Source organism: Paenibacillus sp. LS1 (genome assembly GCF_026013365.1).
Taxonomy (GTDB): domain Bacteria; phylum Bacillota; class Bacilli; order Paenibacillales; family Paenibacillaceae; genus Paenibacillus.
The window spans coordinates 1499459-1557129 of record NZ_JAPDOE010000001.1; the positions used below are offsets into that span (position 1 = coordinate 1499459).

The following is a 57671-nucleotide window of genomic DNA, read 5'->3' on the forward strand; positions in this document are numbered from 1 at the left end:
ATTCCGCCACCCCGGCAGGATTATGTATTTCTTGGCGACAAGAAATATCTTACCATGAACTAATTAACTTTGCAACACTTTTTATAAAAATAATCTAACATATAAGTTTAACTAATGATTTACACGATAACGGAGAGGACAGAAAAAACTGAAAAAGCGAAGCGTTCGCCTCAAAGCTTTCTGAAAGAAAGCCGCATCGGAAGCATACGCTATCACCGGATTTTCCCTTGAGAAAAGGGAATCGAAAAAATCTGGGGATAACAGCGATTAGAAGGTTATTCTGTCATCGGAGTGTCAGTGTAAATAATCTTTAGTTCAACTTATATAAATGAAACAGGCACTGCAAGCGTCAGCTCACAGTGCCTAGAAAGTCCGAGTTGCGGTCCCGGACTTCCGGTAAACCAATCTATATTAAGGGAGGTGTGAGATAAGAATACCTCCCGAACATTAAAGAAACCTAAAATCAGCCTTAAATTAAACTAAAAAAGTAAAATAGGTCTAACACGAGCCGCTTCTTCCTCACTGCACTCCACGATAACCAAGATATGGTCCTTTAACAGCCAATCTTCGTAATACCGCGCATCCTCCTCCGAGATTCCCGCTTCAGTCAGTGTAAGCACCAAATCATCGGTCTCACTCCCAATCTCATTACCAGCGAGTCTACGCACTGCATTTCCGATCGACACCGTCTGATCCATTCGCTTCCCCAGACCAGCCAATATGCCTTTCAGAGCGCCAAAGGCACCATCTGTTCCCGCACCCTTCAAAGGTTTGGGCAGCCCCGTCTTCTCGCTTACCAGCTCCAGATTGAGCTGCTCCTTCGCCACCGCTCCCAAATATTTATCCTTGATGCCTTCCTCTTTCACCTGATTCAGCATCAATATAGCCTCGTTCTCGGTACGGGCCAGCCCAATAATCAATTGTGTCATTCCGTTCCCCTCCTTTTACCCTAATATAACCCCGTAATCCCCATTCAAAAACGGATCGTCCACAGCTAAGACAAATCACCTAGAAGAATGTTGATTTCTCTTCTGGAAATCTATACCTAGTTCTGATAGACTAGATAAAGAAGACAAATTAACCATTGAAAACATTGACATATGGATTTAACATCTCATAATCAGGAGCAATGACTTATGAAAAAAGAGGTAGAAATTGCCATCCGGCGCAAACAACAGATCATGGTTCGTAATACAAGCGGTCAGACGGTAACTGGATTTCCCGAGCGTACAGCCGATACTTCCATTCTCTCCTTACGTACCGTTCACGGAAGCCTGTGGATACCGTTCGATGAGGTTGAACATGTTACTCGCTTGTTAAGCATCCGGTCTCATCATTTAAGCGGAATGCAACTCGTATAGTCGGATCTGTAATCATAGAAATCAGTTCTTGTATAGATACGTCAGCAACATCTATTTATGCCAGCACTTCATACCAAAAAAAACCAGACGCATGAACGTCTGGTTTTTCTCTTCCACTTTTCCTGTACCCTACTGAAACTGCGACACAACGAAGGCCTTATTATCCTTTTTGCTGTCCATGCATATCCTGTCGTTACTTCACTACAAACTTCACTCGTGTTCCATCTGGATATGTACTTAACTGATTCCCTACCCATGAACCTGCACCGCGATTATCTTTTGGCGTAATGTACTGGATATCTGCGCCTGTGCCTCCCTCAGCGCACATCGCCATAGGCCACTCGTCCCGATCCTTACCCTTTTTGACCGGAACACCCTTAAGTGATAAATCCCGATTGCCTTCCGCGCCACTACGATCAATGGTGCATACATCCGAATGCCCAGCCTTGATGGCAGCCTTAATATGGTTGGCTGTTTCGGGATAGCGCTCTGAAGGGAACGTAATGGTGTGGTCTACACTCTTGTTAGTGCTCCCGAATGGAGAGGGTATCTCATCCGGCCATTCTCCCCCAGCCCAGGCATAGAGGGCTACCAGCAGCATCGCTACCAATGTCAGTACCTGCTTTTTGAAGCCTTGCTTACCTTTGCGCTTACGTCTTGTGCGTCTCTTACTCATGCTGTGTCTCCCCCATTCAACACTTGCATTATAACAGAACGCCCGTTCGTAAAACAATCCAATATAATAAAAAAACAGCCGAGACCGCCCGGCTGTCATGCTTGATTCATTATCCTACATTGGGAATGGCCTGTTGGCGCAGCAATGGCAGTGTAACCTCAAACTGTGTACCTTTCCCTTCAATACTCTCCACCGAAATCTGACCATTCATCAGTTCCAGCAGCTCTTTGCAGATGGTCAGGCCAAGCCCGCTTCCACCAAATCGACGTGCATGGGAGATATCCGTCTGGGTAAATGCGTCAAACAATTGTTCGATCTGATGCTGAGGAATACCAATTCCTGTATCACGCACAGAGAATACCAATACAACGGTATCCATCCGTTGTTGCCTCACATCCACCTGTAACTGCACTTCACCCTGTTCCGTGAACTTGACTGCATTACTCAGCAAGTTATCCAGTACCTGCCGAAGTCTTAGCGGATCACCGATAAGCACATCAGGAACATTCAGATCAGCATGACAGAGCAAACGAATTTGTTTATTCCGTGCCGCAGGTTCATGTGTCTTCACAATCTGTTGAATCAGCTTCAGCGGCTGAAATTCAATGTTTTCGACATCCATTTTACCTCTGCCCAGCTTCGCCATATCCAGGCTATTGTTAACGATGTTCAGCAGCGCCTCACCCGATTGACGTGCAAGCTCAAGATATTCTTTCTGCTCATCCGTGGTTTCACCCATGCTGGCAAGTTCAATCATACCCATAATGCCGTTAAGCGGGGTACGAAGCTCGTGATTCAGCTTGCCGATGAACTCCAATTGCCCTCTGCTGTTCATCTCAGCCATGGAAGTTGCAAACTTCAGCTGCTGATCGGCATACTTTCGTTCTGAAATGTCGTATTGAATCCCCACAAAATACAGACACTCTCCTGATTCATTAAAGATCGGATCAATATTCAGTTCGTTCCAGAACTTCTGGCCACTTTTTGTATAATTTAAGATATCAATCTTAATGGACTCTTGTTTTTTTAATGCATCACGAATCTGTATTACTGTCTCGGGGTCTGTATCCTGTCCTTGCAAAAACCGACAATTCTGTCCGACTGACTCTTCATACGTGTATCCTGTCAGCCGGGTAAAATGTTCATTTACATACATGAGCGGAAGCTCAGGCAGGGTAGCATCGACCACCGTAACGGAGGATTTCACTTTCGAGATGATAAATTCCCATTGTAATGAGAGTTGATTATGTTGGCTCATGCCTTCCTCCTTCATCTCACACACGTTAATGTTTATATATTCAGCATTCGTACTTTATATGGAGATACAACTGATCAGATGGTATGTGTTGATATAGAAACAATATATTTTAATTGTAACACAGTTATTCAAGTCATGTGGTTTATGGGTAATAGTTGATAACTAACATTCGACAATAACCTAACTGTCATCAGGAGGAACACACATGAAATTCCTGTTAATTATCATCATTATTATTCTGATCGTAGTCATTTTTTCCAGACGCAAACGTTAAGATGGATTCGTTATGTAAGTTAGGAAAGGAAGATGGGTATGAGAACCCTCTTTTTTATATTCATGGTACTGTGTATCATCAATCTCTGTTTCCCAAAATTCGGCTGGTATCTGCGGTATGGCTGGATTTCCCGGGGTGAAACTGAACCCAGCAGACCTTATATGGCTATGGTCAGAATGACCAGCCTGTTGATGTTGCTTATCGCCTTCACACTCGCTATGGCATGAACTATAGACATCCGAAAACAACTGTCCTATTGGGCAGTTTCTTTTTTTTGTGATGAAATGACGGGAAAATGATAACTTTGTTTGTGGTGCGAAGATAACAATGCCCGTAATATAGACATATCGTTTCGGAAAGGACATCATTGGCATGAACATCGCATTTTATCCATACTGGGCGGCCAAAACGCTGCTCTCGCTCATTAATGTCATATATATCATGGTTATTACTACGTTTATTTATAGTCAGACTGGATCCGTACTCTACGCCGCCATGTTTCCGTTCATTCGGATCATCGCACGTATAACAGCAGGATTTACTTTGCCATTACTTGTGAAGCGTTTCTCATTCTCCAGACTGCTGATCAGTATTCCCATAGCCAAAGCATCCCTTATGACTGGGATAGCGATTTCGTTGAATCACTTGACCTCACAACTGCCACTTCTGTTGATCGGGGTTGTCATTCTATCCTTTTTGGAAGGATGGGAATCTCCGTTACTGGATACTTTAACGCCACGGTTGGTTCAGGGAGAAGATCTGGTGAAGACCAATAGCCTCCTCTCTTTCTCCAATCAGACGGTGAGCATTGTCGGGTTCGCCATGACGGGATTTGCCGTGATGAACTGGGGAGCGTCACAGACCTTCTGGGCAGCTACAAGCCTGTCCTGGGCCGTTCTGATCTTCCTAATTGCCCTTGGATCGCTCACACGGGATATAGAACAACCCGAGAAGTCGATCGTCACACGGAATGTACTGCGAAAAGGCTGGAGCATGCTTTGGAAAAATCCATCCTTACGACTAATCACACTTATGGACATCGCCCAAGCTCTTGCGGCGTCCATCTGGATCGGAGCGATTACGCTGGCCTTTGCGAAAGAAGCTCTGGCACGAGGAGAAGGTTGGTGGGGACTCATGAACTCGAGTTACGCTTCTGGAACCATGCTTGGAGGTATTCTGGCTCTGGCTCTGGCCAAACGGATTCAGAAGCACTTGATCGCCAGCATGACCATGGGTTCTCTTCTCCTCAGCCTGATGACCATCGTTTATGGTCTCAACAGCCTGCCATGGCTCGCGCTGGCGTTATGTATACTTATGGGCCCTGTCTACCAGATTCGTGATATGGCTCAACAGACAGCGTTTCAGAGAAGTGTGCCCGCTGAATCCTTGTCCCAGGTTTACGCCGCACATGGCGTCCTGATCTCCACAGTTATGAGTGTATCCATAATCATCTTTGGTCTAGTCGTCGATCTCCTAGACGTTCGATGGGTATACCTTATCGGTGGAGCCTTGTTTATCGTGTCTGCGATATGCTCTATATCGTTGAACCGGGTGCACAGGAACGAGCATATTGTTAAGCATACGAAAAATATGTAAATCAAAAAGACGAGCAACATCTGCTCGTCCCTCATAACTTCAATCCAATCGATAATCTGTCAGCGGCTTGCCTTGTTTATAATACAAAGTGGGTGACAATATATTGAAGAAAATATGCACATCCGGCATGTACGCTTCTTCCAGAATAGCCTGCAACGACGATGCAATCCGATTATGAATCTCCTGATCACGTTGAAACATCAAAATCTCTATAGAAGCTGGAGAAGGTGTTAGCGCTTGTACATCATGACGCTCTGCCTTCATTCTCTCCTGTGGAATATGAGTAATTAGGGCCATCTTCTCTGTAATTTGGGGTACAACTTCCTCTAGCTGAGGACCTGTGAATCCTTTAAAGCGAATAAACGGCATTGCTATCCCTTCAATCTCTGTTAATAGTCTCTTATGTGATTTTAAGCACATTGTTTTCAGTTGTCAAATGTCATTGTTAGCATATGTTGCTTCTTATAATAGGAAAAGCCCCGCTGAGGTATCCGCGGAGCCATTGCCTGCACGATTCTATACGCGACTTACAGCCAGAAAGATTTTGTGATGATCACGAGCAGGATGAAAAGTACGAGAATTGCACTTGTGGAAGTCCATCCGCCGCCACCAACATTACAACAACCGTATCCAACTTGACTCATTTGATTGGCCTCCTTTGAATTTCAAGGTATGCCATAACATATGCGTATTCCGCGCAAGTGACCGGGCGATTCGGCAAGTTCAACAGCCCATTCATCTGTGATTCATGCCCGATGACTTAAGCGGATGGGACGATGGTCATATTCACTCGGTTTTCTTGCGGCTTTTGAGATGATGGGTCTGTACTCCCTCTGCCCAAAAGGATTGTACGAGTGCGTGTATCACTTCGGGATGCCATAACAACCTCTCCATTAGGTGCTATACAATAAGCGATCGGAATGGAGATCTCGCTATCATGGTACGAACCATCCGCATGGCTTGTCCCCATGACAATACATTGATGCTGCAAGGCGATCTGCCGAGCCTCTTCGACCCACTCACTGTACTGCTCTTCACTGAACATACCCACACCAATGGAATGCATAATGATATCCACACTTCCTTTATTCTCGTTGCGAAATCCTTGCAGAACCAGCTCATCACACAACAGCGTACTTATTACCCAACCCTGTTCCTCAACGGTCTCAGCAAGTGTATATTTGGCTTTCTCCAATACGACCTCCCCGGCCTTACTGATGATGATTGATCGGTCCTTCGGACGTTCGTCCAGTCTGCGATGACCTGATACAATCATGATTCCATATTCAGCAGCCAGGCGACAAGCTTCCTCGACATTCTGGTTCAGATAACCTTCAGGAAAAAATAATACATCTGCATCTGAATATTGCTTGAGTTCGGCTTCAAGCTGCAGCAAATGCTGTTCCAGCCTTGGTTGTCCAATGATAATCTTCATCTGGCATCCCCCATTCATAAATAAAAGCCGGTTCATACCTGAATAAGGTACGAAACCGGCTTAAAGGTTGTACGGACAGAACACTGCTCATGTACTTCGCTTCAAGAGTAATTGTTCTCATGTTATTGCTCGGTGAAACAATTACCTTTACAGTTCAATGGTATGTAGTTAGGCGTTTCTACGTTCAATACTATCATAGATGGCCTGCCCATCATAGCTTCGATCTGTAGCGATATCTTTCACAAAGAGGGCGCTGCCTGCTGCACTATTTGCATTTACAGACAGAAAGCTAACTGCACCCACAACCCACATTAATGGATATAATGCAACGGTTAAAGCTTTTTTCATGTCGTTGTCTCCTTTTCTGTTGAAATAGATACTTGGTTGAATATCCCATTAATACAATTACAACCCAATTAGGTTTCAATTAATATACAACCATCACTATTTCTAGACACATAGGAGACAAGAATCCAATTATTCCGTTCAGATCAACTCAAAACTCTGGAGTAACGCTGCCGCCTCTTCATGATCAGGCTTCAGGGCCAGTACTTTATGGGTATATGACAGGGTTTCTTCTTCCAGTTCAAGTTCATAACAGCACACAGCCAAGTCGTACAAGACTGCTGGATTATGGTTACTCGGATCTGCATCCAGCGATATCTCCAGAAACCGTTTCGCATCCTCATACATATACATCTCATACAATAGCTGCCCTGAGAGAAATGCCAGTCCCCCTTGCTGCTCCATCACATAGTAGGACGACCACATCGTATGAATGCCAGACTGAATATCGAGCATTTCCTCATCACTTGCATCAGGAAGAAGACTGGAAATGTGCGTAGCACTGTGGATCAAGAACTCGGCATCATATCCGCCCAGACGCCAAAACGGCAAAATATGCTTCAACTCCATACTCTCTATTCGAGAGTCTACCCATTGTTTCATACTAAAAAAGTCATCCGGTCCAAAACGTTCAACAAATCGATGGTAGGCCAGCCGCGTGTTCACATAACGGATCGGTTCGTCCACCATTAACATGCACCCAACGTTCAGATCTTTATAATGATGTGTTGTGAATCGAGTATGTGCTCCCTGTTGCTCCAAGACATATTGAATGGCATGGTAGTTGGCTGTTAAAGAAAAACTCCCGTGAAGAACGAATTCAGGTGGCTCTGCGAACTTCCAGTTATCCAGTCGATGATCCCCTTTATCAGCGGTAATCAGCACATAGCCTGACTGAGACAGCTTGTTCAACCGTTCGAGACAGGACAAGCCAATTGCAGGGAAAAGAATGTGTGAATCCTCCAGCTCCGCCTTGTACAATGTGATCAGTTCCGAATACGAATAGTTATCTGCACTGTATTCGGGCGCCCGGCGATACTCATAACTCAGTGTCATGTTCTTCAGCATCTCAGCAGGTTCAAGTTCAAGACGACGATCCGGAGACTGAACAAGCAGATCACACTCATATATCTCGCCGTCCCCAATATAGATTAATTCCTGCGGAATGCTGTCAAAAAAGTAATTGGCAATCAACAACAACGGTTGTTTCAGATCGCCTGGCCGTATAACTGTACCCGCGACAACCAGTTTTAGCTCCGTATCTGCTACAGCGTCAAAACGTGCAAAATCCACTATACCTTGTTGAATAAAGGATTGCATGGATGGGTGCTCTTTCCAACCCCGCACATTCTCCGCTACGAGATCCGTCAATACATATCTGAAAGGAGGTAAATCTATTCCTGCAAAATCCTTTAACTCAATCAGTTTCAGCAGGATTTGGTGTGCCAAACGCCCTACGCCCGCCCCAAGCTCCACAATGGTCACGGTCTCGGTAATCTGTCCCTTGTTTGCGAGGTCCTGCAGAAATCCAAAAATCATCTCTGCATACGCCGTGGCAATCACCGGATTACTGGTAATATATTGAGGGACCTGATTCTCTGTCCAAGCCTCTAGCCCCTTCTGTTCATAATAAGCTCTCTGCCAATCCCAGACCGGAGCTTCACTGTAACGAAAACGTTGACTTTCATTTGACGTCATTAAAATGGAAACCTGCTTTCTATCTACTTTATTTCGAATTCAATCTCTGTAATGCATTATATCATAGAACCCTGTCTACTCGATGGAGTTCAGTCTTCCCCCTCAACAAGAAAAAAACCTGCTTTTGAGGGCAGGTCTATGATGTTCTTCATTTAAGAAGAATACTGATCTAGTTTTACTTAGGCAAAGGCACTCAGCATTAGTCTGAATACAATACTCCGTCAAAGTTCTCAGGACCTACACGGATCGTACCCAACAAGTTGGAGCTCACAAATGCAGTGTACGTCAATTGAGGTGTAATTGGTGGGTTGAAGTCATCGGCAGAGAAGGTAATAATCTGAGGTGCCAGAACGCTCAGGCTAAACGTGGATGTAGCGGAGTAAATTACGGGATCTGTTGCCAAAGTTCCTCGAACAATTCTAACTGTAATACCTACGAGTGCTAATGGAAGCTGTAAAGACACAGTTCCCTTGAACTGTACCCGGGGGTTAGCTCCAATGCCAGCAGTCGTTATCAAACCAATCTGTCCAAATAACTGAGGCGTGTTAATTACAAGGATTGGTATGGCGATTGAGTTAGCCAAACTCGCATTCTGCGAGGTTCTTGCATCAATAAATTGACTCATGAAATCTACCTCCTATGGGTTGGGATAGGATAGTATATGCGAGATTTAATATACGGCGTGGACATACACTGATTTGCGTAAAAAGGGGCATATTAGAAACACACTATTAACAAATTACCTTTTTGGCTATAGCACCTAAATGAAGACAGAAAAAAACCCTTGCACTAGGCAAGGATTTTAAGAGTATGGGCCCTACAGGACTCGAACCTGTGACCAATCGGTTATGAGCCGACCGCTCTAACCAACTGAGCTAAGGGCCCTAGACATAATGTATAACGTGCAGATGATGGCTGTGAATCATCCAAGTGAAACTAAATTGCGGGGGCAGGATTTGAACCTGCGGCCTTCGGGTTATGAGCCCGACGAGCTACCGGGCTGCTCCACCCCGCGTCAGTAAGAAATATTAAAACAGCGACTTAATTAATATACACCAATCTATCCTAATAAGTCAAGGGGTAATGTCAGGGAATAAATCGAACACCGTAACGACCTTTGCGTGAACGATAAACTTCGACTTCTGCCGGTTCATTATGACCGTAGATCCACCCGTCCTGCTCCATTCGTTTCGCCAGACATCCTGCCTGAAATTTGGTTGCATACAACTTGCTGAAATATACCCAGTGCATACCGCTCGTCCTTTCCGGAGTCGTCATTTATTCCTGCTTTTTGTAGAATACCCCATTTCCATAAAAATAGCCGCCAAAGATTAAAATCTTCAGCGGCTATCCTTAAAATGATGATATGACTACATCATCAAATCTCATTGAAACGTGGCTTTAGGGTCCTTTTTCAATTTCTCTAACATCTCGTTACCTTTAGCTGCCCACTCGCCAAGTGCTTCTTTTGGTGTCTTTTTGTTCTCAAGCACCTGGTTGAAATATTCCATGCCTTTTTCGTTTACTTGCCATAAGCCTGGAGATTTTTGATAGAGTTTATCCAGGTTGGTATTCGTTGGTGGGATTGGCTTCAAAGAATAGAATGCTTGAATGTTGTAATCCAGGCCATCTTTTGGCTTGATGAAGCTCTTACGGGATACCATCTCATAGCTGCTACGTGCCTTGATTTTCGCCCAATCTTCACTGTTCATGTACTTGATCAGTTCCCACGCATCATCCGGGTTCTGAGCGGCACTATTGATTGCCATCAGGTTGCTCAGATAGATGTTACCTCCGATTTCAGGCGCTTCCGGGTGAACTGGAGGTGTGACGACATCCCAATCTACCTTTGTAAAATCTTTCATCTTATCCGCATTTTTATTCGCATCAATCAATTGATTAATATAGCTGTAATCACCAATAACCATGGCTGACTTACCGCTCAGGAACAGATCACCCTGAACTGGATCATAACGTCCACTCGGATCCTGATCCTGTGGTTCGTCGCCTTTAGGGATAACTTTGTCAATCGCAAGTTTACTGATCGTGCTCCATACTTTCTCCCATTGAGGAGAATCCACAGTCATTTTTTCAGCTTTATCGTCAAACGTCTTCAGCTGCAAAGAACTGTAATACTGTTGCATGGAGTAGTACGGCGAACCGCCCTGATATGTGGTGAAGGAGAAACCAAATACATGGTCTTTACCCTCCCCTTTCGTAAGACGGGTACCCAGATTGAAGATATCATCCCAAGTCATGTTGTCTGTTGGTGGTTCCACGCCTGCTTTTTCAAACAAACCCTTGTTATAGAACAAAGCAGAGGAGGAGAAGGTTGGTGTCAATGCATAGATGCTCTGATCTCCAAGGTCCTTAATTCCCTCCAGCACACTAGGCACAATATCAGTGGTATCAAACTTGTCTTCCTGCATCAATGGATCCAGCTGTTTCACCAGATTCTCCTGAATTAATGATTTGACTGTTGCGGTATCCGCCACGATGACGTCAACCGGGTTATCCCCAGTCATAATCTTCTTCAGACTTTCCATCGTATCCGGGACTTCCGGCTGTTCTTCGGTGTTACCATACCCATACATGCTGCTCTGATCAACAGCAGCTACAATTTCGATGGTTACATTGGGATGTGTCAATTCAAAAGCATCGGTGAATTGCTGACGGAAGTAACTATCATCCTGTCCTCCCCACAACGTAGCCACACGTAATACACGCTGCTCCGTATCCTTGGCCTCACTTGCCGTACAGCCGGCAATTAGCGGCAGTGCCAGTGTTGCTGTAGCCATAATGGCCAGCACCCGTTTTCCCCATAACTTGTTTTTCATCTCCCAGTTCCCCCTCTTAATTATCTTGGCGGTGTAATAACAATACGTTCACCGTCAAATTCCAATGTAGCCCGGTTATCAATGGATAAGGCCTCCAGATACTCTTTTGGCACCTGAAGCCGTCCTGCACGGTCAATAATGACAAATGCTTCGTGAATGTCCGGCATCCCCGCATCGGACAAGCTATGTTCATCATCCAGATTCGGGTTACGCTTTACAAACTCGGTACTCGTCAAACCGTCCCGAATCGCAACGATCCGGTCCACCTTGCCAGCAAGTGTCAAGTCATGGGTAACGATAACAATGGTAACGCCGAGTTCCTTGTTCATTCTGCGGAAAATTCCCATAATTGTGTCACATGTCTCGGAATCGACCGAACCTGTTGGTTCATCTGCAAGCAGAATTTTGGGACGATTGGATAATGAGATCGCAATCGCTACCCGCTGCTGCTCTCCTCCTGACAATTGATGCAATTTGTTATGCATCCGATCCTTAAGGCCCACCCATTCCAGTAACTGTTTCGCGTAAGCACGATCACGCTTCCCTCCCAGAATCATGGGTGTCTCCACATTTTCCAGTGCAGTGAGATAAGGCAGCAAGTTACGACCGTTGTTTTGCCAGATAAAACCTACCGTATGACGTTTGTACTCGACCAATTGGGCATCTGTCATTTTCAGCAGATCCCAGTCTCCGACAACAGCCGTACCCGCAGTAGGTCGATCCAGTCCGCCCAGAATGTTCAGCAACGTGGATTTACCGCTACCACTGTTACCGATGATCGCCATCATTTCACCTTGATTGACAGTCAGGTTGAGGCCCTGAAGGGCAACGACTTCCACATCGCTGGATTTAAAAATTTTGACAAGTCCTTCGCATTGGATCACGTTTACCTCTCCTCTCCCATTTTGACCGCCTGGTGAACCCTTAGCCTGCGAATCTGCCAGAGCAACATTGTTGCACCAATAACCAGCATCACCACGGTGACCCCATACAATTGCAACATATCCTGCTGTTCAAAGACAATCCGGAACGGTGGTACCTGAGCAGATACATTATCCGTCGTTTGCAGGAATGGCAGGAATAATCGACTGGATACCTGACCTATTCCGATACCCAGGATGATCGACAGACCTGCCGTAAACACCTGTTCCAGCAGCAGCATTCCGCTCAGTTGTGCTCGGGATAAACCCATGGCCCGCAATACACCAAACTGCACAACACGTCCGGACAGGTTGAAGAACCAGTACAGCACGTATCCGATCAACGAGATAATAACCGATACCAGGAAACCAAGACTCAGAATCCCGAATACGCCGCCCCGTGATGGATGTTTACCCTGAGATACCAATTCAGTCCGTACATCACGTACGGATGATAACTCAATGCCTTCTGCTGCGAGTTTCCCCATTAATGGAGCCACTTTGGCATCCGGTTCCATTTTCAGCCAGACCTCATAAGGAATCAGAGGCACCTGATCATAGATATAATCCAGATTGGCAACAAAGAATGGCATCTGATCCGGATACTGGGCAGGCCAGTAAGGAATGATCCCAAAGACCACGAATTCAATCGCCTGCCCCTGTACACCCATGGAGACAAGGTCTCCAGTTTTGAGCTTGAACTTGTCAGCAAATTTGGAAGAGATCAATACGGCCCCTTCATATTTACCAAGCAAGTCAAGGTATTTGTAGGGATGTGCCGGGAACAGATCGTTGCGGAACCAAGCCACTTGAGCAAAGTCCACATTATCAATCCCGACCAGCATTCCCTGTCCGCCCGATTTACCAGAGACGATAATATTGCCCTTGGTCTGCAGCACTCTTGCTGCATGTTCCACACCATCTAATCTGCGGAACACTTCGAAGGGAGGTTCCGAGTAGATGACTTTGGTTGGTTGCGAAGAACCTCCGCCTCCACCTCCACCTGGAGCACCTCCTCCGCCACTGCCTCCGCCAGAACCGCCTCCACCACCAGAACCTCCGCCTCCGCCTTGTTGACCTCCACCTGAACCACCATTCTGTCCAGAACCAGGCTTAATCTCAGGCGTTCCTTCCCATACGGTCTGCATGATCACATCTGAACCATAACGGTACAGCGTACGCTCAGTCGAGTTCAGATCGATTGTCCGAGCCGCTGCCGAGTTGTACACCCCAAGACCGAGTGTCAATACGAGCAGGATCATCAACGGATAATAAGAAGAAGACGAACGCGATAGCTGCGTTAATGTCAGATATAACGGGACCGGGAGAAACTTGCGACCGATTAGCTGTATAAGCTTCAAGATCCACGGGAACAAGCGCAGGAAGAATAGTCCGAGCGCAAAGATCGCGAGTGCGGGTACAAAGAACAGAAACGGCTGTACTTGCAGCTGATCAGTTGTCATCCCGGTCTGGAAAGTCAACATCTGACGTTCATAGAACAGATAGTATCCATATCCAGCCAGACCCAGCAATAGAACATCCAAGAACCAGCGCTGCCATACTGGAGCGCGGTCTGTACGTGCTTGCCGCCGCTTGGCTGATACAATCGTTGCCCGTGCATAGGTTATCGCCGGGATGAGTGATGCGATAATTGCAACAAGGACCGCTGCCACTCCCAAGAAAATGGCCTCTTTCGATATGCCAATCGGAATGGACTTCCGATCTACGAATGACAGAAACCCACTTGCTGAACCGATACTTTTAGCCATAAACCAACCGAGCACCGGCCCGATAATGAGCGCGATAGCGCCCAGGAATATGCCTTCAAGCAGGTAGAGAGAGAAAATCTGCCGGGCTGAAGCTCCACGGCTGCGCAATACCGCAATATCACTCTCTTGCTTCTGTAATGACTGTCTGGCGTTCATCGCAATAAAATAAAAGACCATCGCAATCATCGGTGCTGCCAAGGTAAACAGCATGGTCTGCAATTGCAGACTCTGACTGCGGAACTGCTTGAGCAGATCACCGAAGGTGATGTCTACTTTCGTATCTTTCAACCGCTGATACAGGTCGATATCCAGCCTTTCCAGCATGGAGGTCAGACCCGACAACTGGCTGGTTTGAATTTCTTTCAGATCAAAGGCATAATACCAACGTGAATTCTGAAGTGGAATACCTTTTTCCTTCAGTAATACATCATTAAAGACTGATTCATCCACATAAAGTCCATTCATCATGCCGTCAAATCCCTGCACCCAATAAGGGCTGTTCGGATCATCCGCCTTGAAGGAACCCGTAATCTTCACACGTAATGTGATATCAAGGCCGCTATACACCGGATACTCCAGAATATCGCCGATATGCAGATCGTTACGGTACATGCCCTCTTCCAACATGACTGCCTCGATTGTGTCGTCCTTGACCTGGTTGCCAGGTTTCACCCCGGCAGAATAATTCACCTGTGCATCCAGTCCACTCATCGTACCCATACTCATACTGCGCACACGGCTGGCGTCCACTTTCGTTGGATCTTCGGGGCTCACCTCTGTGCTGCGAATGGATCTGGAATTCACATACGTATGAAAAGGAAACCCGATATCGCGAGGAACATCCTCACGAATATAACGATCTACTTCGTCCAGACCCCTTGTGTCTGTCTTCACACCACCAGGTGCCTGGTAACTCATCAGCAACGAACCCGCTGGCAATCCTTCACTGTTATCCTGTAGCGTCTGCGCGACGACCCGTTTCAGCGCACCATCGGCATACATTGGAATACTGACGGTGAACGCAACCGCCACAATCAATCCGATCAATGTGCTGAAGGTCATCCAGCGCGTGTTCCACATTTTGCGGAACAGCAGCCGAAGCAATGGCAGCCCCATTAGCGTCCCACTACTTTCTGGCCTACGGTCAGACCTTTCAGAATCTCAACGTCTGTCGACGTCTGCTGACCAACTTCAACGTCCACTTCACGCTTGCTGCCATCACTCTCCACCACTTGCACGTACGTTCTTGAACCAATGGAGCGTAAAGCGGATACAGGAATCACAATCGCGTTCTCCGTACGCTGCGTTACGATGGAGACCGATAGAGGTGTGCCACGTTCCACGCCTTTCGGCATTTTTTCAAGGGTAACAATTACATATTGATCCAGTGATTCTTTGACCGGAGGTGTTGCTCCTTCTCCCGATCCTCCACCACTGCCACTTCCCGATGCTTCAGCGATAGGCATGACTTTAATTTTACCAGCGACTTTACCCGCCCCATTAATGTCTACTTCTGCCTTCATACCCGCTGAAAACTTCTCCAGATCTTCCTTCGCAAAAGTGGCTGCCACAACCAGATTCGATGTATCTGCAATCGTAGCAATCGGATCATACGCTTTCACCGCTGCACCCTTCTCTACCTGCACAGCAATAACGGTACCCCCAAATGGAGCAGTCAGTGTGGCTTTGCCCAGTTGTTCCTCCAGATCAGCGAGTTCCTGGCGTAATTCTTCAAAAGCAATCGTTGCTTCTTCGAACTCCACCGGGTCCATCTCATCCTTCTTGCGGAGTGTTTCCTTCATTTGAACTTCGGACTTGCGAATAGCAAGTTTCTTGCCACGGATCTCCTTCTCTACACTCTCCACATCAAGCACGGCGAGAAGTTGACCTTTTTTCACTTTATCCCCCGGTTTAACATTCAACTCTTTGACATGCATGCCATCGAGCGTGAAGTACACCTTCTCTTCTCGCTGACTCATCATCTTGCCGCTGCCACTTACTTTTTTCTCCAACGTCTCTGTCCGGACTTCATATTCCGGTTTCTTGGAGATCGTTGGCGGCGTAATTGGTGGCAGCACTTCTTCCTCTGTTTCTGACGGCAGCAATGAGCAGCCGGACATCGTTGCAACCATTATCGCACCAAGTACAATAAGTGCTGCGCGTTTCCCCCTCTTCGGAGCGGCCCCTTTACTTGATAAATCTGCCGTCCGCCATTTCATAAACATGGTCCGCAACCTCCAAAATTGTAGGATCGTGTGTAGTCATACATATCGTTACTTGTTCTACTTCAATAATATTGCGGAATACGGCCATCACCTGCGCACCCATTTTGGAATCCAGTTCCGCCGTAGGTTCATCCGCAAGCAACAATCGAGGTCTATGGGCAATCGCCTTGGCTATAGCCACACGCTGCTGCTCTCCCCCGGACATCTCGAATGGACGGTGCTTCACCCGTTTGGATAGTCCAACCAGATCCAGACAATGGCCAACCCTGTCCTTCCACTCTGCTCGCGGTACATCCGCCATGCGCAGCGACAGCTCTACATTTTCCCAAGCAGATAATAAGGGCATGAGTGCATACGCCTGAAAAATAAAACCGATCTCCTTGCGCCGCAAAGCGGTCCGTCGCCGATCTCCCCAATCCTGAAGAGGCTGGCCGGAGAATAGTATATCTCCGCTAGAAGGCTGATCCAGTCCACCGAGCATATTCAGTAGCGTTGTTTTGCCTGAGCCTGATCGCCCCTTCAGCATGACCAGTTGTTGCGGATTCACTTCCATATCAATGCCTTTGAGCACATGGATGATGCGACTGCCTGTCTGGAAACTGCGATGTACGTTACGCACCTCCAGTACAGGTCCATCATATGGAGGCAGCATATCCTTCTTCGGTTTGATCTTCTTCTGGGGTTCATCAACGGTAGTGACAGCAGCCGCTGCCACTTCATCCGAAGCGATATCACTTTCAGGTGAAAGAGGTTCACTCGTCGGGGGAACGTTCTCATTGTTGTATGTATTTTCTCCCGGTTCCGTCGATGCGTCCAGCGGTGTTTCCTCCTGTTGATGTTCATCGCCTGACTGGCTCTTGGCAGGTCTTTTTCTGAGAAATAAATTCTTCATGCCAGCAATCACGCTCATCCTTTCTTGAAATCCCGTTCATTTCTTCAAAAAACCTAAAATTAGAAATCTGTTCCATCCTACACTGAATTATAAACGACCGATCACAACTAAAAGTTACAAGCTTTTTACAACGGCAGAGTGAAAAAGTTAATATTTTGATGAACAAACGAAAAAAGCACCCCAAAGTGCGGGATGCCTCTTGTATATTCGATGGTTTTGCCGCTATGACGGCAATCATTACAATTTTGATACCGTTCATTCCTGAACATTTTTTCGGGGTATCAATGATATTATTTACCAAATGAAGAAGGATCTTCACGCCAAGATTTAAGCAATTCAAAATCACTCTCCTGAATCGTTCCCTGAGCCAAAGCCACATCCATCAGAGCCGTGTAATTAGACAGCGTCTGAAGTGGAATTCCTGCGTCTTCGAATGCTTTAACGCCTTTATCCAGCTGGTAGCTGAAGATCGCAAGCACGGCGAGAGGTGTTGCACCTGCTACGCGTACGGCTTCGGCTGCTTTGATTGAGCTTCCACCTGTAGAGATCAGATCTTCGATGACAACCACTTTCTGTCCCTCAGTAATCAGACCTTCGATCAGGTTCTCCTTGCCATGTCCTTTCGCTTTATCGCGAATGTAAGCCATCGGCAGATTCAGCTTCTGAGCCACCCAAGCGGCATGCGGGATACCTGCGGTTGCCGTACCTGCGATGACTTCTGCATCTGGATACTGGTTACGAATAATCGTAGCAAAAGCTTCAGCGATATCGTTGCGAATCTCGGGATAGGACATCGTTAAGCGGTTATCGCAGTATATTGGTGATTTGATGCCGGATGTCCATGTAAATGGCTGTTGCGGACGCAACGCCACGGCTTTAATTTTCAACAGTTGGGAAGCAATATGATTTGGAATCTCATTCAGTTCGATCATGCGTTTAACATCTCCTTCAAAATGGTTTCTGCCGCTTCTCGCGGATTGGGAGCGCCTGTAATCGGTCTACCTACAACAATGTAATGACTACCTCTCGCGATGGCTTCACCTGGCGTCAAGACGCGCGTCTGATCTCCCAGACCGCTACCCGCTGGACGAATTCCCGGTGTAACGGTGTGAAAAGCACTGCCGCACGCTGCCCGAATTGCGGGCACTTCCAGCGGGGAAGCAACAACCCCATCCAGTCCGGCCTCTTGGGCCAGTCCAGCATAACGAACCACAGCAGCTTCCACACTTCCCGGAATGCCAATCTCGGTATTCATCGTCTCCAGGCTTGTACTGGTCAATTGGGTCACTGCAATGATCTCAGGCTTGCTTAAGGAAGGATCAGTAGCGATTGCTGCCTCAGCGCCTTCACGTGCAGCACGCATCATGATGGTTCCACCCGCTGCGTGCACATTGAACATGTCTACACCCAGACGTGTGATACTCTCAGCGCCGCCACGAACGGTGTTGGGAATGTCATGCATTTTCACATCCAGAAAAACGGAGTAGCCTTTGGATTTCAGCTCCCGAATAAAGTCCGGTCCTGCTGCGTAGAACAGCTGCATGCCCACCTTCAGATAACAGGGAATGCCTTCAAGAGCTTGTACCAATGCTTTCGCTTCTTCCGCTCCAGGGTAATCCAGTGCCACCATCAGACGGCCAGCCATTTCATTGAAATTCGTGTCATTCATTACCAGCGCTCCCCTCCACTTACTCATTTTTTCCGTTTTTGCCCGATATAAAGGACATCCCGCCAGCCCGCAGGCTGACTGATGTCCTTCATCAGAGAGTTATTTATTTTACAAAGACAGGCATTGCTTCCGAAGAGAAGTTGATCGTTTGCAGCATGATCAGCAGCGCACGAATCGTATCCAATGAAGTCATACATACAATGCCGTTCTCTACCGCTTCACGACGAATTCGGAATCCATCACGTTGCGGTGTTTTGCCTTTGGTGAGTGTGTTGAAGACAAAGTTCGCTTCGCCGCTGCGAATCATATCGAGAATGTTCGGCGAACCTTCACTTAATTTGTTCACAGTCGTTACCGGAATGTTTGCCGCTTCAAGCGCAGCTGCTGTTCCGCCGGTAGCCATGATTTTGTAACCCAGTCTGTAGAAACCTTCGAGCAAAGGAACTGCTTCGTCTTTGTCTTTGTCTGCTACAGTTACTACGATCGCTCCGGTTGCCGGAATTTTCATTCCTGCGCCGATGAGACCTTTGAACAACGCTTTAGCGTAATTCGGGTCACGACCCATAACCTCACCTGTGGACTTCATCTCAGGTCCGAGGGTTGGTTCTACACGACGCAGCTTCGCAAAGGAGAAGACCGGAACTTTAACAGATACATGATCCGATTCAGGCCACAGTCCATCGACATAACCAAGATCTTTCAGTTTCACACCCAGAATGGCTTGTGTTGCCAAGTTCGCCATCGGAATATTGGTTACTTTGCTCAAGAATGGCACGGTACGGGATGAACGCGGGTTCACCTCGATGATGTACACTTGACCATCATGGATAACAAACTGGATGTTGACCAAACCTACCGTTTTCAGTTCTTTCGCAATTTTGATTGTAATCTCTACAATTTTCTCTTTCAAGTCCTGGGACAGGTGTTGAGGAGGATATACCGCGATGGAGTCACCAGAGTGAACCCCTGCACGCTCGATATGTTCCATGATTCCCGGAATCAATACCGTTTCACCATCACAGATGGCGTCAACCTCAACTTCTTTACCCATCATGTAACGGTCGATCAAGACCGGATGCTCCGGATTGATTTTAACCGCCTGTTCCATGTATGTCAGCAATTCTGCATCAGAGTATACAATCTCCATCGCACGACCGCCGAGTACATAGGAAGGACGCACCAGTACCGGGTAGCCCAGACTTTGAGCTGTTTCTACCGCATCATCAACGGAAATGACCGTTTTACCTTTCGGCTGTGCAATCTCCAGACGGGAGAGTAGACGTTCGAACTTCTTGCGGTCCTCCGCCTCATCGATGCTTTCCAGATCCGTTCCGAGAATGGTTACACCTGCATTACGCAGTGGTGCTGCCAGGTTGATAGCCGTTTGACCACCGAACTGTACGATAACCCCTACTGGTTTCTCCTGTTCAATCACGTTCATGACATCTTCGAAGAAGAGCGGTTCAAAGTACAGGCGATCTGATGTATTAAAGTCCGTAGACACCGTCTCCGGGTTATTATTGATAATGACTGCTTCATATCCTGCTTTTTGCAATGCCCATACTGCGTGTACAGTTGAGTAGTCGAACTCGATCCCTTGACCGATCCGGATTGGTCCTGAACCCAGTACCACAACTTTTTTCTTGTCTGAAGGGATTACTTCATTTTCTGTCTCGTAAGTTGAGTAGTAATATGGCGTTGTTGCTTCGAACTCAGCCGCACATGTATCTACCATTTTGTACACTGGGCGCAGGTTCTCTGCTTCCCGACGAGTTCTAACTTCCGCTTCAGTTGTTAATGTGCCTCCAGGTTGACCTTGCGCACGCAGTTCAGCAATGGCACGGTCTGTAAATCCAAGGCGTTTCGCTTGATACAGAATGTCGGAAGACAATTCGGATTCTTCGCGAATGCGATCTTCGAATGCGATCAGACCTTCGATTTTGTCCAGGAACCACCAGTCGATCTTGGTCAGGTCCTGTAGCTGTTGCAACGTATAACCTCTGCGGAATGCTTCGGCAATCAGGAAGATACGCTCATCATCCGCTTTGATCAGACGTTCATTCAAAGTAGCTTCATCCAGCGTTTCTGCATCCTTCAGGTAAAGGCGGTGTACGCCAATTTCCAGGGAACGTACTGCTTTATGAATCGACTCTTCGAATGTCCGGCCAATCGCCATCACTTCGCCTGTTGCTTTCATCTGAGTTCCCAGTTTACGGTTCGCCGAGATGAACTTGTCGAACGGCCAGCGAGGAATTTTGCTCACGATGTAATCCAGTGTAGGCTCAAAGCAAGCATACGTTTGGCCTGTTACCGGGTTCACGATTTCATCCAACGTGTAACCCATGGCAATTTTGGCAGCCATTTTCGCAATCGGATAACCCGTTGCTTTAGAAGCCAGAGCCGAAGAACGGCTTACCCGTGGATTTACTTCGATAACATAGTATTGGAAGCTGTGTGGGTCCAGTGCAAACTGTACGTTACATCCACCCTCGATGTTCAGGGCACGGATGATTTTCAAGGAAGCTGAACGCAGCATTTGATATTCACGGTCCGACAGTGTTTGACTTGGTGCTACGACGATACTGTCGCCTGTATGAACACCTACCGGGTCAAAGTTTTCCATGTTGCAGACAACGATACAGTTATCATTTTTGTCTCGCATAACCTCATACTCGACTTCTTTCATACCTGCAATGCTCTTCTCGACCAGACATTGCCCAATCGGGCTGTAACGAATTCCCGCTGCCACCGTCTCGCGCAGCTCTTCTTCGTTCGCACAGATTCCGCCGCCTGTTCCGCCCAGTGTATAGGCTGGACGCACGATGATTGGATAACCAATCTCATTTGCAAATTCAAGTGATTCTTCAAGTGTCGTTACGATGACACTCTCTGGTACAGGTTGTTCCAATTCACGCATGAGGTCACGGAACAGATCGCGATCTTCAGCTTTCTCTATGGATGTCAGTTGCGTTCCGAGCAATTTCACATTTTCACGTTCCAGCACGCCTGCACGAGCCAGTTCTACCGCCATGTTCAGACCTGTTTGACCACCCAGTGTTGGCAACAAGCCATCTGGACGCTCTTGACGAATGATTTGCGTTACAAAATCCAGGGTGATTGGCTCGATGTATACTTTGTCAGCCATATTCGTATCCGTCATGATTGTCGCCGGGTTGCTGTTAATGAGTACAACTTCCACGCCTTCTTCTTTCAGTGCCTGGCAAGCTTGAGTACCGGCATAGTCGAACTCGGCCGCTTGACCGATGACGATTGGACCGGAACCAATCACCAGGATTTTTTTGAGATCTTTGTTAATCGGCATGTTATTGTGCTCCTTTCACTGCGGCTGCCAGTACGGCTTGACGCGGCTTTTGCGGGTTAGTGATTTTGTGCTCACGAATCATCTCGATGAAGCGGTCGAACAGATAGCTGTTGTCGTACGGACCCGGGGCTGCTTCAGGGTGATATTGAACCGAGAATGCCGGGAATGATTTATGTTTCAGACCTTCAATGGTCTTATCGTTATTGTTGATATGTGTAACTTCCAGGTCTGTACTCTTCACAGACTCTTCGTTTACGGTAAATCCATGGTTCTGGGATGTGATGAAGCAACGTCCGCTCTCCAGTTCTTTTACCGGGTGGTTTCCTCCGCGATGTCCAAACTTGAGTTTTTCGGTGTCTGCTCCCGCTGCAAGTGCGAACAACTGGTGACCCAGGCAGATACCGAAGATTGGGTATTCGCCAAGCAATTCACTGATCATGTTAACTGCGTGAGGTACGTCTTTCGGGTCCCCAGGGCCGTTGGACAGTTGAATGCCGTCCGGGTTCAGGCGACGAATCTCGTCTGCTGTTACATCGTGTGGAACAACGACAACGTCACAGTTACGTTTGCTGAGTTCGCGCAAGATTCCTGTTTTCGCACCGTAATCCACGAGTACAATACGTTCAGCCGTTCCCGGGCTGTTGTAGACATGCTCCGTAGAAGTCATAGGCACCTGGTTGCGCAGCTCGGCGATGGTCGTGTCTCCCATCATCTCCAGCAGTTCTTCCACAGGCTTCGATCCTGTTGTGAGAATTCCCTTCATTGTGCCGTGGTGACGAATCCGGCGAGTCAACATGCGTGTATCAATTTCGCTAATTCCTACGATACCGTATTCCTTGAGCAGATTGTCTACGCTGTATTCCGCACGCCAGTTGCTTGGCGTTGGCTCATGACGACGCACGACGAAACCGTGTACGTATGGACGAATCGACTCAAAGTCATCACGCGTAATGCCGTAGTTTCCGATCAGCGGATACGTCATGGTTACGATTTGACCGCAATAGGAAGGATCCGAAAGCACCTCTTGATAGCCTGTAATTCCCGTATTAAAAACGACCTCACCTGTCGTTTCACCTTCAGCACCGAATGCTTTCCCGGTGAACAGTGTGCCGTCTTCCAACAATAATCTTGCCTGTGCCTGCATCCCATTTCACTCCTCTGTGTTTATCAACGATGAATGCATTTGGGTTGAACTTTCTGGAAACTTCGTGCGGCTCCGTGGGCAGAAAACCCTTTGATCGCTGTTATCCCCGGATTACTTTTTATCATTTTTCAAATGATGTAATCCGGTGATAAAGGCGAACGCTTTGCTTCTTCGGGTTCTTTCTGCCCACTCCGCAGTTACTTTAGTGTCCAAGTTCAAAATCATGACATTCAACTTTGCTTGTTTCGTATATTGGACTCTCGGCATAATCTGCCTCGAGTTAGTTGTAAAGATGTTACTGTGTAGAAGTTGTAAATTTAGAGTTATAATGACTTGTTGATTAAAGAGTTAAGAATTACTGTTACTGTTTTAAAGAGTTGAAGATATAGAGTTACTAATTTATCAATTTACTAAATTACCGTTTTACTGTTGTACCGTGTTATTCCACACGCTTTTGCCATCCACCCAAGTTTGTACGGCCCAGCCTTTCAGCTTCCAGCCTGTGAATGGTGTGTTTCTTCCTTTGGTTGCGAACGTTGCAGGATCAACTGCTTTTTCCTCGTTCAGGTCAATCATCGTGATATCCGCTGGTGCTCCTTCTTCCAGTTTGCCTGTATCCAGTCGGAATACACGTGCCGGATCAGCAGTCATGCGCTTAACCAGGAAGTCCAAGCTCCAAAGTCCTGTTTCTACAAACTTCGTGTACAGCAGCGGGAAGGCTGTTTCGAATCCAACGATTCCGAATGGTGCCAGCTCCATGCCTTTAGCTTTCTCTTCTTCACTGTGTGGCGCGTGATCGGTTACGATCATGTCCAGCGTACCGTCCAGCAAACCTTCGATACAAGCCTGCACATCACGTGGTGAGCGCAGCGGCGGGTTCATTTTCCAGTTGGCATCCATGCCCGGGATATCTTCATCCGACAACACCAGATGGTGCGGACATACCTCAGCAGTTACTTTAATGCCGATGGACTTCGCCAGACGAATCAGGCGAACCGACTGCTCTGTACTTACGTGACAGACGTGGTAATGAACTCCCGTTGCTTCCGCGAGCAGGATATCACGGCCCACGTGGATGGCCTCGGATTCATTTGGAATCCCTTTGATGCCGTGACGCTTCGAAAACTCGCCTTCCGTCACATATCCACCGACAACCAGTGAGTCATCTTCACAGTGTGCGATCACGGGCATATCCATGCTTGCCGCGAGGCTCATGGCATCTTTCATCATTTGAGCGTTTTGTACACCTACACCGTCATCCGTGAATCCAATAGCTCCTGCTTCTTTTAATGCGGCAAAATCGGTAAGTTCACGACCCAGCTCGTTTTTCGTAATGGCTGCATAAGGCAACACTTTAACCAGATCAGCTTCTTTGGCTTTATCCAATACCAGTTTCACAACTTCAGCTGTGTCTGTTACTGGTCTCGTGTTCGGCATGCAAGCGATCGTTGTAAAACCGCCTTGTGCTGCTGAACGAGCACCTGTCTCGATCGTCTCTTTGTGTTCGAATCCAGGTTCACGCAGATGCACGTGCATATCGATCAATCCTGGAATGACCAGTTTGCCTGATGCGTCTGTCACACTTTGCGCTGACTTTTCGGCATCCAATACGGCTTGGTCTTCCAGACCAGCGATCTTTTTAATTTTACCTTCATCTATAATGATGGTTTTCCGTTCAAGTTCCCCTTGTTGGTTCAAGATGTTCGCGTTCTTTATAATCTGTAGCATAATTGCCCTCCGCTTCGGTTCTATCCGGCTTACCAGGCAAGCCGGGTGATTTTCTTTATCGTGTACTCTCTTATTGCTCTATAAGAACTACCGTACCGTCAGCCTATGACCCACAGCCAGACCCTGTTACAGTTTCATCGCACGTTCCATAACCGCCATGCGGATTGGAACGCCGTTTGCCATCTGCGGGAAGATCCGCGATGCTTCACTCTCCACAACCGCGTCATCTACCTCGACATTGCGATTCACAGGAGCAGGGTGCATGATAATGGTGCTTGGTTTTAGGCGTGATGCCCGTTCTTCCGTCAATCCGTAGTGTTCGCGATAATCCTCAGCTGAAGTAATTAAGCCATGTTGATGACGTTCCAGTTGAACACGGAGCATCATGACTACATCTGCGTCCAGCGCTTCTTCGAGACCGACATAAGGAGCATGCTCTGCGAGTTCCGGTGCCTGCATCGTTTGCGGTGCACAGAAGCGTACATCTGCGCCAAACTTTTGCAGTGCCCACAGGTTGGAGCGCGCTACGCGGCTATGCAGAATGTCGCCAATAATGGAGACACGCAAGCCCTTCAGTTCGCCAAATGCTTTCCGCATCGTGTAGAGGTCCAGAAGTGCTTGTGTAGGATGCTCATTGTTGCCGTCTCCGGCGTTCACGAGCGGAACAGTCACTTTCTGAGCCAGTTGTTGCAGGACGCCTGCCGGTTTCAACCGGATCACCCCTGCATCAATGCCCATCGACTCAAGTGTGCGTACCGTATCGTAGATGGACTCTCCTTTTTCCACACTGGATGCGGCAGCCGTAAAGTTCAGCACTTGTGCGCCCAGTCGTTTCTCTGCCATTTCGAAGGAGAAACGGGTACGTGTGCTGTTCTCGAAGAACATGTTCGCAACGAAGCGTGATTCCAGTACAGGAACCAGTTTCTCTTTCTGCGCTTCCCAGTGAGCTGCTCTGTTCAGAATCGACTCGATCTCTCCTCGGCTAAGTTCCTTCAGTCCAAGCAAGCTCCGGTCTCTCAATGCTGGTTGTGTAATCATCATGCTTGTTCCCCCCGGTTCTGAGTGATTTTGACTTCGTCCTGTCCGTCCGTTTCCATGAGCGCAACCTCGATCTCCTCTGATTTGGAAGTCGGCACATTCTTACCGATAAAATCAGGTCGAATCGGAAGTTCCCGGTGTCCGCGGTCTGCGAGCACAGCCAGCTGAATGTTCTGCGGTCTTCCACAGTCCATCAGGGCATCCATCGCTGCGCGAATGGTACGTCCGGTATAGAGCACATCATCGAACAAAATCACTTTTTTGTTATGAATCGAAAGTGATTCAGGTGTCATAATCAACATTTCCTTGCGATTCGCTTTATTTTCATCCAAGCGGTCATCGCGGTAAGGAGTCACATCCAGTTCTCCCCAGGGTACTTTGGCGCCTTCGATTTCTTCAATCTTGGCCGCGATCCGTTCTGCCAGGTAGACCCCGCGTGTACGGATACCGACCAACACACAATCGTCGATTCCTTTGTTTTTCTCCAATATCTCATGGGCAATCCGTGTTAATGCGCGGCGGATCGCCGTCTCATCCATAATGACATGTGTCTCTGTGCTCATGCGTTCAGCCTCCTCAGGATTTCCCTCCAGATCATGGCCCCGTGACGAGGAGAACAAAAAAGACTCCTTGCCGTGTTTATTGGCAAGGAGTCTCCGAACTTCAGACCGCTCTGAAGAAAGTATACTCTCGGGGATGCATCGCTTCATTTGCCGCAGCAAAAAACGATGTATCGTTCACGTTACCTTGCCAGTCTCACGGGACTGATTTAAAGGTGCTATTCATGTCGTTCATATTGCAGGACCTCACAGGGTTCTGTAGTCAATATGTCCGTTTGTCTTCATGAATTATGACAGAAAGACAACCCCCTGTCAACACCTCACCATCGCAGGTGAAAATCCTCTGCTACGTTCTTCTTAGAATCAGCAGTTTGGCCGAAAAACATCCATGCACATTACATCTCATTGGTTATTCATAATTATACAACATTTCTGCATATTTATCCATAGGCAAATGAGAAATCCGATATAGCCAAAATAACCCTCTGACTATATTCAATGTGGAGATATATCCCTTCTTTTTAGAACAAACGGTGCGTTTCATCTTACGGAATATATGAAGGCTCTGCATTAGCTCCAAGTGAAATGGGTACAGTTTATAAACATGAACCCATTCATAGATGGCTAAATAAAGCCGATATACATACGATTCACCAAATATGAGTCATAGAAATAAGTTAAGCCCTACATTTATGTACATTTAGGAGGAAGTCATGCGTCACATTTGGCACGTTTACAAAGCAGACTGGTTGCATATTCTGAAAGTTCCCACAGGTATATTTCTAATTGTGGCAATAATTTTACTACCCGGGATATATGACTGGGTCAATGTGAAATCCGTCTGGGACCCGTACAGTAATACCCAAGGGATCAAAATTGCGGTGACAACTGAGGACAAGGGTGCGACTGTTGAAGGAACCAACGTTAATATCGGAGATGAATTGGTATCGAGCCTGAAGCAGAACGAAAAGCTGGGCTGGACTTTTGTGGACCAGGCTGAGGCTAATCGGGGTGTGCAAACTGGAGAGTATTATGCAAGCCTGCTCATTCCGGGGGACTTTTCATCCAAAATTACAGGCATCATTGACGGAAAGCTGGAGCGACCGGAAGTAATCTATACCGTTAATGAGAAGGTGAATGCCATTGCTCCAAAAATCACAGGCTCCGGTGTATCTGCGATAACAACGCAAATCAATGAGAATTTCACCGAAGCCGTTAGTGAGGCCGTTCTAACCAAGCTGAAGGAAGCCGGGGTTGAAATTAATGCGCAGCTTCCAACATTACGCAAGATGGAGAATGTCATTTTCACGCTGGAGAAAAATCTTCCGGCTATACAAGCCGCTGGTCAAAAGGTTCTGGAAGTAGAAAAAGCTATGCCTGAGATTGTAAAAGATGCTCAAAAGATCGTTGAAATCGAAAAAAAACTGCCTGAAATCAATGAAGCGGCACAATATGTGCTCAAGGTGCAGGAGTATTGGCCACAAATTAATGATGCGGCTTCCGAAGTGCTGGCTATCCAGGGGCGGATTCCTGATATACAAAAAGCTGTGGAACGCATTCAAGAAGTGGATGAAAACTTTGGTCAGGTATCAGGTGTCATCCAAACGGCACTGGATAAAACCGACAAAGCTCTGTCTATCGTCACGGCCGCAGAGCAAGATTTGGACAAAGTATCACAAATCGCTGGCAACGGGATTGAGCTTGCAGAGGGATTGAATCAGTTTGTGGATTCCAGTGAAGAAGCGTTTCAGGCGATTGGCCCTGCCATCCGCCAAAATCTGCTGCTGGTGCAACAGATTACTAACGCTGCAGGAGACGTATTTACACAATTGCAAAATTCGGATCTTAACAACCTGCCAACTGCAGAAGATCTCGACCGAATTGCTACGCGTTTAGGTATTGCGGTAAAACTCGTCGACAGTATGGCAGAACTACTGGGCAACATCGACAACTTGCTTCCAAGCCAACCACTTGCCGATAAAATTACACAACTGAACACCGTATCAGATAAACTTCAGTTGCAAATCCGCTTGGCTGGCATCATCAGTGATGCCATGCGTCGCAATACAACTCCACCGGCAGATGTCATCGCTCAGTTAAATACTCTCTCGAAGGATATTAGCAGCGGGATTGGCAATACCTTAAACACCTATGAAAGTGAAATATCGCCTGCTCTTGCAACTGGTGCGGATAAGCTCAGGTCTATCCTCTCCACTTCAGCAGAAACTCTACAAGGGGCAAAGGATCGTATTCCGGATATTGCCGACATTCTTGCATCAGCCAAAGAAGGGATTACGTTTGGGCAGACCGAGTTGAGGAAAATCCAGAGCGAACTGCCTGAAATACAATCCAAGATCCATGAGATATCAGAGACACTCGCGAACAAAAGTGAAGGTTTTATCCAAGCTTTGAACACCGTGTCTTCATTAATTCGAAACGATCTGCCCAAGCTGGGAACCAAACTGAACGAAGCGGCTAATTTTGTTCGTAATGATCTCCCTAATGCCGAGAAACAGATAGGCAAGGCATTCGATTTTGTACAGAATGAGCTGCCGGAGGTAGAAAAAGGAGTACATCGTGTTGCCACGCTTGTACGTGATGATCTGCCAGCATTGGAAAGTGCCATCAGCAAGGCTGCGGACAAACTCAGGGAAGTTGAAGGTAATAACCAGTTTGCCGAACTTGCCAAGCTTCTGCGCGGCGATATTGAGGAAGAGAGTGCTTTCCTTTCGAGTCCCGTGCAAATCAAAGAACAGCAACTTTACCCGATTCCGAACTATGGATCGGCAATGTCGCCATTTTATGGCGTGTTGTCCTTGTGGGTCGGTTCAACGCTGCTGATCTCCCTGCTTCGTGCTGAAGCCGAGAATCCGGATGGCAAGTTCCGGGGATACGAGTTGTATCTCGGACGTCTTGCTACTTTTCTAACCATTGGATTGCTTCAGGCGGTATGCGTCACCTTGGGAGATATATTAATCCTGGGTACTTATGTCGCAGATAAACTGTGGTTTGTCCTGTTTGCCATGCTGGTGAGTGCCGTATTTGTCACCATAACGTACACTCTGCTATCCGTATTTGGGAATATCGGAAAAGGGATTGCGATCATCTTCATGGTATTCCAGTTCTCCAGCTCGGGAGGTACGTTCCCAATCAGCATGACATCGCCCTTTTTCCAGGCATTGAATCCGTTCATGCCCTTCACATATGCGATCAGCCTGCTGCGTGAGTCGGTCGGCGGCATCTTGTGGTCTACTGCCATCAAAGATATTCTGTGGTTGTGTATGTTCATCGCGCTGAGCCTCATCATTGCCCTTGCTTTGAAACGACCACTAAGCAGTCTCACCAAACGTTCAGCCGAGAATGCCAAGAAGACCAAGATTATTGCTTAACTCTTTTGCTGGACACTCAATAAAGAAAGGCCATTGGACTTTCCTGGTCAAGACCCCATTTAGTAGACATTATAAAAAGACCCTAGGCTGCAAACTGGCGTCGGTACTCTACCGGCGTCAGTTTTTTCAGTTTCCGTTGTGGCCGTTTTCGGTTGTAAAAACGGATATATTTTTCGATTTTGCTTTGTGCTTCGCTAAGCGTTCGGATATGATAAGGATAGAGTCCTTCCGTTTTGAGATGCGAGAAGAAACTCTCCATCGAGGCATTGTCATAACAATTTCCTCGGCGAGACATGCTGATTTGGGCGCCAACCTTTGGCAGTATGTCGTGGTAAGCATGAGACGTGTTACTTACATCCCTGGTCGCTGTGAACGACTAATCCGGTCACGTCTTTTTGCTTCGCAAATGCCTTGCTGAATGTGCGGAGCACCAGTTGATTGTCGTTGCGTTCGCCTATTTCGTAGGCCACAATTTCGTTATTAAACAGATCCTTTATGGCTGAAAGATATATCCAGCGTTCTCCCACACGATACTGGGTAATGTCCGTTACCCATTTCTGATTCGGTTTTTCTGCACTGAAATCTCGCTTCAAGCGGTTCTCTGCTACACGCTGCGCAGGTGCATACGAGCTGTTGGAGCGCCGTTTACGACGGATTCGAGATTGAATACCGAGCATTTGCATCAGGCGGAGTACCTTTTTGTGATTCATCCAAATCCCTTGATCTTGCCAAAGGAATAACTGGAGTTGTCGATAACCATATTTGCCTTCATAGCGATGATACGTTTGAAGCACCTGTTTCTTCGCCTTGGCATCGCGATCGAATCGTTTACGTTTTACATAGGCATAAAACCCACTCCGGGACACGCCAAACACATGGCAGAGTTTCTGGATATCACCGTATCCCGCTACTTTTTCTATGATCTGAAATCTTTCTTGTTTGCTTCCTCCCTCCAGATTACCAAGCACTTTTTTAGCAACTCATTCTCCCGTTTCAGTTTTTGTACATAGCGGTCTTGATCCAAGTATTCTTTACGTCGACCTCGCTGATCCATCAGTCCAAACTCACCTTGTTCCCGATATTTTCGCATCCAGCGCTTCATACGTCCTGGATCATGAATCCCCAGATGTTCATTAATCTTTCGATAAGTCCACCCCTCAACCGTATGTAGACGAATAGCCTCATTTTTTATCTTCTCCGAATACGTTTTAAACTTTTGTCCCTTAATCGCCATAAAAAATACACCCCCTAGAATTTCATCGGCTAAACCCAGGGGTTTTTCCAATGTCTATTCTAAGGGGTGCACTTCAGTCCATCCCATGGCCTTTTCTTATTTTCTTATATACATCGATACATTTTTATTATTTCACTGCGCGTTCCTGTTCCAACTGATTATAGGATTGCTTGATTGTTGTTAATGTTTCGACATGGCGATAGATGTTGTTACTTGCCGTAATGATAATACATAACATGATCAAGCCTATAATCACTTTTTTCCCCAGTCCCGGACGAAGGCTAATGACGAAACCTCCACCCAACAGGAAGAACGCAAACAGATAATGCCCCGCATACAGGTACATATCATATTGAAATACAGCCAATCCAAAGCCCACGACTACATGAAGCAAAAAGGCAAACAGGATATATGGCATAAGGGTCCATACTTCCCTTTCACGAATGCCCTTAATGAAGCCCACGAGTGCCAATAGTAAAATAAAGATACCTGTAATCTGCACATAGATTGGATTGGAACGGGATAGATCCGTAACAAAGGCTGCCATGCCTGGGTCCAATAAATGCATCTTCGGTGTCAGCATCGGATTGATGGTCAGCATGATCAATGCTTTCCAGTGAACAGCGAACTGGAATGGTGTTGCATAGCTGGTTCCACCATTTTGAATGCCCAATAGCCAGTTACTCACCCAGCTGCGGCCTCCAAAGGCAACATACTGAATACCGGTAACTACGGCGATAATCAGAACCGCCAGTGCCATGATTCCAATGTACTTCTTCAGTTTCGCCTTATTGCGCCATGCATGCATATTGAAGAAAGTGGCAGCAGCAAACGGTACGATATTCGTCGAGGTTAGTCCGAAGTTAATGGACGCAAGCAATGCATTGGGTACATAACGGACGTCCTGACGCTCACGAGTATACTGCATGTAAACCACAGAGAGCATTATAACGAACTGAACATACGGATACGAGTCTGGAATCAATGCAGTATACATTAAGTAGGAACTGAAACCAAACAACAAAGCGAACAGCAGCGGTGTAATGGTCGGCTTGTCTTCTTTTTGACTCAAGAACAGAAACGCCAGCACCACCGAACCCGCATTCACCAGCGATTGCAGGACCAGGAAGAACCAGTTGCCTCCCAGCAGCTTCGCTACAGCCGCAAGGGTGACTGCAAGAAAGGAAATCAGCGGATGAATAACGGAAGAACTGTTGTCCCCATAATACATGGAAGGATCAAAGTTGAATAAATTGATTGGAAACAGCGTCGTATTGAATGGGCTATATTTCCCAAGCATATCTGCATTATTTTCAATATACAGAACATACGAGCCGTTCATTAAACCATAGAACAAAGCAAATCCCGCAAACAGAAAAAAGGCAGTCCCGTTGACTCTGCGATTATAAAATAAGTAATCCAAAAATTTCATGCTTTCATTTCACATCCAATAAATTTTATAAAAAAAATATATAATTTGAGTGCTCGTGTTATTAATCTTTAGTTCAACTTATAACACCAATAAACATAGGCCACCCATAATACATGCCACACCGATCCAGCGTAAAGGGCCCACTGTCTCTTTAAATACCAGCCGCGCTATGATGAGAGTCCACACATATGTTAATGCGTTCGCAGGCAACACTACGGTTAATGGGAGAAACTTCAACAATACAATGTTCAGTAATGCACCTGTTCCATAGAATCCAAGTCCCATGAGTACATGTAGACGATTGCGACTAGTGGCATAAGCTTTCAGTCCGGCCCCGCCCAGTGCACCACACAACGTCATGACAATTAATACGGCAACCATCCAGCTATCGATCAACACTGGTTAATGTCACCCCGATTCCAAGCAACACAACTGCTGCCAGCTTCTGCACCGTAATTTCTTCCCCAAGCAAAAAATATCCATAGATTAACGCAAATACATAGCTGGCACACATCAGAGGATAAGCAACAGAGAGTTTCTCCAGAGCAAAAGCTTTGATCATCAAAATCGCTCCTACTCCATAACACAAAAAACCAACACCAAGGTAGATCCACTCGGTTAGTCCCCATTTCCAGAACAATTGACCCGTTGCTGTCAGAAATGCGGAAACGAGCATCAACCATTTACCCGTATGACGCGACTTTATTTCCCCCACGTTAATGCCTCCATGTCCGGAACACGCTTGTTAATAAAGTATCGTTGACTTACTAGCTGCATGACTGGAAGGTCGGATAAGGAGTCCGAGTAGGAACATGATTGATCATAATCAATGACCATATTTTTCTCACTCAGATAAGCCTGAATTCGGCGTACCTTCTCTTCCCCTTTGCAATTGCTGCCATCAATTCTACACGTGTATCCATTCGCATGACGGACCAGATCGGTCCCGATCACATGATCCACCCAGGGAAAGTTTTTAAAGTATTTCATATAGGCATGCGGAGACGCAGTAACCAGCAAGACGTGGTAGCCTGCTTCCTTGCGATGTTGCATCTCTACACTGGCCTCGGCAAAAATGGACGTACGCAAGCGGGTATCAAAGAAATGTTCCAGATCTTTTTCAGACATACGCTCAATTTCTTGAAAGTAAGAACGTTTAACTCGTTCAACCGTCATGAATCCCGCTTTGAATAACACCGTATGTAATGCAATGACAGGCAATCTCCATACCTGCCACGGGTAACGTCGAACACCATAATGCACAAATTGAAACATCGAATCACTGCGTATAATCGTTTTATCAATATCAAAAATCGCGACTTTCGTGCTTTTCACCCTGATCCCCCTCAGCCTTTTATTCAAAGATAGCAAAGATTGTAATAACACTTATCACATACAACATAACCGTAATTAATATGGGCTTGTCCTCAAACAACACACGATCTGGTGAGCCGCCCTGATTCTTCATATGGATCAGATACAGGTAACGGAACATGCCGTAAATGACCAATGGAATCGTCCACATCAAATGGATGGACCGATCTGATGTGAATGTGAACAGGGAGTAACTGATAATGGTAGCTGTCGTCACAATCGTATTGAATTGATCCAGTAGCGTTATAGAATAGTTATCCAAAACTTTACGATGTGATCCCGTGTTTCCTTCAAGCAATGTAAGTTCATTTCTCCGTTTGCCAATGGCCAGAAACAACGACAACAACATCGTACAGATCAAAAACCACGGTGTGAATGGCACATGGATTAGTACACCGCCTGCAATGGCGCGAAGTACGAAGCCGGCAGCAATGGTCATCATATCCAGGATAACGAGATGTTTCAGCACAAATGAATACGATACATTCAACAGGAAATAGACGACACACAATACGCCGAATAGCGGGTTCATCACAAAAGCCGTTCCTACGGAAAGGGTCAACAGAATGATACCGAACAACAAAGCATGAGTCGGATTCACCTGCCCTGAAGCAATGGGACGAGACTTTTTCACCGGATGCTGCCGATCCCTGTCCCGGTCTACATAGTCATTCAAGATATAAACACAGCCTGCAACGAAGCTAAATAGAATAAAACCAAACAACGTCGCAAGAATGGTTTCGGTCCGAATCTCCTCAAAGGAGAAAAGTAGCGCAGCAAATAACAGCAGATTTTTAGTCCACTGTTTGGGTCTTAACAATCTGATTAATCCTGACACTGTACTGCCTGTTCCTGTAGCCGGTGTGGACACCGTACTTGTTCGTGATGATAACAATTGTAATAACTCCCTTCAACAACAACTTCTGTATATAACAATTAACGTAAAGATCTAATCATATGTTGCTTGTATAATTTTGTAAAGGGAGTAAATGAAAAATATCTAATATGAGCATAAAAAAAGAGACCGTTTCCGGTCTCTTCGTTAGTACGTGATTTAAGCTATAGGGTAATGCGATTAAAATTCGAATTGCACGTCGCTCAGACGACGTTTAATCTCAGCGATAACACGTTTTTCTTCCTCTTCACCCTTAGCTTCAAAGGTAACTGAGAAACGAACAAAGTTACCCGCATCATCCCAAGGTACAGACGAGATCAGTTTCTCACGAATCAGGAATTGGGAGAAATCTTCGCCTGATTCGAAGCGACGTCCGCCAACCACACCTTTTGGTGCTTCAACATAGAGGAAGAATGAACCTTTAGGTTTTTCAGCCTGGAAGCCCAGTTCGTTCAGTGCGGCAACGAGCATGTCGTGACGACGGGAATATTTCTCTGCAATTTTTTCCGTGATCTCAGGGTGATTCAATCCATAAGCAGCTGCCTTCTGAATCGCGATGAACTGACCGGAGTCATTGTTGTCCTTCACGTCGCTGAATGCTTTGACTACAAGCGGGTTACCCGCTACAAAACCAATTCTCCAACCCGTCATGTTGTAAGACTTGGACAGAGAGTGCAGCTCTACGCCGACATCCTTCGCACCAGGTACCGACAGGAAGCTGAACGGTTTTTTGCCATCGTACGTCAATGCTGCGTATGGTGCATCATGGACAACGACTACATTGTATTTTTTCGCCCACTCCACCACTTCAGTGAAGAACTCCACTGTCGCACTTGCGCCAGTTGGATTATTCGGATAGTTCAGGTAGAGTAACTTCGCACGTTTTGCGATGTCTTCCGGAATAGCCGTCAAATCAGGCAAGAAGTTGTTCTCCTTCGTCAACTGAATGTTGAAGACTTCTCCGCCCAGATACTTTGTATGTGTACCCATAACCGGGTAACCTGGAACAGTCATGATGGTCACATCACCTGGATTGATGAAGCATGAAGGCATCATCGCCAAAGCCGGTTTTGAACCAATGGAGTGCACGATTTCGGTATCTGCATCGATACCTTCTACGTTGAATACGTTTTTCAGGTAGGAAGCAGCAGCAGCCTTGAATTCAGGAATACCGTTATCGGCATAACCACGGTTCTCAGGTCTGGAAGCTTCTTCTGCAAGTGCAGCTACAATACCTGCATCAGCCATCTCGTCTGGTTCACCTACACCAAGGTCGATCAGTTCCACATCGGGAAAATCTTTTTTGGCCGAAGCTTTGGCACGTTTGATTTTCTCGAATTTATAAATGTTCGTGTCTTTACCATAGTTGGAGCCACCGATACGGTCGGCAAAATTAGTCTGAATGTAAGTTTCTTGATATTTATCGATACTCATAACGTTGTTCATCTCCTCATTTGACGCAAATTTCTACACTTTAATATGAAGCATTTGCGTGATCAAAGCCATGGACAAAGTATCCGAACATTTGTACTTTCTTGGAGCTGTTAACGACTGCGTAGCGAAGCAAGCACGTCTTCCATATCCTGCGGAATCGGAGCTGAAAATTCAAGGTATTCTCCCGTTGTTGGATGCACAAATCCAAGAATGGCCGCATGAAGAGCCTGTCCTTGCATTTTGATGCCTTTATTCCGTCCATAAGTTGGATCTCCTACAAGCGGGTGACCGATAAATTTCATGTGAACCCGGATCTGGTGGGTACGTCCTGTCTCCAGTTTCAATTCCAGCAAGGTATAGTCATTGATGCGCTCTGAAACGGTAAAATGCGTAACGGCATGTTTACTGTTGCGTTCCGTGACTGTATACATTTTGCGGTCATTGGTATCGCGTCCAATCGGTGCATCAACGGTCCCTTGATCATGGTTAAGATGACCATGAACGAGCGCGATATACCGTCTGTTCACCGTATGGTCCTTCAACTGAGCAGCCAATGAGGCATGCGCACGATCGTTCTTGGCAGCCATAATTAGGCCCGAAGTATCCTTATCGATGCGATGCACAATACCTGGGCGCAACTCTCCATTGATACCCGAAAGGTCTTTGCAGTGGTACATGAGCGCATTGACGAGTGTGCCAGACGTATGTCCTGGTGCAGGATGCACGACAAGGCCACGCTGTTTATTGATTACGATCAAATCGCTATCTTCATATACCACTTCCAGCGGAATATCTTCGGCAATGATCTCGACGGCAGCCGGTTCAGGAATCTGTAGTTCAATCAGGTCATTTTCGGATAACTTGGCATTGGCTTTGACGACAGCACCATTTACCGTAACCATCCCGTCTCCGATCCACAATTGAACTTGGGAGCGAGACACGTTATCCACAGCTTCCGTGATATATTTGTCAATTCGTTCTTTCTTATGTTCAGCGGCAACGGTCCATTCCATACGCTCATTGCCATTCATTAGTTCTTCGTCGTTGATCTGTTCCTCATTCGGATTACTCATGATGTTCATTCCCTTCAATCTTCGCGGCTGCTTTTTCACGCCGTCCTTCAAGCAACGTCTCCACAATGATCAACGCTACACCGATGCAGATTGCCGAGTCGGCGATGTTGAAAATGGGGAACGTGTAACTTCCGAAATTAAGCTGTACAAAATCCACAACTTCTCCGGTCAATGCCCGGTCAAGGAAGTTGCCAATTGCTCCACCGAGCACCAAGCTAAGCGCCACAGGCAGCAATTTGTGCGGGGTATCTTTTACCTTTTGCAAATACCAAATCAAGGCAACGACCACAATCACCGTAACCACAATAAAGAACCAACGCTGGTCTTGCAGAATGCCAAAAGCTGCACCTGAGTTACGATGTGATGTGATGACAAAGAAATTGCCGATAACCGGAATTTCTTCTCTGAGTTCCATCCGGGTTGCAATCAGGAACTTGGTTCCCTGATCCAATAGAAATACGATAAAAGCGAGGATATAATACACCACGTTTGTTTGTCACTCCGTTCTTGTCTTTTCCAAACGATACCAGGCTTACGCCAGACTTGTTTATTGTAGCACAGCTGTTTGGAAATCGTCCACGACGCGCTACATCGCAATCCTCATGGCAAAAACGATAACATTTCCCTTCTGTAATCTAGCCCTTAATGGCACATCCTACAATAGAGTTAAAATCCGGATTCCAGACGAAAGCAGAAAGGGGAAAAACATGTCACATTTTACTGCTAAACAACTGCAATTTTTACGTTCCCAACTGATAAGCGATAAGCGCGATATTGAACATAGACTGTCGGAGAACGAACATTATGGCCTTGGAGACTCCCTCAAGCTACAGACAGGTGAATTATCACCGATTGATAACCATCCTGGTGACATCGCCACCGAGGTGTATGAACGTGAGAAGGATATTTCCCTGCTGGAACACGATGAATTCCAGTTGGAACGTATCGATTCTGCACTGCACTCCATCGAAGAAGGGCATTATGGTACATGTGCAGTCTGCCAGCAACCCATCCCTTATGAACGCATGGAAGCTGTTCCCTACACGAAATATTGCAAAAAACACCAGCCAGAAACCGTCGTCTCTGAAAATCGCCCTGTAGAGGAAGAATTCCTTGCCCCGGCATTTGGCCGAACGAGTCTGGATGAACGGGATGACCAAAATGGCTTCGATGGTGAGGACACCTGGCAGATCGTTGAGAGCTGGGGTACATCGAACTCACCAGCGATGGCTGAAGGACGTGATATTGACAGCTATGACGTTATGGCCATTGAAGCCACAGATGAAGTGGAAGGTTGCGTTGAAGCGTACGAAAGCTTTGTAGCAACGGATATCTACGGTCATGACGTCTCCATCGTGCGTAATCGACAATATCGCCAGTACCTGGAAAACCGTGAAGGCGATGGTCTGTTAGAACCGGATATGGAGACGGATGACACGTATTAATTGCATTTTGATATCATTTGCTTTTTCCGCTTAATCGCTTAGTAGGTGTTCATATCTAGCTGACGCTGCACAATGCGCACAATATCAGCGATGTAGTCTCCAACAATAGGAAGATTGAGCGCCCCAAGCAGCTGTAAAACATAAATGATCGTTGCTGCGAAAAAGGTAAACCCAATTGCGATCCCCACACCTCTTGCGGCTCCAGACAACAGGTTCAATCCAATCAGTTTCCATGGCCTGTTCAGCAATTCCGTGTATTGCGCAATCCGGGAACGTTCCAGTTCATTAGCCAGACGATTAGTCAGGGTATGTAACTCTTCGATTTTGTCATGTGAATTCAGATCATCTGATGTTGATGGTGAAGTGGATGCGGATTGCTTGTCTTGTTTGCTCATGTTTTGGTCAGTTCCTTTAATCAATATAGATTGACTGCACTATAAAATCATTGCCCTTTTGCCTGAAAAACAAACGAGCCCAGATACAGGGAATATGTCCCTGCCTCTGCGGCTCGTTAGTTTATACTCTATATTTCTCTATATTCTGTAAATATCGAATGTTACATACTTCGAATTACGCTTCGATGTAAATACCGATCGATTTGCCTCCGGCTTCAACACGTTCCATGGACTCATTCGAGCCAAATGTAACTTCGGTTACGAGAACATTTTCACGCAACACATCATCAAACGCCTGAATAGCTTCCTGAAGGGATGCATCTACATCCAGCGTCAAACGTACTCTTTTCTCAATCGGCAAGTCCAGTCGTTTCCGGGTATCCTGCACAGCACGAACCACTTCACGGACCCAGCCTTCCTGTTCCAATGCTGGCGTGATTTCGGTATTGAGCGCAACCGTCAGACCGTAACCTGATGCTGAAGCAAAACCTGACTTGGCCTGTTTATCAACCAATAATTCTTCACTCGTCACTTGCAGCTCTTCGCCTTCAGGAGAAACGATGTTCAGCACACCCTCCGAAACCACTTTACGCGTCTCATCGGCCGACATTCCCTTGAAGAAGTTTTGCAGGAATCCTACGTTTTTGCCGTACTTCTTACCTGCAACTTTCAGGTTCAGCTTCAATGTAAAGTCAACGAATTCCGCATCATTATGCTCCGTACGGATCCCTTTTACATTGATCTCTTCTTTGATGATCTCTTCATAACTTGCCAGGTCAAAGCCTTTATCCAGGGAAACAATCAATTCGGACAGTGGCTGACGTGTCTTGATGCCTGTTTCGTTACGAACGTTACGGGCAAGTTCAACCACGCGGCGAGCCGTCTCCATATCCTGTTCCAGTCCTGCATCAATCAGCGCTTCATTCGCTACCGGATAGTCTTCCATGTGCACACTCTCACCTGTTGCAAGGTTGAGATAGATATCTTCTGCCAGCATCGGTGTGAACGGAGCAACCAACTTCGCAGTAGTCACCAGTACCTCAGTCAATGTACGGTAAGCGTCCAGTTTATCCTCTGTCAGGCCACTTCCCCAGAACCGGTCACGGGAACGACGGATATACCAGTTACTCAACTCATCGACAAAGGCTTCAATCGCTTTGGAAGAGTTCAGATAGTCGTTAACCAACAGCGCTTTTTCCACAACCAGAATCAGACTGTTCAGTCTCGACAGAATCCAGCGATCCAGCTTGTGTGCGGACAGTTGGAACGGGTGCTCCTGTGGATCAAATCCATCAATGGTGGCGTAAAGTGTCAGGAATGCATGGGTGTTGACCAGCGTATCCACCATTTTGGATTTGGCTTCGCCTACGATACCTTTGGAGAAACGTTTGCTGTTCCACGGTGCACTGTCAGACAACAAAGCCCAGCGGAATGCATCAGTACCGTATTCTTCAATTACTTCCCAAGGATCGATAACGTTACCTTTGGATTTGGACATTTTCTGTCCGTTTTCGTCGAGAACGTGACCTGTAGCCATAACCGCTTTGTAAGGCGCTTTGCCTGTCAAAAGGGTGGAAACCGCCAGCAAGCTGTAGAACCAGCCACGTGTCTGGTCAATCCCCTCACAGATCATATCTGCAGGATATTGCTGTTCAAATACTTCTTTATTTTCAAACGGATAGTGTTGCTGGGCAAACGGCATGGAGCCGCTGTCGAACCAGACATCGATTACTTCCGGTGTACGTTTCATTTCATATTTGCCACAAGAGCTGATGACTTTAACGTCATCCACATATGGTTTATGCAATTCAAGATTCTCAGGCACGTCGCCTACCGCACGAGCACGCAATTCAGCAATGCTGTGTGGAGCAAATTGTTCGCCAGTCTCCTCACACACCCAAATGTTCAGCGGTGTTCCCCAATAACGATCACGGCTGATGTTCCAATCCACCAGATCCTCAAGGAATTTCCCGAATCGACCTTCACGAACATGACCCGGGTACCAATCCACTTCACTATTGTTGGCAATCAATTGGTCCTTGATGGCTGTCGTTTGGATAAACCAGCTGTCCATTGCATAGTACAGAAGCGGTGTATCACAACGCCAGCAGAATGGATAGCTGTGCTCATATTTTTCTTTGCTGAACAACCGTCCATGCTCGGACAGATATCTCACGATATCAATGTCACAATCCTTCACGAAACGTCCGGCAAAGTCAGTAACCTCAGCGACAAATTTACCTTCCAGGTCCACCATGTTCACAAAGCTGATACCATTCTCACGGCATACACGGTAGTCATCTTCACCATGGGCAGGAGCCATGTGTACGATACCCGTACCACTTGCATCCGTTACAAAGCCTGCGCCCAGGATGATGTTCGCTTTCTCAGCCTGTACGTAGTTGAACGGAGGATCATACGTTTTGCCAACCAGATCGGCACCTTTCAGTGCACCGATGATCTCATACTCACCCTTGGTATCTTTCATCACTTTCTCAACCAGATTGGTTGCCATGATGTACACTTCATCACCTTGACGAACACGGGAGTAGTCCATATCCGGATTCACGGCAAGTGCAACGTGTGAAGGCAGTGTCCAAGGTGTTGTCGTCCAAGCCAGTACAAATTCTCCGCTGTCATTCAGTTTGAATTTCGCTGTAGCACTCAGGTCTTTGACGTCTTTGTACCCTTGTGCAACTTCATGGGAACTCAGTGTTGTCTGGCAAGATGGACAATACGGGCTCACACGGTGACCACGATACAGCAATCCTTTCTCGTGGATCGTCGCCAGGATGTTCCATACACTCTCGATGTAGTTGTTATCAAGGGTGATGTATGGGTTATCCATATCCGTCCAATATCCGATGCCTTCTGTCAGGTCACGCCATTGTTGCTCGTACTCGAATACGCTCGCTTTACATTCGTTAATGAATTTCTCCACGCCGTAATCTTCGATTTCCCACTTGTGGGAGATGCCGAGCTTCTTCTGCACACCCAGTTCTACAGGCAGACCATGTGTATCCCAGCCCGCTTTACGAACGACGCGGTAACCCTTCATCGTGTTATACCGTCCAACGAAATCCTTGATTACGCGTCCAAGTACGTGACCGATATGCGGTTTTCCGTTCGCTGTAGGCGGCCCTTCATAAAATACGAAGTTTGGCTTGCCCTCCCGGTTTTCGATGGATCTTTTGAATGTATTCTCCGTTTTCCATTTATCCAACACGCGTAATTCTCTGGCGCGTGCTTTCTCTTTGACGTCAACTCGTTGCATGATGATCAACTTTCCTTTCTTTGGTTAGATTGTGGACCGTCCACAAAAAGCGTTTCAATCCCCCTAAATCCCCCTTGCCAAGGGGGACCCCATAGGCGCTCCGCCCTCTGGACACCCGGGATGGGTTGTCGGTGGGGGATCGGTTGCGCTTATGGGCGAGGGCTGGATGTGCGTAGTGGCGGCCATTTTGCGGCTGTTCCCTGCGTGAACGCCGCCTGGCCTTACCGCGAGGCGGGTGTTGCCGGGTGCTTCGCTTTCCCGGCGGGCGGCTCTCTCCTTGAGGTCCCATCGGCCCTCATGAACGTTCGCCTTGGCGAAACTCGTGTGCCGGGTGCTTCGCTTTCCCGGCGTGTGGCTCTCTCCCTGAGGCACCTTCGGACCTCATGGACGTTCGCCTTAGCGAAAAACCCGTGTTGCCGGGTGCTACGCTCCCCCGGCGGGTGGCTCTCTCCTTGAGGTCCCTGCGGGCCTCATGGACGTTCGCCTTTTTTGGACACAAAAAAGCCCCATCCCTGGAAAGGGACGAGGCTATACTCGCGTTACCACCCTAATTCTGTTCATCACAAACCACATCCAAGCAAGCCTGGGTATGCTCTGTCATCAACAGCGCTTATGCCCCGCTATACTACCGCAGGGTGCCGTTATAACGTACGGCTTACGGTTCGGCTTACACACGGCAATCAAGTATACCGCTTCAGCGTCACTTCTCCGGGGAGATATTCGGCTATAACTCATCCATTGGTTTGCACCAACCACCAACTCTCTGAGGGATGAGATCATAACGTACTGAACCCGTCATAGAATCACTATTCATTATGAATATAGTTATAGCCTCTTTGCAGACAAAAGTCAACCAGGCGACAGACTAATAAATTTCTTTCATCTCCCGCTCACGGTCACGCACTTCCTGCTCCCGGCTCTCCAGCACTTCCCAACCATCCTGAGTCAACAGTTCAAGCTGCGCTTCAACAAGCGTGCGGAAACGGGCACGATAAATCGAGGCCTGCTTTTTCAGTTCTTCCACTTCCAAAGCAATTTTACGTGATTTGCCTAACGATTCGTTCACGATCCGGTCTGCATTTTTCTCTGCTTCCTTCACGATCAACTGTGCTTCTTTCTTCGCATTACTCTTCACATCATCAGCAGCTTCCTGCGCAATGATGATCGTTTTGCTAAGTGTTTCTTCAATCGTGGAAAAATGATCCAGCTTTTCCTGAACGGACAGCAACTGATTGCTCAGCTCTTTGTTCTCGCGAATGACGCCTTCGTAATCTTTGATGACTTGATCCAGGAATTCATTGACTTCATCCTCGTCATACCCGCGCAAACGTCGGGAAAATTCCTTGTTGTGTATGTCCAGCGGCGTTAATGGCATGCTGTCCACCTCCTGTAAAAGTTCCTTCCCGTCCAGAGAAGGTTTGCAGCATAAAACTTTGACTTAATGTATATCGGATACACCGCGTAATTTTTACACCTTTATGATAAACATTTCGACAAGAAAGCCAATTTTCCTGCAACAGACTCAGGCAAATTTGCCGATTTTCACTCGACAGCGCCCTTTTTTTGTCATGCCGTCCTGTTCAATAACCTTGAAACGACCAAACCCCTGAATGGATACGACATCCCCCGCTTTTAGGGATTTGGAGGGATCTTCCTCAACCTTCCAGTTCACACGGCAGCGCCCGGCCTTGATCGGCACCAGCACTTTGCTGCGACTAAGCCGATACACATCTGCACAGATTCCATCCAGACGAAGCGAAGCGACCGTAATGTCCATCGTCTCCAGTTTGTTCTCTGACCATTGCATCTGATCCAAAGGAAGTAACTCCGTGAACACATGTAACCGATGCACCTGATTCAGTTGAAGCGATAAAAAAGCGCCGGTTTCCGCCGCCACCACCGTATGGCAACCGTCCTCCAGCACTTGGATATCCCCGATCTTTCCACGTTTCATCCCAAGCCCGAGCAGGGAACCCATATAGTCCCCATGCTCCAGCTCCGAGATTTTCTGATCATCAGACGTGATACTGAGCACCTGCATACCCATATCCTCATCATCCAGATACATGTAATCAGGCGCAACCAGCGCACGCTTGCGCTCAGCAGTCTCGTAACCACCATCCAGACGAATCTGAACGTCATTACGACGATTGGCAAGAGTTTGTAAAATAAAAACCTGTCTTGGATCAAGAAAGTCAGTTAGCTTCATGTCATGATATCTACCTGCACGCTCAACCCAATCCGAAGCCTTATCTACGAAATCCCGCTCATCATGGCTAAAATGTTCGTAAATTTCACCGCTCATCTATGTCACCCTACCCTAATATACAAAATACCGAAGTATGGAGATCAGCCCATTAAGCGCGAGTTGCAGAACGATCAGCGCCACAATCGGGGAAATATCCAGCACACCGAACAAAGGGGGGATAAATCGACGGAATGGTCTTAGATATGGTTCCACTAATTTGCCCAGCCATTCACCGATGAAGCTTTCCCGCGCATTGGGAAGCCAAGACATCAATATGTAGACAATGACCATGTAAAAGTAAATCTGGTATAACGTGTACAACACGCTTTCAATCTGATACAAAAGTGGCTCACCTCATTCTGTTATAATCTTGCTCGCTGTCAGCCAGTATTTCCGTAATTGAGCCCTGAATTTCAACCGTATCTGGCGTGCAGAGAAAAATGTTTCCGCCGATTTTGGAAATACCGCCACCCAATGCGTATACCGTGCCACTCAAAAAATCAATAACGCGCAGCGCTTGGTCCTGACGTATTCGTTGCAAGTTCACCACAACGGTACGATGCGAACGCAGATGGTCGGCAATCTCCTGAGCCTCGTCGTAAGAACGCGGTTCATACAGGACAACTTTAACATTTTTCTGGGAATGAATGCTCACCACATTATTCCCCCTTTGGTTTCTACGTTTATCGAGACTGGAAGTTTCAGCTTCCTGCTGTTCAGGTTCATTTTCCTCCTGCGCAGCCATACGTTCACGTTCCACAATCTCTTCCTCTTCCTGAAGTCCGAGAAAATTCATAAATTTATTCATTACGCCCATCGTGAACCCTCCTCTTTTCCTACGAGAATCGATCCCAGTCGTACCCAGGTTGCACCTTCTTCAATGGCCACTTCAAAATCATTGGACATCCCCATCGACAGTTCAGTCAACGGTTCTGCTGTAAGGGCTTGTCCATTTAATTGATCTCTCAGCTCACGCAATCCACGAAATACGGGACGCGTCAGCTCCGGATTTTCCTCATGAGGTGCCATGGTCATCAGGCCGACGACCTTGAGATTGTTGAATGAACGAATATCACGCAAAAATGAACTTGCCTGTTCAGGTTGTAAGCCATATTTGCTCTCTTCACCCGAAATATTCACCTGCAAAAACGTTTCCACTTGGATGCCAAGTGAAGCTGCTTTCTTATCCAACTCCTTTGCCAATGACAAACGATCCAGTGAATGTATGTAACGAAACTTGCCAATTACGTCTTTCACCTTGTTCGTCTGCAAATGACCGATAAAATGCCAGGTACCCTGTTGACCAAACGCTTCCCATTTGGCCTGTGCATCCTGCCACCGGTTTTCTCCAATATGCTCAAGACCATGATTCAGCACCGATCCCGTTGTTTCAAGTGAGACATACTTCGTGACCGCAATCACATTCACATCATCACGTTGACGGTTACTGCGCCGGCATGCATCCTCGATCTTCTGATTCACCTGTTGTATACGCTCCTCCAAAGACACAGAGGGTCACCTCTCTTCCAGCCCAATCCAGCTCGCCATCCGTCCTGTAACACCATTTTCCTTCCGGTAGGAGAAAAAGAGTTCGGGATGACAACTTGTACACCATGTTGTACATTCGATATGATCCGGCATTATTCCTGCTTTCATCATAATGTGTCGATTACATTCTTTCAAGTTTAACATCGTTTTGCCGTTATTGACGGGTCGATAAGCTTGTTTAGAAGCAGAATCCTCGTATTTATCATTAACCGGGGAATCATCAAACCAAACCCGTACATGCTGCATAACCGCCTCATCCACTTCATAACAGCAATCCCCAATGGACGGACCGATGGCAGCCCGAATATCCTGTCTACGGCTTCCATACTCCCGCTCCATCGTCTCCACCATGGATACGGCGATACCCGCGACTGTACCTTTCCAGCCAGCATGAGCAAGACCTACAGCCTGCTGCACAGGGTCATAGAAATAAAGCGGAACACAGTCGGCATAGAAAGAAGTCAGCAGCACCCCAGGCACATTCGTGACCAATCCATCTGTATCCTGCAACGCAGATTGACGATCAAATAATCCCCTGCTCCGATCTTCAGCGGTAATTACAGCTACATGTTTGCCATGTACCTGCTCTCCACAGGTCCATGCTTCTGCTGCAAATCCAAGCTTCTGGGTTACAAGCCTGCGGTTGTTAAGTACATCTTTAGGATCATCCCCCACGTGATAAGCACAATTGAGCGTAGCATAGGGAACATTTCCGACTCCACCATGTCTTGTGGTAAACCCGACCGTCAACTTTTCAAACTGCTGTCTCCAAGGCTCAACATATAATAATAACGGGTCAGAACCGAAATCTGAGTTAGGATTCTCTGTCCGTTCACGTAATTCCTTATTCAATACAAAGGGTTCCATTCTCTCACCTCACCACTTCCAGTGTACCAAATGAGCCACATTCTGTCTCATTTATATCGTTCGACGCTGATTACGTTCCGAACGCTCAAGGCGTTCCACACGTTCTGTGCGGTTATGTTGCTGTTCATCATACAGACGCGCTTCCCGATCACGCTCGTCATACGTGTTTTCCTTAACCTCATCCATCTTCACGAGAATCACATCAGAACCAATCTTCACAATATTCCTCCAAGGAATGACCAGGTCCGTTCCCCCGCCAAAGAGGCCCATAAAACGGCTGTACCCTGGCACAACAATCGCTTCAATTCTTCCCTGTTTCAGGTCCAGCTCCAAGTCACTGATCTGACCCAGACGTTTACCATCCGTAATGTTAATGACATCCTTTGTCTGAAAGTCCGAGATTTTCATGCCTCGTGCCGCTACTTCGCTCGTATTTACTTTCATTCATTTCCGCCCCCTGTTATTCCTCTTCTGCCCGTTCCTCATGCTTCTATACAATATATGTTTCAGGGGCGAAAAATGTCCTGTTTTTCATCGAATGTGGAAAGGTCCAAAACAAAAAGACGACCAACGGTATACACTGCCCCGATTGATCGTCCTCCTGCCTTTGCATCAAGTTACGACTTTACATGTTTTTGCATCTGCTGTATCGCTGATTTCTCCAGACGTGATACCTGAGCCTGGGAAATGCCAATCTCATCAGCTACCTCCATCTGGGTTTTCCCTTCGAAAAACCGCATCGACAGAATCATTTTTTCCCGCTGACCAAGACGATGCATCGCTTCGCGGAGCGCAATTTCCTCAATCCACGACACATCCTTGTTTCTGTCATCACTGATCTGATCCATAACATAGATCGGATCTCCACCATCATGATAGATCGGTTCGAAGAGCGAGACCGGGTCCTGAATGGCGTCCAATGCAAAAACAACATCTTCCTTCGGCACATTCAGTACTTCCGCAATTTCGAATATCGTCGGTTCCCGAGAGTTTTTATTCGTCAGGCTGTCACGCACCTGAAGTGCTTTGTAAGCAATGTCCCTCAAGGAGCGAGATACCCGAATCGGGTTATTATCACGCAGGTATCGACGGATTTCACCGATAATCATCGGCACCGCGTAGGTTGAAAATTTGACATTCTGGGATAAATCAAAATTATCAATGGCTTTCATCAGGCCGATGCAACCAACCTGGAACAGATCATCGACAAACTCCCCCCGATTGTTAAAACGCTGAATGACACTGAGTACCAGACGCAGGTTGCCATTCACTAATTTCTCTCTTGCTGAGCGATCATGGTGTTGCTGAAGGGAATGAAACAATTCCCGCATTTCAGTGTTGGTGAGGACAGGCAATTTTGCGGTGTCCACGCCACAAATCTCGACTTTGTTTCGGGTCATCGTGATTTACCTCCCAAGGAGAAACATTAATGTACATTATCTCCGGGGCAGGCTTTTTTATTCGTACTTGGCATCCTTGCCAGTAATAACCATTCTGACCAACAATGTATTTCAGACCATTTTATTGAACTCCTTGCGGAGTCTTTTAATGATTCTTTTTTCCAGTCGAGAGATGTAGGATTGGGAGATTCCAAGTAGATCCGCTACATCTTTTTGAGTCTTTTCTTCCCCATCCGTCAAGCCAAAACGAAGCTCCATAATCATTCGCTCGCGTTCCGTTAATTTTTCCAGTGCCTTGTGCAAAAGCTTCCGGTCTACCTGCTCTTCAATATTCCGATAGATTGTATCGTTTTCTGTACCCAATACATCGGATAATAATAGTTCATTTCCATCCCAATCAATGTTAAGGGGTTCATCAAAAGAAACTTCAGTTCGGATCTTACTATTGCGCCGCAGGTACATCAAAATTTCATTTTCGATACAACGCGAAGCATAGGTTGCCAGTTTGATTTTCTTTTCGGGGTCGAATGTATTAACTGCCTTAATCAGCCCGATGGCTCCAATGGAGACCAAATCCTCAATATTGATTCCTGTATTTTCAAATTTACGTGCAATGTATACCACCAGACGCAGGTTGCGCTCAATGAGCATCGCGCGAATGGCGGAGTCTCCCGAGGATAATTTTTGCAGCAAAAATTCTTCCTCTTCCCGTGTCAATGGCGGCGGAAGTGCCTCGCTTCCCCCAATGTAATAAATCTCTTCACTCTTGAGTCCCAACAAAAATAACAGACGGTAATATTGCAGCTGCGCCACCAGTTTCCATTTCACAAGCATGTACGTTCCTCCTATACCACATTCAGCGGCTTTTCTGTTGCTCCCGCAGAGAGAGCCGTAGACTGCGCAGAAGCAGCGTCTTGCACAAGTTCAGGATGAATCACGGCCTGGTATTTCCCATCCGACGACAAAACACCTCCATCCAGCCCGATTAATACCCTTGTCGTCTCATAACATGTTTCCTCCATCGTTACCTTCACCCGGTCCGGCTTCATCGCCAGCATAAACGCAGTCCCTTTGTTAATGCCCCGATAGGGCACAAGCCGCAATCGATCCTGCCACTGAAAACTTTCCTGATCAAGCTCCATAATAAGGTTGTCCGGCGCCTCGTCCTTGAGTCTGCCCTTCCACGAAGCCGGCAGCATGTCTTGCCATAACGAAACCTCCATCACCATGACCGGCATACGCGATAAGGGATCTGTGAGTTGATTGCCCGTATCCAGAAGGCCTGTACAAGAAATGACTACCTCATCGATGCAGACCTCAACTTTACCCAAATAGGTCGTCATGCGATCCGTTTTCTGTTTCGAGCTCTGCACAGCTTTGAATAATAACAGGACAGCAAAAAATACAATAAACGTGAACCAGAAGGCAATCTTCAGATCAAATGACATCCCGCCAGAAGCCGTGAACCAAATGCCGTTAAACAGCTCTCCGGAGCTCTGAAGCATGTAATGCACACCCAGAATACCTCCGGCAGCGACAAAATTAATCACATAGAAGGTACCGAGCGTCCTCGCAAAAGCCTGCAGACCCTTAAAACCAAAAGCAATAATAAGCATGACCAGCGAGAATCCGAACTTGATCAAAAAGGTGAACATAAAATCAAACTCCGGTACAAACATCATGACCACGTATAATGCGCCCACAATGGCTGATAGCAACCATCTCCACCAGACCAGCTTTGTTTTGCGCATCCAGGCGGTCAGTCCAATGAGTGCACCGTCAATACACAGGTTTGTCAAAAAAATAAGATCCACATACACAACCAAACTCTTCACCTACCTGCAACCAACATATCGAAATACCCGTATACCGGTATCCTGATATTCATGAGCATATTCACAAGTATACGGAGCCCCCTGTTCAAAGTCTGTCTAATCATGGGGGTGTGTTTCCAACTTTTTTTGTCGGAATTGCTCAAACCGGTTGTTCAGAATTTGTTCAATGCTGTATGCTATGATATCTAAAAAAAACAGAAAAAACCCGGTCGCTCCATCTGGAGCACCGGGTTTTCAATAAATCGATATGCGTATTAATCGTTGTTATTATTGCGTGAACGATTGCGTAAAAATGTCGGAATGTCCAGCTGATCATTGCTTGGCTGATTTCCGAAAGGACGCAGGTTCGGCGAACGCGTATCCGTCGTCTCCGCTGTTGCCGGAGCTGGCTTACGTCCTGGTGGTGGTGGAGCAGGTTTATCTTCAAAACCAGTTGCAATAACCGTAACCTTAATCTCCTCTTTCAGGTCTTCGTCAATGATGGCACCAAAGATCATATTCACTTCCGGGTCGGAAGCAGACGTTACGATCTCTGCCGCTTCGTTCACTTCATACAGGGACAGATTAACGCCACCCGTAATGTTCATGATTACCCCGCGAGCACCTTCAATAGAAGTTTCAAGCAAAGGACTCATAATGGCTTTCCGTGCTGCTTCTGCGGCACGATTCTCACCAGTTGATTCACCAATTCCCATAAGGGCAGAACCACGTTCATGCATAATCGTTTTGACGTCAGCAAAGTCAAGGTTGATCAGACCCGGTACAGCGATCAAATCAGAGATACCTTGTACAGCTTGACGAAGTACGTTATCCGCTTGACGGAATGCTTCAAGCATAGGAGTCTTTTTGTCTACGATCTCGAGCAAACGATCATTAGGAATCACGATCAGTGTGTCGACTTTTTCTTTGAGAGCTTCAATACCTTGCTCTGCATGGCTGGAACGCTTGCGTCCTTCAAATGTAAATGGACGAGTTACGACACCAACGGTAAGTGCACCACACTCTTTAGCGATTTCGGCAATAACCGGAGCCGCACCTGTACCTGTACCGCCGCCCATACCGGCTGTAACAAATACCATATCTGCACCTTTCAACGTGTTCATGATCAGATCGCGGGACTCTTCCGCTGCTTTTTTACCTACATCCGGGTTGGCGCCAGCGCCAAGACCACGAGTCAATTTATCACCGATTTGCAATTTATGCTCGGATTTCGCCAGGTGTAACGCCTGAGCATCCGTATTCACCGTAATAAATTCAACACCTTGTACACCATTTTCAATCATACGGTTGACTGCATTGCTTCCGCCGCCGCCTACACCGATGACTTTAATTTGAGCCAAGCTCTCCATCTCGAAATCAAATTCCAACATATTATTCCATCTCCCCCTCAATGTGCATGGATGGCCCGTCCAATTTTTGATTTGAACCGAATCAATTTCATATATCGACGAACGAAAGCGTTTATTTTAGTACCGGCGCATTCAGACGGCTTCAAGAATGTATGAAATGGATCCAACCTGTTATATAAATTCACTGAACATATTCTTCAGCCGTTCGAACAGACCGGGTTTTTGCTCCGATTCCTGTGCCGCATTCGGCTTCGGACGGTTGGTCGGTTTCTTGTTGTTATTATTATTGTTGTTATTTCCACCGCCGTTATTGATCGAGGGACGAATGCGCAAACTGCGAATTACACTGTGCAATATGCCGACTCCACTTGTGAAACCAGGGTCACGCACACCAATATAATCCGGAACTGCAACTCGTACCGAAGCAGCAAGCTCATGCTGAGCGACCTGCAGAACCCCCGGCATAGAGACCGTACCTCCCGTTAGTATATAACCTCCAGGAAGCTCGTTGTAACCAAGACGTTTCACTTCTTGAGAGATCATCTGGAATATTTCCTGAACCCGAGGTTCAATAATAGCCGCCAGATCCTCCTGTGAAAACTCCTTGTCTACATTACTGCCGATTCGGGTTACTTTGAACATAACATCCGCAGCAGCATCATCCAACCAGGCGCAGCCATATTTCAGTTTCACTTTCTCCGCTTGATCCGTTAACGTGCGTAGGCCATAGGCGATATCATTCGTTACAAACTCCCCGCCAATCGGCAACGTTGATGTTGCGACAAGACTGTCTTCTTCAAAAATGGCGATGGTTGTTGCACCTGCTCCAATATCAACAAGCACGGAACCCATCGTTTTTTCATCTTTGGACAAAGCCAGTTGACCCGCTCCAAGCGACATGAGAACCAGATCGCTTACTTTCAGACCCGCTTTTTCCACGCAGCGCAAAAGATTATGTATCGCGGTTTTTGCACCCGTAATGATCGTTGCTTCAACTTCCAGACGAACACCAATCATACCACGGGGGTCCTGTATGCCCTCCAAGCCATCTACAACATATTGCTTGGCGACAACATCAATAATTTCCCGTTCCGGCGGAACTGCAATGACTTCGGCTGCTTTCAACACCCGCTCCATGTCTTCTTCTCCGATTTCACGATCCTCGTTAGACACAGCCACGACGCCGTGACTGCTCATCAGTCCGATATGATTTCCCGAGATTCCAACATACACTTCGGATATTTGAATACCCACCATACGTTCTGCATGATCCACTGCGTTGCGGATCGACTGCACCGTCTGATCGATATCTACGATTACACCTTTGCGAATTCCCTCCGAGTCGGCAGATCCAACTCCTATAATATTAAAGGTTCCATTATTCATTTCCCCAATAATAGCGCGAATTTTGGATGTACCGATGTCCAAACTAACAATGATGTCATTGTTGCTCAAGTCTGTGGCACCTCCTGACTCCAATAGTAAAATACGTTCGGATTTAAACACTCTTAAAACATATTCAACACACTTCAGGCTTTCCCTCTTTTTTCTACAATGTTTTTGGGTGTCAAAATCTGGTTGCGAGACATAAAACCTTGAAGAAAAAAGAAGGAGGCAACTCATGTGCCATAAGTTCAAGTGTATCATTTTTTCTTCATCTCAGAAAGAACAAGTTTCATTGCTCTGGCGGGGCCAAACCCCGACCCGCCTAGGCTTTCATATTCAGTTCAGCCTCATGATGGCAAAGATCAGGGTGTTGCTCCCGGTTCAGCATCATCTTCCGGGTCATTCGGGATGAAAGGGACATAGGTATCTGCTTCAAGCATGGTGATTTTCCCCGGCCGTTCAGTCTCAATCACCTGATTCAGATACTCTACTTTATCCGATAAAAGAGAAACGGTTGTAATCACTTCAAACTGTGATTTGGTATACATCCGAATCTGATCTGGAAAAGAAGGCGTTGGATTCGGAATAATTTCCGAAATATCCGTCGTCAATTCGTTCGGGATTTTAGCCAGCGTCTCGCTCAGCTTGGCTTTGAGCGGATCATCCGCCTTCCATTGGGTCAAGATCGGCTTCTCTACAGCAACACCAATCGTTGCGGGCACCGTCAAGCTTGTCCCACTAGCCAGTATGGCTTTTAGCGTGCCGTCAGAACCCAGTTCATACGCAACCGTGGGATATTCCTGAACTTTGATATGAATAATTCCAGGGAATTGTTTGTCCACAGTAACGGTTGAAATCGCCTTAATGGTCTTGATCCGCTCGATAACCTCGGCAGTACTTGTCCCAAAAAATTGATCGCCTTCTCTCAGACCGCTTTTCTCCAGCAGTTCTGAAGTCGCTGTGTATACATTACCCGTAATTTCAACTGCCGAAATCCGACTCATGGAAGACCGAAAGAATAATACTGCGAGTAATACAATAAATAGTAATAACAGAATAATTACAATTTTGCGGCTGGTGTTTCCTTTTGGCCGATTCTTCTTCAGAACCGGAATTTGACTTTTAGGCATAAGTAGCGCTCCACAAAGCCTTAGGTCCCCTCCCTTCAAGAAGGGGACGCCAAGGACGTTAATTGGCAAAATCCAACTCTTTCGAAACGGGTGACTGTCGCTCAACCGATGCTCCAAGACTCTGGAATAACTTCTCGATCTGATCGTATCCCCGGTCAATATGATGCACTTGCTCCACAACCGTTTTACCTTGAGCAGCCAGACCTGCAATAACCAGAGCTGCACCTGCACGAAGATCGGTTGCCTCTACTGTAGCCCCGTATAGACGGGGAACACCACGGATAAATGCTGCGTTCAGATCGACTGAAATATCAGCCCCCATCACATTCAGCTCATCCACATGTTTGAACCGGCCCTCGAATACCGTTTCCTTCATCACACTGAATCCGTCTGCCAGACTGAGCAGCACCATGATTTGCGATTGCAGATCTGTCGGAAACGAAGGATACGGAGAAGTCACAATACGGTCTACTGATTTTGGACGGCTCATACAGCTCACCGTCATTATATCATTGCAGACTGTGATTTGAACACCAGTGCGCTTCAACACATGTATAAGTGAAGTAAGGTGAGCAGGATTGCAATGTGTAAGCGTAACATTGCCTCGCGTTGCTGCGGCTGCGATCATCACTGTTCCAGCAACGATTCGATCCGGTATAATCTCATACGAACAAGGCTTCAGTTTCTCAACGCCAGTAATCGTAATCGTATCCGTTCCTGCACCAATGATGCTTGCACCCATAGCATTCAGGAAGTGCTGCAGATCCTGTATTTCAGGTTCTCTTGCCGCGTTGCAAATGGTTGTCGTGCCTTTAGCCATAACGGCTGCCATCATGATATTCTCGGTTGCTCCCACACTCGGGAAATCCAAATGAATATCTGTACCTACCAGATTCTTCCCATGACAGATAATCTGTTGGTCCTGCTCTTCAATCAATGCTCCGAGCGCTTCCAGGCCCCGGAGGTGAAGATCAATTTTGCGTTCTCCAATGGCACAGCCTCCTGGCTGGTACACTGACACTTGCCCAAACTTAGCCAGTAATGGTCCCATCAAAAAAATGGAAGAACGCATCTGCTTCATTAGATCTTCTGGCACATCATATGACCGGATAGACGAGGTATTAATCGTCACTGTTCCCTGTTCATGCCGACACGTGCATCCAAGCCGTTCCAGGATATACAGCATCACTTCAATGTCCAGCAAGTGTGGAACGTTATGCAGTGTAACTTCTCCATCTGCCAACAAACTTGCGGCCATAATCGGTAAAGCGGCATTTTTTGCTCCATGGATGCGTATGGATCCTGAGAGGGGTTTCCCGCCTTCAATCACCAATTTGTCCAATGTATCACCTCCGGGGTTTACCGCTCACCCATTACGAAGACTTCCGGTACCAGGTTAATACCGTTTTGAGATGATATAGTGCTCTGAATGTGCTGCATTAGGGTGATAACGTCCTCTGCTGTTGCTTGGCCTGTATTGACAATGAAATTGGCATGCATGGTGGATACCTGTGCGCCTCCCTGAATCAATCCTTTCAGCCCTGCTGCTTCAATCAGACGGGCTGCATGATCACCGGGGGGATTTCGGAACACACTGCCTGCACATGCCATCTGCAGTGGCTGTGTGCGGCGCCGGCGATCTTTGTAAGCCGCCATGGCTTCCGAAATGACTTTGCGCTCTCCCTGCTGAAGTTCAAATGCAGCTTCCAGCACGATGCCTCTCCGGTCATGCAGAACAGAGTGGCGGTAGGCAAAATCCATGTCCTCCTTGCTGTAACGTACCAATTCCCCTGTCTCCAGTACAATCTCAGCGAATTTGAATATCCGTGACACATCCGATCCATGGGCACCTGCGTTCATGTATACGGCTCCACCGACAGTACCGGGGATACCGCTGCCGAATTCCAGACCGGTCCATTCCTTTTTGGCAGCAACCACACTGAGTTTAACAAAAGAATGAGCCGCTCCGGCGGTTACGCCGTCTTCGTGAAACTCGGCATAATCAAAGCCTTCGCCAGGTTTCACAACAACACCACGTATTCCTTTGTCTGACACCAGCATGTTTGAGCCCCGTCCAAGTTGCATCCACGGAATCTGATGCTTGTGAAGCAATTGAACGAGAAGCAACATCTGCTCTTTATTCTCCGGAATGACCAGTGCATCCGCAGGACCGCCGATCTTCCATGTGGTGTATTTGGCTAGCGATTCGTTTTCAAGAACTCTGCCAACATTATGCTGGGACAGTATTGATATCCACTGGTACATGTGTGCATTCTCCTTTGCTTCAAAACCGATAACACGGTATGTTCTGTTGCTACAGACCGTGTTCTGGCGCCATGGAACGATGGTCACGATTTATACGGTATCTTATGTCAGTCCCGTCTTGTGTGTGACAATCGCCCACAAACGCACTTTATCGGCGTGCAGCAAGACGCTGAATTTCACGCACAAGCACTTCAGCTGCATCCGGTTTCCCCAGTTTCCTGGAGGCTTCAGCCATTCGTTTGCGCCCAAGTTCATCATTCATAATGCCGGCGATGGCTTCATACAGTACTTTGCCTGTAAGATCCTTCTCCAGCATCGTGAGCGACGCGCCTCCACCTTCAAGCTTGCGCGCATTGGCTTCCTGATGATTGTTGGTCACGTTAGGTGACGGAATCAGGATCGAAGGAATCCCCAGTGATGTAATCTCCGCAAGGAATGATGCCCCTGCACGATTTACAATCAAGGATGTGCAAGCAAGTACCTCAGGCATATTGTGCACATAAGGCAGAACATGCAGGTGGTTTGGCATTGTACCCAATGAACTGCGGATGGCTTCACGCGTTTCATCAAAATAGGTATCCCCTGTCACGTAAACCACATGAACATCATCCAGTTGTTCCAGCATTGGAGCCATGTCCACCATGGCTTTATTAATCGCTTTGGCTCCACGACTGCCACCGACCACAAGAACAACTCGGCTGTTCATCGGTACACCTAATGTGGCAAAACCACGATCACGGCTAGCCTGAGCTACCGTAGTCGCTCGCGGATTACCAGTGTAGATCACCTTTTTCGCACCCGAAAACGATTTTTCAAGACCTTCAAAGCTAACGGCAACCGTGTCCACATAACGCATCAAAAATTTGTTAGTCAGACCCGGAATGGCGTTCTGTTCATGAATTATACTCGGAATCCCCAGTTTTGTTGCTGCATACACCACAGGCCCACACA

General features: G+C 46.9%; 56 protein-coding genes, 3 tRNA genes and 1 other annotated feature (2 of these 60 running past the window's edge). Of the genes, 5 read left to right on the plus strand and 54 right to left on the minus strand.

Annotated elements, in window-relative coordinates; all coding sequences use genetic code 11:
- Together OM416_RS06485 and OM416_RS06490 are read right to left on the minus strand one after the other, a co-directional pair.
- A tRNA-Leu gene (locus OM416_RS06485) sits at positions 1 to 16 on the minus strand (it extends 70 nt beyond the left edge of the window).
- Between the two features lie 463 nt (positions 17 to 479).
- Positions 480 to 929 (minus strand): general stress protein, encoded by a 450-nt coding sequence (locus OM416_RS06490; protein ID WP_264928026.1) that lies wholly within the window; start codon positions 927 to 929, stop codon positions 480 to 482.
- A gap of 207 nt (positions 930 to 1136) precedes the next feature.
- Here OM416_RS06490 and OM416_RS06495 point away from each other — a divergent pair, with 207 nt between their 5' ends.
- Entirely contained in the window at positions 1137 to 1361 is a 225-nt protein-coding gene (locus tag OM416_RS06495; RefSeq protein ID WP_017687353.1) for a hypothetical protein, read from the plus strand.
- A 193-nt stretch (positions 1362 to 1554) separates the two neighbouring features.
- Here OM416_RS06495 and OM416_RS06500 read toward each other — a convergent pair whose 3' ends face one another.
- Together OM416_RS06500 and OM416_RS06505 are read right to left on the minus strand one after the other, a co-directional pair.
- Complete coding sequence (locus OM416_RS06500) at positions 1555 to 2037, minus strand: NucA/NucB deoxyribonuclease domain-containing protein (protein WP_264928027.1); 483 nt, start codon at positions 2035 to 2037, stop codon at positions 1555 to 1557.
- A 109-nt stretch (positions 2038 to 2146) separates the two neighbouring features.
- A complete protein-coding gene (locus tag OM416_RS06505; RefSeq protein WP_264928029.1) occupies positions 2147 to 3295 on the minus strand; it encodes a sensor histidine kinase in 1149 nt (382 codons plus the stop codon).
- Between the two features lie 312 nt (positions 3296 to 3607).
- Between OM416_RS06505 and OM416_RS31890 the strand changes: the two genes are divergently transcribed.
- Together OM416_RS31890 and OM416_RS06510 are read left to right on the plus strand one after the other, a co-directional pair.
- Positions 3608 to 3796, plus strand: coding sequence for a DUF6199 family natural product biosynthesis protein (locus OM416_RS31890; RefSeq protein WP_083679584.1), 189 nt, complete (start codon positions 3608 to 3610; stop codon positions 3794 to 3796).
- Between the two features lie 145 nt (positions 3797 to 3941).
- Positions 3942 to 5165, plus strand: a complete 1224-nt coding sequence (locus OM416_RS06510) for an MFS transporter (RefSeq protein WP_264928030.1) — start codon at positions 3942 to 3944, stop codon at positions 5163 to 5165.
- Positions 5166 to 5204: 39 nt separating this feature from the next.
- Here the strand turns inward: OM416_RS06510 and OM416_RS06515 are convergent, their stop codons facing one another.
- The 21 genes from OM416_RS06515 to pyrR all read right to left on the minus strand — a co-directional run bounded on the left by OM416_RS06515 (position 5205) and on the right by pyrR (position 26750).
- Positions 5205 to 5534, minus strand: coding sequence for a DUF1904 family protein (locus OM416_RS06515; RefSeq protein ID WP_062835423.1), 330 nt, complete (start codon positions 5532 to 5534; stop codon positions 5205 to 5207).
- Positions 5535 to 5692: 158 nt separating this feature from the next.
- Positions 5693 to 5809 carry a YjcZ family sporulation protein gene (locus tag OM416_RS06520; RefSeq protein ID WP_017687347.1) on the minus strand — a complete coding sequence of 39 codons (117 nt, stop codon included), beginning with the start codon at positions 5807 to 5809 and terminating at the stop codon, positions 5693 to 5695.
- A 116-nt stretch (positions 5810 to 5925) separates the two neighbouring features.
- Positions 5926 to 6600, minus strand: coding sequence for a hypothetical protein (locus OM416_RS06525; RefSeq protein WP_264928031.1), 675 nt, complete (start codon positions 6598 to 6600; stop codon positions 5926 to 5928).
- 168 nt (positions 6601 to 6768) lie between these two features.
- Positions 6769 to 6948 (minus strand): hypothetical protein, encoded by a 180-nt coding sequence (locus tag OM416_RS06530; RefSeq protein ID WP_264928032.1) that lies wholly within the window; start codon positions 6946 to 6948, stop codon positions 6769 to 6771.
- Between the two features lie 138 nt (positions 6949 to 7086).
- On the minus strand, positions 7087 to 8643 hold the full coding sequence (locus OM416_RS06535) for a tetratricopeptide repeat protein (protein ID WP_264928033.1): 1557 nt from the start codon (positions 8641 to 8643) through the stop codon (positions 7087 to 7089).
- Positions 8644 to 8842: 199 nt separating this feature from the next.
- Positions 8843 to 9268, minus strand: a complete 426-nt coding sequence (locus tag OM416_RS06540; protein ID WP_264928034.1) for a hypothetical protein — start codon at positions 9266 to 9268, stop codon at positions 8843 to 8845.
- A gap of 186 nt (positions 9269 to 9454) precedes the next feature.
- A tRNA-Ile gene (locus tag OM416_RS06545) sits at positions 9455 to 9528 on the minus strand.
- Positions 9529 to 9584: 56 nt separating this feature from the next.
- Positions 9585 to 9658, minus strand: a tRNA-Met gene (locus OM416_RS06550).
- A gap of 71 nt (positions 9659 to 9729) precedes the next feature.
- Entirely contained in the window at positions 9730 to 9921 is a 192-nt protein-coding gene (locus OM416_RS06555) for a hypothetical protein (protein ID WP_047843730.1), read from the minus strand.
- A 107-nt stretch (positions 9922 to 10028) separates the two neighbouring features.
- Positions 10029 to 11480 (minus strand): ABC transporter substrate-binding protein, encoded by a 1452-nt coding sequence (locus OM416_RS06560; protein ID WP_264928036.1) that lies wholly within the window; start codon positions 11478 to 11480, stop codon positions 10029 to 10031.
- Between the two features lie 20 nt (positions 11481 to 11500).
- A complete protein-coding gene (locus OM416_RS06565; RefSeq protein ID WP_062835429.1) occupies positions 11501 to 12364 on the minus strand; it encodes an ABC transporter ATP-binding protein in 864 nt (287 codons plus the stop codon).
- Between the two features lie 2 nt (positions 12365 to 12366).
- Complete coding sequence (locus OM416_RS06570; RefSeq protein WP_264928037.1) at positions 12367 to 15285, minus strand: ABC transporter permease; 2919 nt, start codon at positions 15283 to 15285, stop codon at positions 12367 to 12369.
- Complete coding sequence (locus tag OM416_RS06575; protein ID WP_264928038.1) at positions 15285 to 16394, minus strand: efflux RND transporter periplasmic adaptor subunit; 1110 nt, start codon at positions 16392 to 16394, stop codon at positions 15285 to 15287. The genes OM416_RS06570 and OM416_RS06575 overlap by 1 nt, the downstream gene beginning before the upstream one ends.
- Positions 16357 to 17304, minus strand: a complete 948-nt coding sequence (locus OM416_RS06580; protein WP_264928039.1) for an ABC transporter ATP-binding protein — start codon at positions 17302 to 17304, stop codon at positions 16357 to 16359. Before OM416_RS06580 ends, OM416_RS06575 begins: the two co-directional genes overlap by 38 nt.
- Before the next feature lie 272 nt (positions 17305 to 17576).
- Positions 17577 to 18218 (minus strand): orotate phosphoribosyltransferase, encoded by a 642-nt coding sequence (gene pyrE / locus OM416_RS06585; protein WP_036674850.1) that lies wholly within the window; start codon positions 18216 to 18218, stop codon positions 17577 to 17579.
- The gene (gene pyrF, locus OM416_RS06590) at positions 18215 to 18955 is read right to left on the minus strand and encodes an orotidine-5'-phosphate decarboxylase (RefSeq protein WP_319951890.1); all 741 of its coding nucleotides are present in this window, start codon (positions 18953 to 18955) and stop codon (positions 18215 to 18217) included. The genes pyrE and pyrF overlap by 4 nt, the downstream gene beginning before the upstream one ends.
- A 103-nt stretch (positions 18956 to 19058) precedes the next feature.
- Positions 19059 to 22277 carry a carbamoyl-phosphate synthase large subunit gene (gene carB / locus OM416_RS06595; protein ID WP_047843734.1) on the minus strand — a complete coding sequence of 1073 codons (3219 nt, stop codon included), beginning with the start codon at positions 22275 to 22277 and terminating at the stop codon, positions 19059 to 19061.
- 1 nt (position 22278) lies between these two features.
- Positions 22279 to 23421 carry a glutamine-hydrolyzing carbamoyl-phosphate synthase small subunit gene (gene carA, locus OM416_RS06600; RefSeq protein WP_047843735.1) on the minus strand — a complete coding sequence of 381 codons (1143 nt, stop codon included), beginning with the start codon at positions 23419 to 23421 and terminating at the stop codon, positions 22279 to 22281.
- A 423-nt stretch (positions 23422 to 23844) separates the two neighbouring features.
- Positions 23845 to 25149 (minus strand): dihydroorotase, encoded by a 1305-nt coding sequence (locus OM416_RS06605; RefSeq protein WP_264928041.1) that lies wholly within the window; start codon positions 25147 to 25149, stop codon positions 23845 to 23847.
- Between the two features lie 126 nt (positions 25150 to 25275).
- The gene (locus OM416_RS06610) at positions 25276 to 26187 is read right to left on the minus strand and encodes an aspartate carbamoyltransferase catalytic subunit (RefSeq protein WP_264928847.1); all 912 of its coding nucleotides are present in this window, start codon (positions 26185 to 26187) and stop codon (positions 25276 to 25278) included.
- On the minus strand, positions 26187 to 26750 hold the full coding sequence (pyrR, locus tag OM416_RS06615; RefSeq protein ID WP_017687330.1) for a bifunctional pyr operon transcriptional regulator/uracil phosphoribosyltransferase PyrR: 564 nt from the start codon (positions 26748 to 26750) through the stop codon (positions 26187 to 26189). The genes OM416_RS06610 and pyrR overlap by 1 nt, the downstream gene beginning before the upstream one ends.
- A 710-nt stretch (positions 26751 to 27460) precedes the next feature.
- Between pyrR and OM416_RS06620 the strand changes: the two genes are divergently transcribed.
- The gene (locus OM416_RS06620; RefSeq protein WP_264928043.1) at positions 27461 to 30136 is read left to right on the plus strand and encodes a YhgE/Pip domain-containing protein; all 2676 of its coding nucleotides are present in this window, start codon (positions 27461 to 27463) and stop codon (positions 30134 to 30136) included.
- Positions 30137 to 30218: 82 nt separating this feature from the next.
- Here the strand turns inward: OM416_RS06620 and OM416_RS31895 are convergent, their stop codons facing one another.
- The 11 genes from OM416_RS31895 to lspA all read right to left on the minus strand — a co-directional run bounded on the left by OM416_RS31895 (position 30219) and on the right by lspA (position 38065).
- Entirely contained in the window at positions 30219 to 30431 is a 213-nt protein-coding gene (locus OM416_RS31895; RefSeq protein WP_413775746.1) for an IS3 family transposase, read from the minus strand.
- A gap of 52 nt (positions 30432 to 30483) precedes the next feature.
- Positions 30484 to 31104, minus strand: a complete 621-nt coding sequence (locus tag OM416_RS06625; protein ID WP_264928044.1) for an IS3 family transposase — start codon at positions 31102 to 31104, stop codon at positions 30484 to 30486.
- A complete protein-coding gene (locus OM416_RS06630) occupies positions 31053 to 31370 on the minus strand; it encodes a transposase (protein WP_264928045.1) in 318 nt (105 codons plus the stop codon). Before OM416_RS06630 ends, OM416_RS06625 begins: the two co-directional genes overlap by 52 nt.
- Before the next feature lie 127 nt (positions 31371 to 31497).
- Entirely contained in the window at positions 31498 to 32802 is a 1305-nt protein-coding gene (locus tag OM416_RS06635; RefSeq protein ID WP_264928046.1) for a DUF6080 domain-containing protein, read from the minus strand.
- Between the two features lie 78 nt (positions 32803 to 32880).
- Positions 32881 to 33201, minus strand: coding sequence for an EamA family transporter (locus OM416_RS06640; RefSeq protein ID WP_319951891.1), 321 nt, complete (start codon positions 33199 to 33201; stop codon positions 32881 to 32883).
- The gene (locus OM416_RS06645; RefSeq protein ID WP_211175697.1) at positions 33188 to 33478 is read right to left on the minus strand and encodes an EamA family transporter; all 291 of its coding nucleotides are present in this window, start codon (positions 33476 to 33478) and stop codon (positions 33188 to 33190) included. The genes OM416_RS06640 and OM416_RS06645 overlap by 14 nt, the downstream gene beginning before the upstream one ends.
- Before the next feature lie 26 nt (positions 33479 to 33504).
- A complete protein-coding gene (locus tag OM416_RS06650; protein ID WP_264928047.1) occupies positions 33505 to 34137 on the minus strand; it encodes an HAD family hydrolase in 633 nt (210 codons plus the stop codon).
- A 19-nt stretch (positions 34138 to 34156) separates the two neighbouring features.
- Entirely contained in the window at positions 34157 to 35047 is an 891-nt protein-coding gene (locus OM416_RS06655) for a decaprenyl-phosphate phosphoribosyltransferase (protein WP_264928852.1), read from the minus strand.
- 204 nt (positions 35048 to 35251) lie between these two features.
- Entirely contained in the window at positions 35252 to 36505 is a 1254-nt protein-coding gene (locus OM416_RS06660) for an LL-diaminopimelate aminotransferase (protein ID WP_036674844.1), read from the minus strand.
- A gap of 110 nt (positions 36506 to 36615) precedes the next feature.
- Positions 36616 to 37578, minus strand: a complete 963-nt coding sequence (locus OM416_RS06665) for an RluA family pseudouridine synthase (protein WP_413775747.1) — start codon at positions 37576 to 37578, stop codon at positions 36616 to 36618.
- Complete coding sequence (gene lspA, locus OM416_RS06670; RefSeq protein ID WP_062835441.1) at positions 37571 to 38065, minus strand: signal peptidase II; 495 nt, start codon at positions 38063 to 38065, stop codon at positions 37571 to 37573. The genes OM416_RS06665 and lspA overlap by 8 nt, the downstream gene beginning before the upstream one ends.
- A gap of 220 nt (positions 38066 to 38285) precedes the next feature.
- On the opposite strand from lspA, the gene OM416_RS06675 reads away from it, so the two are divergent.
- On the plus strand, positions 38286 to 39023 hold the full coding sequence (locus tag OM416_RS06675) for a TraR/DksA C4-type zinc finger protein (protein ID WP_145151132.1): 738 nt from the start codon (positions 38286 to 38288) through the stop codon (positions 39021 to 39023).
- Between the two features lie 38 nt (positions 39024 to 39061).
- On the opposite strand, the gene OM416_RS06680 is transcribed toward OM416_RS06675, so the two are convergent.
- From OM416_RS06680 to murG, 18 genes are all read right to left on the minus strand, one after another.
- Entirely contained in the window at positions 39062 to 39418 is a 357-nt protein-coding gene (locus OM416_RS06680; protein ID WP_264928048.1) for a DUF5665 domain-containing protein, read from the minus strand.
- Between the two features lie 175 nt (positions 39419 to 39593).
- Complete coding sequence (gene ileS, locus OM416_RS06685; RefSeq protein WP_264928049.1) at positions 39594 to 42692, minus strand: isoleucine--tRNA ligase; 3099 nt, start codon at positions 42690 to 42692, stop codon at positions 39594 to 39596.
- A gap of 515 nt (positions 42693 to 43207) precedes the next feature.
- Positions 43208 to 43500: a binding site (T-box leader), on the minus strand.
- 57 nt (positions 43501 to 43557) lie between these two features.
- A complete protein-coding gene (locus OM416_RS06690; protein ID WP_215077504.1) occupies positions 43558 to 44067 on the minus strand; it encodes a DivIVA domain-containing protein in 510 nt (169 codons plus the stop codon).
- A 147-nt stretch (positions 44068 to 44214) separates the two neighbouring features.
- A complete protein-coding gene (locus tag OM416_RS06695; protein WP_264928050.1) occupies positions 44215 to 44997 on the minus strand; it encodes an RNA-binding protein in 783 nt (260 codons plus the stop codon).
- A gap of 15 nt (positions 44998 to 45012) precedes the next feature.
- On the minus strand, positions 45013 to 45282 hold the full coding sequence (locus OM416_RS06700; RefSeq protein ID WP_260632824.1) for a YggT family protein: 270 nt from the start codon (positions 45280 to 45282) through the stop codon (positions 45013 to 45015).
- Positions 45283 to 45289: 7 nt separating this feature from the next.
- Positions 45290 to 45757 carry a cell division protein SepF gene (locus OM416_RS06705; protein ID WP_062835447.1) on the minus strand — a complete coding sequence of 156 codons (468 nt, stop codon included), beginning with the start codon at positions 45755 to 45757 and terminating at the stop codon, positions 45290 to 45292.
- Positions 45748 to 46449 carry a YggS family pyridoxal phosphate-dependent enzyme gene (locus OM416_RS06710; RefSeq protein WP_169481610.1) on the minus strand — a complete coding sequence of 234 codons (702 nt, stop codon included), beginning with the start codon at positions 46447 to 46449 and terminating at the stop codon, positions 45748 to 45750. Before OM416_RS06710 ends, OM416_RS06705 begins: the two co-directional genes overlap by 10 nt.
- A 6-nt stretch (positions 46450 to 46455) precedes the next feature.
- Positions 46456 to 47355: a peptidoglycan editing factor PgeF gene (gene pgeF, locus OM416_RS06715; protein ID WP_264928051.1), complete on the minus strand. Its 900-nt coding sequence runs from the start codon at positions 47353 to 47355 to the stop codon at positions 46456 to 46458.
- A gap of 51 nt (positions 47356 to 47406) precedes the next feature.
- Positions 47407 to 47799 carry a YlmC/YmxH family sporulation protein gene (locus tag OM416_RS06720; RefSeq protein WP_062835450.1) on the minus strand — a complete coding sequence of 131 codons (393 nt, stop codon included), beginning with the start codon at positions 47797 to 47799 and terminating at the stop codon, positions 47407 to 47409.
- Positions 47800 to 47972: 173 nt separating this feature from the next.
- Complete coding sequence (sigG, locus tag OM416_RS06725) at positions 47973 to 48755, minus strand: RNA polymerase sporulation sigma factor SigG (RefSeq protein WP_017687309.1); 783 nt, start codon at positions 48753 to 48755, stop codon at positions 47973 to 47975.
- Positions 48756 to 48866: 111 nt separating this feature from the next.
- Positions 48867 to 49589 (minus strand): RNA polymerase sporulation sigma factor SigE, encoded by a 723-nt coding sequence (gene sigE / locus OM416_RS06730; protein ID WP_017687308.1) that lies wholly within the window; start codon positions 49587 to 49589, stop codon positions 48867 to 48869.
- Between the two features lie 11 nt (positions 49590 to 49600).
- Positions 49601 to 50581 (minus strand): sigma-E processing peptidase SpoIIGA, encoded by a 981-nt coding sequence (gene spoIIGA, locus OM416_RS06735; RefSeq protein WP_264928858.1) that lies wholly within the window; start codon positions 50579 to 50581, stop codon positions 49601 to 49603.
- A gap of 263 nt (positions 50582 to 50844) precedes the next feature.
- Positions 50845 to 51960 carry a cell division protein FtsZ gene (ftsZ, locus tag OM416_RS06740; RefSeq protein ID WP_017687306.1) on the minus strand — a complete coding sequence of 372 codons (1116 nt, stop codon included), beginning with the start codon at positions 51958 to 51960 and terminating at the stop codon, positions 50845 to 50847.
- A gap of 150 nt (positions 51961 to 52110) precedes the next feature.
- Entirely contained in the window at positions 52111 to 53394 is a 1284-nt protein-coding gene (gene ftsA / locus OM416_RS06745; protein WP_076211532.1) for a cell division protein FtsA, read from the minus strand.
- A gap of 293 nt (positions 53395 to 53687) precedes the next feature.
- Complete coding sequence (locus OM416_RS06750; RefSeq protein WP_264928056.1) at positions 53688 to 54455, minus strand: cell division protein FtsQ/DivIB; 768 nt, start codon at positions 54453 to 54455, stop codon at positions 53688 to 53690.
- A 58-nt stretch (positions 54456 to 54513) separates the two neighbouring features.
- On the minus strand, positions 54514 to 55797 hold the full coding sequence (gene murA / locus OM416_RS06755) for a UDP-N-acetylglucosamine 1-carboxyvinyltransferase (protein WP_264928057.1): 1284 nt from the start codon (positions 55795 to 55797) through the stop codon (positions 54514 to 54516).
- A gap of 17 nt (positions 55798 to 55814) precedes the next feature.
- The gene (gene murB, locus OM416_RS06760) at positions 55815 to 56720 is read right to left on the minus strand and encodes a UDP-N-acetylmuramate dehydrogenase (protein WP_264928058.1); all 906 of its coding nucleotides are present in this window, start codon (positions 56718 to 56720) and stop codon (positions 55815 to 55817) included.
- 148 nt (positions 56721 to 56868) lie between these two features.
- A protein-coding gene (murG, locus tag OM416_RS06765; protein WP_169481616.1) for an undecaprenyldiphospho-muramoylpentapeptide beta-N-acetylglucosaminyltransferase crosses the window boundary here: on the minus strand, positions 56869 to 57671 show its 3' portion. It continues 307 nt past the right edge of the window; only the last 803 of its 1110 coding nucleotides appear in the window; the start codon falls outside the window, past its right edge; the stop codon is at positions 56869 to 56871.

What these genes read in the sequence shown, in the direction of transcription:
- OM416_RS06675 (WP_145151132.1), top strand. Translation starts at nt 38,286, where the DNA reads ATGTCACATTTTACTGCTAAACAACTGCAATTTTTACGTTCCCAACTG.
- OM416_RS06605 (WP_264928041.1), bottom strand. Translation starts at nt 25,149, where the DNA reads ATGCTACAGATTATAAAGAACGCGAACATCTTGAACCAACAAGGGGAA.
- sigE (WP_017687308.1), bottom strand. Translation starts at nt 49,589, where the DNA reads ATGCTTGTGAAATGGAAACTGGTGGCGCAGCTGCAATATTACCGTCTG.
- OM416_RS06660 (WP_036674844.1), bottom strand. Translation starts at nt 36,505, where the DNA reads ATGAGTATCGATAAATATCAAGAAACTTACATTCAGACTAATTTTGCC.
- OM416_RS06575 (WP_264928038.1), bottom strand. Translation starts at nt 16,394, where the DNA reads ATGTTTATGAAATGGCGGACGGCAGATTTATCAAGTAAAGGGGCCGCT.
- OM416_RS06535 (WP_264928033.1), bottom strand. Translation starts at nt 8,643, where the DNA reads ATGACGTCAAATGAAAGTCAACGTTTTCGTTACAGTGAAGCTCCGGTC.
- carB (WP_047843734.1), bottom strand. Translation starts at nt 22,277, where the DNA reads ATGCCGATTAACAAAGATCTCAAAAAAATCCTGGTGATTGGTTCCGGT.
- murB (WP_264928058.1), bottom strand. Translation starts at nt 56,720, where the DNA reads ATGTACCAGTGGATATCAATACTGTCCCAGCATAATGTTGGCAGAGTT.
- OM416_RS06630 (WP_264928045.1), bottom strand. Translation starts at nt 31,370, where the DNA reads ATGGCGATTAAGGGACAAAAGTTTAAAACGTATTCGGAGAAGATAAAA.
- OM416_RS06665 (WP_413775747.1), bottom strand. Translation starts at nt 37,578, where the DNA reads ATGAGTAATCCGAATGAGGAACAGATCAACGACGAAGAACTAATGAAT.
- OM416_RS06520 (WP_017687347.1), bottom strand. Translation starts at nt 5,809, where the DNA reads ATGAGTCAAGTTGGATACGGTTGTTGTAATGTTGGTGGCGGCGGATGG.
- pyrE (WP_036674850.1), bottom strand. Translation starts at nt 18,218, where the DNA reads ATGATCGAACTGAATGAGATTCCAAATCATATTGCTTCCCAACTGTTG.
- OM416_RS06555 (WP_047843730.1), bottom strand. Translation starts at nt 9,921, where the DNA reads ATGACGACTCCGGAAAGGACGAGCGGTATGCACTGGGTATATTTCAGC.
- OM416_RS06635 (WP_264928046.1), bottom strand. Translation starts at nt 32,802, where the DNA reads ATGAAATTTTTGGATTACTTATTTTATAATCGCAGAGTCAACGGGACT.
- sigG (WP_017687309.1), bottom strand. Translation starts at nt 48,755, where the DNA reads ATGACCCGAAACAAAGTCGAGATTTGTGGCGTGGACACCGCAAAATTG.
- OM416_RS06560 (WP_264928036.1), bottom strand. Translation starts at nt 11,480, where the DNA reads ATGAAAAACAAGTTATGGGGAAAACGGGTGCTGGCCATTATGGCTACA.
- OM416_RS06705 (WP_062835447.1), bottom strand. Translation starts at nt 45,757, where the DNA reads ATGGGCGTAATGAATAAATTTATGAATTTTCTCGGACTTCAGGAAGAG.
- OM416_RS06695 (WP_264928050.1), bottom strand. Translation starts at nt 44,997, where the DNA reads ATGAGCGGTGAAATTTACGAACATTTTAGCCATGATGAGCGGGATTTC.
- ftsZ (WP_017687306.1), bottom strand. Translation starts at nt 51,960, where the DNA reads ATGTTGGAATTTGATTTCGAGATGGAGAGCTTGGCTCAAATTAAAGTC.
- OM416_RS06515 (WP_062835423.1), bottom strand. Translation starts at nt 5,534, where the DNA reads ATGCCGTTTATTCGCTTTAAAGGATTCACAGGTCCTCAGCTAGAGGAA.
- OM416_RS06610 (WP_264928847.1), bottom strand. Translation starts at nt 26,187, where the DNA reads ATGATTACACAACCAGCATTGAGAGACCGGAGCTTGCTTGGACTGAAG.
- OM416_RS31895 (WP_413775746.1), bottom strand. Translation starts at nt 30,431, where the DNA reads ATGTCTCGCCGAGGAAATTGTTATGACAATGCCTCGATGGAGAGTTTC.
- carA (WP_047843735.1), bottom strand. Translation starts at nt 23,421, where the DNA reads ATGCAGGCACAGGCAAGATTATTGTTGGAAGACGGCACACTGTTCACC.
- OM416_RS06690 (WP_215077504.1), bottom strand. Translation starts at nt 44,067, where the DNA reads ATGCCATTAACGCCGCTGGACATACACAACAAGGAATTTTCCCGACGT.
- OM416_RS06500 (WP_264928027.1), bottom strand. Translation starts at nt 2,037, where the DNA reads ATGAGTAAGAGACGCACAAGACGTAAGCGCAAAGGTAAGCAAGGCTTC.
- OM416_RS06620 (WP_264928043.1), top strand. Translation starts at nt 27,461, where the DNA reads ATGCGTCACATTTGGCACGTTTACAAAGCAGACTGGTTGCATATTCTG.
- OM416_RS06720 (WP_062835450.1), bottom strand. Translation starts at nt 47,799, where the DNA reads ATGAAAGTAAATACGAGCGAAGTAGCGGCACGAGGCATGAAAATCTCG.
- OM416_RS06680 (WP_264928048.1), bottom strand. Translation starts at nt 39,418, where the DNA reads ATGAGCAAACAAGACAAGCAATCCGCATCCACTTCACCATCAACATCA.
- OM416_RS31890 (WP_083679584.1), top strand. Translation starts at nt 3,608, where the DNA reads ATGAGAACCCTCTTTTTTATATTCATGGTACTGTGTATCATCAATCTC.
- pyrR (WP_017687330.1), bottom strand. Translation starts at nt 26,750, where the DNA reads ATGAGCACAGAGACACATGTCATTATGGATGAGACGGCGATCCGCCGC.
- OM416_RS06580 (WP_264928039.1), bottom strand. Translation starts at nt 17,304, where the DNA reads ATGAGCGTGATTGCTGGCATGAAGAATTTATTTCTCAGAAAAAGACCT.
- OM416_RS06540 (WP_264928034.1), bottom strand. Translation starts at nt 9,268, where the DNA reads ATGAGTCAATTTATTGATGCAAGAACCTCGCAGAATGCGAGTTTGGCT.
- OM416_RS06495 (WP_017687353.1), top strand. Translation starts at nt 1,137, where the DNA reads ATGAAAAAAGAGGTAGAAATTGCCATCCGGCGCAAACAACAGATCATG.
- ileS (WP_264928049.1), bottom strand. Translation starts at nt 42,692, where the DNA reads ATGCAACGAGTTGACGTCAAAGAGAAAGCACGCGCCAGAGAATTACGC.
- OM416_RS06645 (WP_211175697.1), bottom strand. Translation starts at nt 33,478, where the DNA reads ATGCTCGTTTCCGCATTTCTGACAGCAACGGGTCAATTGTTCTGGAAA.
- OM416_RS06505 (WP_264928029.1), bottom strand. Translation starts at nt 3,295, where the DNA reads ATGAGCCAACATAATCAACTCTCATTACAATGGGAATTTATCATCTCG.
- OM416_RS06490 (WP_264928026.1), bottom strand. Translation starts at nt 929, where the DNA reads ATGACACAATTGATTATTGGGCTGGCCCGTACCGAGAACGAGGCTATA.
- pgeF (WP_264928051.1), bottom strand. Translation starts at nt 47,355, where the DNA reads ATGGAACCCTTTGTATTGAATAAGGAATTACGTGAACGGACAGAGAAT.
- OM416_RS06570 (WP_264928037.1), bottom strand. Translation starts at nt 15,285, where the DNA reads ATGGGGCTGCCATTGCTTCGGCTGCTGTTCCGCAAAATGTGGAACACG.
- OM416_RS06510 (WP_264928030.1), top strand. Translation starts at nt 3,942, where the DNA reads ATGAACATCGCATTTTATCCATACTGGGCGGCCAAAACGCTGCTCTCG.
- OM416_RS06750 (WP_264928056.1), bottom strand. Translation starts at nt 54,455, where the DNA reads ATGCCTAAAAGTCAAATTCCGGTTCTGAAGAAGAATCGGCCAAAAGGA.
- OM416_RS06530 (WP_264928032.1), bottom strand. Translation starts at nt 6,948, where the DNA reads ATGAAAAAAGCTTTAACCGTTGCATTATATCCATTAATGTGGGTTGTG.
- OM416_RS06525 (WP_264928031.1), bottom strand. Translation starts at nt 6,600, where the DNA reads ATGAAGATTATCATTGGACAACCAAGGCTGGAACAGCATTTGCTGCAG.
- pyrF (WP_319951890.1), bottom strand. Translation starts at nt 18,955, where the DNA reads ATGAATGACACGAATTTCAATGAAATGGCTGGCCGTCTGATGGTGGCA.